This window comes from Plantactinospora solaniradicis (genome assembly GCF_042658085.1).
In the GTDB taxonomy this organism is placed as follows: Bacteria; Actinomycetota; Actinomycetes; order Mycobacteriales; family Micromonosporaceae; genus Plantactinospora; species Plantactinospora solaniradicis.
The window spans coordinates 173,015-228,895 of sequence record NZ_JBHSPR010000054.1 but is presented as its reverse complement, the minus strand read 5'-3'; the positions used below and the strand labels follow the sequence as shown (position 1 = coordinate 228,895).

Sequence of the window (55,881 nt, the reverse complement as noted above, 5' to 3'; positions counted from 1 at the left end):
AGTACCTCGCGTTCGCGTGGGGTCAGCGAGTCGAGCAGTGGGGAAGGGCGCACGGCGATGGACGGGCGAGCGGCGAACTCCTGGATCAGGCGGCGGGTGACGGTGGGCGAGAGCAACGCGTCACCTGCGTCGACCACGCGGATGGCCTCCAGGAGGCGGTCACGTGGCGCGTCTTTGAGGAGGAAACCCGCCGCGCCTGCGCGCAGTGCTCCGTAGACGTATTCGTCGAGATCGAACGTGGTGAGGATCAGTACCCGCGGAGTGTGGTCGCGTCCGGGCGCAGTCAGGCGCGTGGTCGCCGCGACGCCGTCCAGGACAGGCATCCGGATGTCCATGATGACCACATCCGGTCGTAGTTCGGCTGCACGCGACACCGCCTCGGCGCCGTCCTGCGCCTCGCCGACGACGTCGATTCCGTCCTGGGTGTTGAGAAAGAGCCGAAGACCGGTGCGGATCAGTTCCTGGTCGTCGGCCAGCAGAACCCGGATGCTCACGGGCACACCGTAATCGGCACGTGCGCGGCGACGCGGAAGCCGCCTTCTGGACCAGGTCCTGCCGCGAAGTTCCCTCCGAGGAGTCGGACGCGTTCGCGCATGCCGACGAGCCCGTGGCCGCCGGGAGGGTGCTGTCCCGATGGCCCCACTCCGCAGTCGGACACCTCGAGCTCGATGTGGCCCTGCCCGGTCTTGAGTCGGACGAGCGCGTGGTCGGTCTCGGCGTGGCGCAGGGCGTTGGTCAGGGCTTCCTCGACGATTCGATAGACCGACAGGCCGACCCCTTCGTCAAGGACAGGCGGTTCGCCGTCGATCTCAAGGCTGACCGAGAGGCCGACCGCACGGAAGGTGGCCGCCAGTTCCGCCAGTTCAGCCAAGCCCGGCAAGGGCCGGTGCGATGCTGCAGAGGATGTCGCGGTGGGCACTCCGGAGCGCAGCAGTGCCAGCAGTCGGCGCAGTTCCACGATGCTCTGCTCACCGCTGGACTCCACCCGGCGCAGCACGTCGGCGGCGACGTCGGGTGCCGTCGGAAGGACGTCTCTCGCGCCGCGTACGCCGACCAGCATCACCGTGACCGAGTGCGCGACGATGTCATGAAGTTCGCGCGCGATCGCGGCTCGCTCCTCGTGCGCTGCGATCGCTGCTCGCTGTTCACGTTCGGCCCGCCTCGCGGCGGCGCGGGCACGCACGTCATCGTGGTGCCGGCGGCGATTGCGTAGGGCGGCGCCGACCGCCCACACAGCCACCGGCGGAGGCACCGAGGTCACGGAGAGCGCCACGAGCACGACCGTGGCGCCGATCAGTGCCACCACCGACACTCGGGCCCGACAGCGTTCGGCGACGGTGAACAGTGCGACACAGACCAACGCGCCACCTGGGGACTCGCCCAAGGCAAAGAGGAGACCGGTAGCGGCGAGCATGGCCGCCAGCGAAAGGACCGGGTACCGGCGCCGACCGAACAGTGCCGTGCCGGCGGTCACAGCGAGGAGCACCGTTACCGGGCGGACCGGGGACTCGTCGTCGTAGAGAAGGGACAATTCGCCCACGACGCCCACCATGACAGCAAGGAGGTCGACCAGCACCCGCTCGGCGCGGGGGCTGAGCCACCGCCCGCCCCCCAGCCGGCCGCGCAACTGGAGGGCGTTGTACCAGGTCATGAGCGTCATCCTAGATCCCGACGTCGTTCGGCGACCACGGCGAACACCGCCAGCCCGACGGCCCAGGCGGCGAGCGCCAGGGCGGAGGCGGACAGGGAGTGTGTCGAGCCGTGCACACCCCGGGTGAGCACCTGAAGGCTGCCGAAGGGGGTGTAGTCGACCGCCGAGGTGTTGATCATCCTGATCAGTGACGGTGCGACGAAGTAGACGACGATGCCGGCCACCACCGCGGCGATCTGGTTTCGGAGAAGACCACCAAGGGCGGCGCCCACCAGCACCGAGAGCGTCCCGGCGAGAACGCATCCGCCCGCCAACGAGATCAGCTGTGCCGTCGTGAGATCGGGGCCCGGATGGTGCGAGGCGAGGATTGCACCCCGAGGGCGAACGACGCTCCCGTCGTGAGTACGGCCAGGCCCAGTCCGACGACCACGGTCGCCCCCAGCCGGGCAGCGGCGACGGCGCCCGGGTCGCGGCCCGACACGAGGACCGCTGGCGCTGCGGTGCGGTGCCGGTACTCGGCCGTGACGGCCACCGCGCCGAAGAACAACAGGAGCAGCGGCATCCCGCCGAGCGCTTCCTGCTTCTCACTGATCTCGTCGAGCGTTCCGGAGGCGAGCGAGACCAGAACGACGTTGAGAACCGCGAGAGCAACCGAAGCGAGGCCGAACCACAGCGCGGTCCGAATCGTGAGGAGCTTGCGCACCTCACCGACGATCAAGGTCATGACCGTGCTCCCATCAGCTCGAGGAACACGTCCTCCAGCGAGGTGGACTGCGGTGTCAGCTCGTGCAGGTCCACCTGCGCTCGGCGGGTCACCTCGGCGACGGCGGGCCCGTCCAGGCCATCGATCAGGTAACGCCCACTGGTCACATCCGGCGTGATCCGGCCACCCGCACCTATGACTGCCTCCGCGAGCCGTCCGGGCTCGTCCGTGCGTACCCACACACCACTCGCCGGAGTCAGGTCGGCGATCGCGCCGGCATGAACCACCCGGCCCTGCCGCACCACGACGATATCGTCGACGGTGTGCGCCGCCTCGCTGAGCAGGTGGCTGGACACGAGCACTGCCCGGCCCCGCTCAGCCCGCTCGCGCAGCAGCGTGCGAAGCCAGCGGATCCCTTCGGGGTCGAGTCCGTTGGCTGGTTCGTCGAGCAGCAGTACCTCGGGGTCTCCCAGCAGGGCAGCGGCGAGCCCCAGCCGCTGACGCATGCCAAGCGAGAAGGTGCCGACCCGTCGACCGGCTACTTCAGTCAGCCCCGAGAGCGCCAGCACTTCCTCGACCCGGGTCCGTGGCAGCCGTGCGAACCCAGCCAGGATCCGCAGGTGTTGGCGGGCCGAGCGGCCCGGGTGAGCGCCACACGAGTCGATCGCCGTACCGATCGTGCGCGCCTCAGGCGAGCGTTCCCGCAGTGGCGTACCGCCGAGCAGCACGCGGCCCGAGGTCGGGCGCACCAGGCCGGCCAACATCGCCAGCATCGTGGTCTTACCGGCACCATTGGGCCCGAGGAACCCGGTGACGACGCCAGGCCGGACGTCGAAGGAGACGTCGTCAACCGCAGTCAGCCGACCGTACCGCTTGGTGAGCCGCTCCGCTGTGAGCACCGCGGAAGACGCGGGGAGATGGGGTGGTTTCGTCATGCCCACAACCGTCCCGCTCCGGGGCGGTCTCGGTCATCAACCCGCAGACCACACTTCATCTCCCACCCTGGTCGGAGGACCGACGATTCACACTCACATCGAGACGGACTGCCGGCCCACCGCCAATCGACCTCTCGAAAGGACCCCGCCTTCGGGTAGGAACGACGCGGTAATCGACGCCCTCCGACGTGCTATGACGCACCATCTGGGCATCTGCCGGTAATCCTTGGTTCGGGTGGCGAGTCGGGACCTGGGGAGTATGCCGCGACGGTTGTGGGCTGGTCGCTGCGCCTCTGGGTGATGGGCCTGGGCTGATCGAAGAGTAGTCGCGCTTCTCGCCGCGCCGGAGTGTCGGGAGAGGGTCGGCACCCATGGCTACGGTGCGTGGTGAGGCTCCTGTCGCGCAGCGCGCACGGACGGCGGCAGAACCGGATGGCCGCGCGGGACGCGGCAGAACGGTCACGCAATACCGAGCGACCAGCGCCGGCATGACGGTGCGTCTGCGCCGCGACCGCAGACACTTTTGCATGCGGCAATCTCGCTCACTCGGGCATTGGCAGGCGCGAAAGGGCTGGCGCGCATAAGGTCGGCCCGACCACCGGGAGTGGGAAAGTCATCCACCCCGCCCACGGCGACCTTCGCGAGACCAGGACGGGGCAGGACATGAACCAAGGCACCCGGGACGAGATGCTCGGCCGCCTGGCCGAGGCAGTCGGGTCCGTCACAGTCGCACACCCGACGCGGGTTGCCATCGACGGACCGCCCGCCGCCGGCAAGACCACCCTCGCCGACGAGCTGGCCGTCGTCTTGCGCGAACAGGGCCGCGACGTCATCCGCGCGACGATCGACGATTTCCTCTTCCCCCGGGCACAGCGCTATCCGCGCGGCGAGTACTCGGCCGAAGGGTGCTACTACGACACCCACGACTACGACGCGCTGAACCGGGTTCTGCTCGATCCGCTCGGCCCGGGCGGAGATCGGCGCTTCCAACACGCGGTCTACGACCGCACCGCGGATACCGCGCTGTCCCCGCCGGTCACGACTGCCCCGGCCGACGCCGTGCTGGTCTTCGACGGCGTCTTCCTCATGCGCCCGGAACTGATTGATCGGTGGGACCTGCGCATCTTCGTGTCGACGGCACTCGAGAAGACCGTGGATCGTGCCGTGATCCGGGAGCGCCGGGTGTTATCTCGGGCCGAAGTCGAACGGCGCTGGCGCGAGCGTTACATCCCCTCCCAACAGTTCTACTTCGCTACGGTCCGCCCGACACATCATGCCAACGTGATCGTGCACAACGACGAGCCCCAGCTGCCGGTCTGGGAGACTCAAACACACTGACCGCACTCAACTCGGCCACTTGTTTCATTGCGGTAGGACCGCGGCATCGAACCCGGCGACCTATGTGGTCACAGTACTAGCCCTACGAGACCTCGACGATGAGATGACTCGTGCCTGGCATTGGATGGGTGCCAGGCACCAGCGCGTCAGGCAACGCGGCGACAGCCTCTGCCGGAAGATCCACTTCCAGTAAGCCGTCGCCTGGTTGTCGGACGGCGAAGACCTCCGCTGGCAGCAGCACGACCCGAGTGCCGTTGCCGTCGAGAAGCAGTTCGCGGCCGTGGAACAGCCGGTCGCGTACCGCTTGGGCCACCGTGGCAGTCGTGATGTCTTTGAACCGCAGCCGGATCGTGTCCTCCTCGGTGGTCCAGTCGAAGCCAGCGATCATGAGCAGCCCGGTCGACGAGCCGTCGCGGGCACGCCCGGCTTCGATCTCGGCCCGTGCCGCTGGATCGTCTGTCAGTGACGGTCGGTCCAGGTCGGTGACCAGCAGCGGTTGCCGTTCGGCGAGCAGGCTGAGCACACCGTCGGTGTCCCATTGCCGAACTGCCGCGTACTCGTCGCCGGTCAGACCGACCACCTGCAGGAACTGCATTCGGCCGTGCGGGGTGGTGATCGTGCCCAACTCCGGATCCTCGGCGAAGGCCAGAGCCGTCACTGCGGTCTCGTGGTCTTGCCGGATGGGTCCGTTCGCGTTCATGTGGTGACCTGGCTCGAACCAGTTGCCGCTGGAGAGCACGTACCGGGCAAGGCTCTGCAGCAGGTTGGCCGCCCACACCGGCGGTTCGGTGTCACGGGGGTCGCGGGCGACCCGGAAGGTGAACTCGAAGCCCCAGCCCGACTCGTCGGGGTTGTCGGTCTCCTTGCCATACAGTTCGCTCATGCCGTAGCCGACGATGTGCCAGTGCGGCACCGGCCCGGTACGCGAATAGAAGCTGATGCCGTCGAGCGGGTCCGGGCCACCCAGAGCGAACGGGTGCAGCGTGCCGTAGTGCTTCGGCTCGACATCGGGGTACAACTCGGCGAGTCGGGCGTCGATGGCTTCCCAGCCGGGGGCATCGGAGGTCATCGGAAGATGAGAACACACAGCTCCGGGCGGGGCGCACCGGACCGCCGAGGTGGTTGAGGAGGGCGACATCAACCCCAGACCTGTGTGGGCGTCGCCGCCTTCCAGAGATGCGACGATAAGCTTCTGATCAGCAGGGCGTCCGCGTCAGCCATCGCTCACGGGCCGCTCGGACGGGCGAAACGCGGGCGGAGGGATCGGCTGCGCAGCGGCGAGAGATTTCTCCGGGGCCGTGTCGATCTGCGGGCCACTCGTTCGACGTGAGGGTGCGAGAGCCGAGAGGCGGCCCCGCCGGACGAGGAGAATGTGTTGCCGAAGTACATGCTGATCATGCGGGGCACCGACGAGTCGAACGCGGCCATGATGGCCAACATCGACGAGATGATGGCCACGACCCGCCAGTTCATCGAGGACCTGTTCAAGGCCGGCGTCTACGTCGCGGCCGAAGGGCTGGATGATCCGGCCCAGGGTGTCGTGGTCGATTTCAGCGGCGAGGCCCCGGTGGTCACGGACGGGCCGTACGGGGAGACCAAGGAACTTTTCGGGGGCTTCTTCCTGCTCGATGTCGCCTCGAAACAGGAGGCGGTCGAGTGGGCCAAGCGGGTCCCGGCGGCCCCCGGGGCCAAGATCGAGGTCCGGCGGGTCCCCGGGAGCGACGAGGTCCCACAGGTCGACGGGTGATCGTCAAGGAACGGGCCGGGCCCCAGAGCAACGGCCAGATCTGATGGGTACGGCCGATGTCGAGGCTGTCTGGCGGATCGAGTCGGCGCGGATCGTCGCCGCGCTGACCCGGTTCACCGGCGATTTCGGGCTGGCCGAGGACGCGGCCCAGGAGGCGGTGGCCGAGGCGCTGGTGTCGTGGCCGCTCGCTTCTCCGGCCAATCCGGCCGGCTGGCTGATGGCCACGGCCCGGCGGCGGGCGATCGACGCGATCCGCCGCCGACGCGTCCTCCAGGGCCGATACGCCTTGCTGGCGGCCGATCCGGCGGTCGACTCGGCGGTCGACGAAGAAATCGACCCCGACAGGATCGACGACGACATGCTGGCGCTGATGTTCGTCAGCTGCCACCCGGTGCTCTCTCCCGAGGCCCGGGTGGCGCTGACCCTGCGCGTGGTCGGCGGCCTGTCCAGCGAGGAGATCGCCCGAGCGTTCCTCGTGCCCGTGCCGACCGTGCAGGCCCGCATCACCCGGGGCAAGAAGACGATTGCGGCGGCCGAAGTGCCGTTCGAGCTGCCGTCGGCCGGCGAGCGCCGAGAGCGGCTGGGCGGCGTGCTCAGCGTCATCTACGTGATCTTCACCGAGGGGTCGACAGCCACATCGGGTGACCGGTTGTTGCGCCCCGACGTGGCGTACGAGGCGATCCGGCTGGCCCGTACGCTGGCCGCGCTGCAGCCGGACGAGCCGGAGGTGCACGGCCTGCTCGCGTTGTGCGAGCTGACGGCCGCGCGCTTCCCGGCCCGGACCGGCGAGGACGGTTCGCCGGTCCTGCTCCAGGACCAGGACCGGCGCCGGTGGGACTTCTCGGCGATCCGCCGTGGGCTGGCCGCGCTGGCCAAGGCATCGACTCGCGGCCTCGGCCCCTATGGTCTGCAGGCCGCGATCGCCGCCACCCACGCGTCGGCACCCTCGGTCGAGGCGACCGACTGGGACCGGATCGTGGTGCTCTACGAGGCACTGGGCCGGGTCGCGCCCTCGCCGGTGGTCGTGCTGAATCGGGCCGTCGCCGTAGCCATGGCCTCGGGTCCGGAGCAAGCACTGGCCATCGTGGACGAGCTGATCGCCTCGGAGCGGCTCCCGGGCTCGCATCTGGTCCCGACCGTACGCGGTGAGCTGCTGGCCCGGCTCGGACGGCGCCCGGAGGCGCGCGCCGAACTGGAGCTGGCTGCCCGGCTGTGCGCCAACCAGCACGAATGCTCAGTGCTGCTGCGCAAGGCGGCCATGCTGGGCTGACTTCTCCAGCTCGGCCAGCCGGGATTCGAGCGCGGTCTGGATGCCGTCGATCGCATCGGCCACGTCGGTCGAATCCCCGAACGCGGACGGCGGGAGCGCGGCGAACCCGGGGAGAAACTCGCCTGCGGTCGCGTCGACCTCGTCCGGGACCGGCCGTGGCCCAGGTGCTTTGTCAGGCCAGGGTGGCAGCAACGGCTCGATCAGCTTCCGTGGTCGTCGGCGACCCATGCCTCACTCGTGCTCCACCGACTTCCTAGCTTCGGTGCGCTGGAGCCGACGGCGACGAGCGCATCGGCGGTGACCTCAGGCTGACGACCGTGTGACAGCGCCCTCTGGATCGCGGACACGGACGGCGGCAGAAACGGACGACCATGTCCTGCTGGTGTGCGGCCTACTTGCTCTCGCCTAGTGTGCTTGCGTGAGCGCCGGGGAGATTACCGAGGCCGTGCGTCTTCACAAGGTCAAACGTCCTGGTGGGGTCTTCTGGTTCGACCTTCACCAGATCGAGCAGAACAGCGATGGGACGTGGCTGCGAGGTCCGGTCGGTTCGCCATGGGGTGCTCCGCATGACTGTGGCGTCCTGTCCGTACCCGTTGTGGTGTTGCTGAAGGTGGGGCGTCCGTGGGCGGCATGGTGGGTCGGCGATCCTGCCGATCAACGGCTCGAGATCGACGTATGTCTTCCGCCGGAGGTCACCGAAGCGGGCTGGCGGTACGTCGATCTGGAGCTGGATCCGGTGCTTCACGAGCGCGACGAACGTGTCGAGATCGAGGACTGGGATGAGTACGAGGAGGCGTACGGCAACGGCTGGATGACCACGGATGACGCAACGCTTGCGCGGACCACGGCTGAGCGCTGTGCGGAGGTACTCCGACATGGTGCGGAGCCCTGGCTGTCGCGTGGATGGCAGTTGCTTCGCCAGTCGAGGTGAGACCGGCCGCCGTACGCTCTCCTCGGCAGTTCCGGGTGTTGGCCGACGCGGGGTGCCGACCACGAGGCGTGACGGCTCCCGGCTGGCTGGCGCGCACGGACAGCGGCGGAAGAGGATGCCGGACCTTTGCTGTTAGGTACTCTCGCGACTGCCGCCGACCGTCAGCGGCGATCCACAGTGGGTTTGAGGCGCAAGCTGTCACCGCCGACGCGCGTCGCGCGTGCGACAGAGGCCTTGCATCGCCGGCTCGGCTCTCCTACCTTTCCGGTGCGGTGTATGACCGTAACGACGTCGGTCTACTGAGGATCGGCGATGGATCGAGGATAGTACGTTGAAATCGAGGATTGTAAACGGCCGGCTCCGGCGCAGGCTGGCGTCAACGAATGAACGCCACCAGGTCAGGAAGACTCGTAGGTCGGAGTCGGTGTGCGACCGTGTGTCGCCTCGGTACCGACCGAGGTAGGCGGACACCGCTGCACGGAGAACTCGGAATCAGTGCCAGCACCCGCCAGGCGGCAAACGCGGATGCCGGATCGTGAACGGGGTGGTCGGGGGCGACTCACCGTTTGGGCATTGGCGGCCTTTCGTCGGATGCGCGCCCGAGGCTGACGCCTGGCGACAGCAGGCACTTGGGACTGTGGACAGGCATGCGACACGATCGGGCGTCTGAACCCGGTCTGCTCGAACGCGGCCCGGTCATTGCGCGGCCAACGTTTCTCGGGCGTCGCTCCGGATCGTGGTGACCGCCGGTGCGGTCATGGCGATGGTCATCGCGACCAGGGTCGCGCCGCACAGGGCGAGCGCCTGCCGCGGGTCGAGGGCCGGGGCGAAAGGCAGACCGGCGACGGAGATGCACCCAGCGATGGCGACGGCCGCTCCCAGGGCAGGGACCAGGGCCAACATGATCGCGGTCAGGGTGTAGAGCACGGCCTCGCACGCGGCCATGACGAGCATGGTCCGGAGTGTCGCGCCGGCGGCGCGGAGCACGGCGAACTCCCGGCGCCGGGCAGGCGCGTTCAGCAGCAGGACCGCGACACTGCCGACGGCGGTCAGCAGGGCCGGCGGCGTAAGGACAAGATACGTGTCGAAGGTGTTGACCTCGGCAGTCGACCCGGCGGCGGCGAGGGCGACCCGGAAGGTGTCGACGATACTGAACATGACCCCGTAGAGACTCGCTCCGATCATGAGCGGAACGACCGCCGCGGTGCTGTGGGTGATCCGGTGGACAACCGAGTGGCGGGCGAGGAACCAGGCCGGGGATAGCCGGGCGGGGATGATCGCGCTCCAGAGGCGGATCATCCCCGACAGGCCCGCCGGAGCCGCCAGCGCGATCGTCACGGTGATGGCGACGCCGAGGTTGATCGCCATGCTCGCGCCAGCGTTGACCAGATCTGGTGAGTCGCGCAGCGTGAAGGCGATGGCCACACAGGCTGTGATCATGACGGCGACGCCCAACAGCGCGAGTCCGGTGAGAATCCAGCGGAAGACGGTCATCCCACGTGGCGGTGACACCAGAGTGCGGACCGCTTGTACGGCCGGCACCCGGGCGGCCCGCCGAGCCGGCCCCAGCGCGGCGACGGCGCACACGCCCAGCGTGAGGACCAGGGTGATCGCCACGACCGCCAGGTCCGGCGTCGCGTCGACGACGTCCGCCTCTCCGGTCGACGCGTGGACGAAGAGATCGACGACCGGATCGGCGGCCAACGCGGCGGTGACGCAGCCGACGGTGGTGCCGGCGATGCCGAGTGCCAGCATGTGCGTGAGGATGACCAGGCGGACCTGCAGCGGCTGCGCACCGGTCAGGCGCCACCGGGCGATCCGGACCCGCATCGCGTCGATCGTCGCCGAGCTGACCGTGCTGAGCACGATCACTGCCGCGAGGCCGGTGCAGACGTAGAGGACATAGGCGGCCCCCCGGACCTCGGCGACGGTCATCCCGGCCCGCGCGGCGGCCGCGGCGACCTGCGGGGTATCGCTTGCCGACCAGTGCGCCGCGGCGACCCCGATGAGCGCGGCGGCCATCGCGGCGACCACCAGGGGGCCAATCCATAGGTGCCGGTCGGCGCGGAGCTCCGCGAGGGCGAGGCGAATCATTCCGCACCACCCGGCGCCGGCACGGCGGCCTGGGACCGGACCGCAAGCGGCGCCCGGGCCGCAATGACCTGGCGGATGCTGTCCGCGGTCGGTCGGGTGAGCCTCGCGGTGAGCAGCCCATCCCGCATCACCAGGACATGGTCAGCGAGGCTCGCCGCATCCAGGTCATGGGTCACCATGACCACGGTCCGGGCGCCGTCGGCCAGTGTGCGCAGGCGGCCAAGTACCACCGCCGCGGTGTGTGTGTCGAGCGCGCCGGTCGGTTCGTCGGCGAACACCAATGCCGGATTCGTGGCGAGGACGCGGGCGAGCGCCACCCGCTGCTGCTCCCCGCTGGACAGCCGAGAGGCGCAGACCCGGTGTCGGCCGTCGAGTCCCATCTCGGCGAGGAGGGTGTCGGCGGCGGCCAGGTCGACCGGCCGGCCGGCGAGCCGGTGCGGCAGGACCACGTTCTCACGCGCGGACAAGGACGGGATCAAATTATACGTTTGGAAGACGAAGCCGATCCGGTCCCGGTAGAGCCGGGCCACCGCGCGAGGGCGCAACCTGGACAGGTCGTGTCCGAGCAGTGTGATCCGACCGGTCGTCGGCCGCTCCAATCCGGCGAGACAGAACAGCAGGGTGGACTTGCCACAGCCGCTGGGCCCGACGACCGCCGTCATCGCCCCGGTGGGGATCGAGTGCGTGATGCCCCGCAGAACGTCGACCGGGCGGCCGCCGTCCCCGCTCGGGAAGGTCTTGCTCAGCGCTTCGACGAGGATCGCGGTGGGCGTTGGTGGGGTCATTCGAGTCATCCGGTTATCGCACAGCCGGAGGCTGTCCCGGGTCACTACACCCAGGTGCCGTACCGGGTGGGGAAAACCCCACCCGGTTTCCGGCATTCCCGCCCACCGCCCCGCCTCGTACCGTGACGTGGTGCCCGAGTCCCGCGCCTGGTCCGCCGCCTGCGACGCACCCTGGCGGTTCCTCCTGTCCCGCTGGCCCTGGACCTGCCTGCTGTACACGACGGTCAGCGCCGCAGTCGCCTGGATCAGCCTTGTCTGCCTGCCGCTCCTCGTGCTCTTTCCGGCCTGGGCGGTAGCCCTCGCCGCCGTCGAACGCCGCTTGGTCGCCCTCGTGGGCCTGCCCCGGCTCACTGACGGGCCACCCCCGCCGCCGGACCGCCGCACCTTCGCCCGGCTCGTCGCCCGGTTGCGATCGCCACTGCTGCGGCGAGAGATCGGATACGCGCTGGCCCAGCTGATGCCGGGACTGCTCTCCTTCGTCGTGCTGATCCTCGCCAGCACAGCGGCAGTGACCGGCATCGCCACCCCTGTGCTCGTGACGACCGGCCGTCCCGTCCAGGTCACCGGCTCGCTCGTGATCTCGGGTGGCCTCGGCGCCACGGCCGTCTCGCTGGCCTGCGCGGTTGTCGTTCTCGGTCTCGCGTACGTCTGGGTGCTGCTCTCCTGCGCGCAGGCGGCGCTCGCGTCGGCCCTGCTCTCACCTCGGCTGGAGGAGCTGCAGACCCAGGTCACCATGCTGGCCCAGGCGCAGATCGCCGAGCTGAACCGGTTCGAGCGGGAACGCCAGCGGGTCGAACGGGACCTCCACGACGGCGTGCAGCGCCATCTCGCGGTCGCCAGCCTCCACCTCGGCATGCTCGAACTCGACCTCCAGAAATTGCTGCCGCCGGGCACCGCCCGGACGGACGCCCTCGCCACACTCGACGCGGCCCGCGCCGAAACCGAACAGGCGCTTGACGCGTTGCGCACCACCGTCCATGGCATGCGTCCGCATACCCTGATCGAGGACGGCCTCGGGGCAGCGCTGCGCGAGATGGCGGCCCGGCTGCCCGTGCCGGCAACGGTGGAAGTCGACGACCTACGCCGGCTGCCCGCTGAGGTGGAGGCGTCGCTGTACTACGTGGCGAACGAGGCCGTCACCAACGCCGTCCGGCACGCCGCCGCGAATCGGCTGGTCGTGCGTACGGCGACGACCGGCAACCGGCTGACGATGACGATCACCGACGACGGCACCGGCGGTGCGAATCCCATCGGCGGCACCGGAATCCTCGGCATGCGGGAGCGCGCCTCCCTGCTCGGCGGCGAGCTGACCGTCAGCAGTCCACCCGGCGGACCGACCACGATCGGCATCGAAGTGCCCCACATGCCGGCGAGCGGGTGACCTCGGCCAGCCACAATGACACCATGCAAGTGGTGATCGCTGAGGACGCGGCCCTGATGCGCGAGGGTCTGACCGCCCTGGTCGAACGCTTCGGCCACCGGGTCACCGCGGCCGTCGGTGACGCCGACGAACTGCTGCAGGTGATGGTCGGGGCTGGGCCCGGCAACCTGCCGGACGTGGTGGTCACCGACGTGCGGATGCCGCCAGGTGACGCCGACGACGGGTTCCGTGCGGCGCTGACCGTCCGCGCCCGTCACCCGCAGGTTGGAATCCTGGTGCTGTCGCAGTACCTCGGCCACGCCTATGCCGCCCGACTCCTCGCCGCCCCGACCGGCAGCGAACCGCCCGGCGGCGTCGGCTACCTGCTCAAGGACCGGGTCAGTCGGGTGACCGATTTCATGCACGCCCTCGAACTGATCGCCGGTGGCGGCGTCGTCATCGATCCGAAGGTGGTCCAGCGCTCCATGGCCGCCGGCCGTCCTCACGCCATCGACGTACTGAGCGAGCGGGAGCGGGAGGTTCTCAGGCGGATGGCGACCGGAGACACCAACCACCAGATCGCCACCGCGCTGCACGTGACGCAGGGGGCGGTGGTCAAGCACGTGGGCAACATCTTCACCAAACTTGGGCTGCAACCGCAGGACGGCAACCGCCGCGTGCTGGCTGTACTCACATACCTGCAAGCAGGCCGTTCGTACACGCCACCCTCCTGACAATGTCACCCCTGCTCATCCTGCCGGCGCCCATCCGGCCGAAATTACCAAGATCGGATGCACTCACATCGGCTACTTGTTAACTGGACCTACGACCGCAGCCCGGCCAGGCTTGGTCGAGGTGACCGGCGGGATAGCTCTCACATCGGCTGCCCACCGTGAGGAACTGCTCGGATTGCTGCTCGACCTCGACACGGGTCGCACCTGGCCCAGCCGCCGCCAGGCTGCCGGCGTGATCGGCCTCGCGCTGCGGCTTCGCCTGCCTGGCGTGGCATCTCTGCTGCTCACCGCGTTCCTCGTTGCGTTCAGCACAGAAATCGTCGCCACCGTGTACCGGATCAGCACTGGCGCGATGACGGTCAGCGTCGACAGTCGATTTCCTATCCGACATGTGACCCTCGCGCTGTTGATCCCCGCCCTGCTCCGACTCGCCATCGCAGTGGCCTGGATCCTCGGCGCCCGCCGCATCACCCTGGCCGCGTGCGCCACGCTGCTCGCCTATGCGCTGGCCACCGGAGGGCTTCTCGCGTTCGACCTCGTGGTCCTTCTCGGGCTGGGAGCGGCCGTGGCATGGCGGTGGCCGACGCCACGCCGACGGGTGCTACTGCTGGCAACGATCCCGCTCGCGATGCTGATGTGGACACTCAGCGCGGCATGGAATATGTACCTCAGCATCGGCTGGCTGCTGTCCGTCACCGCCGTCGTCGCCCTGCTCGGCACGGTCGGCGGCCTATTACCCCACCGACCCCCCGGTGGTGGGAACCAGCCGAACGGGCCACAGGACCAACCGACACCCGCAAATGGCCGACCCGCATGTCGACCCGGTTTGGCTGCCCAGATGGACAAGGTGAACCCGGAGCCTGGACACACTGTATTCGGCAATGCCGGATGTCTCACCAGCGGGGATATCGCGACAGACGGTTATCGGCTTCATGGCGAGACGCCGAGCACCCTCGGCGGCAGAAGCGCGCGTTGCAGCCGTCGTCACAGGCTGATCGGTTGGTAGGCCAATGCCGCGTCGACGATGGTCTCCGGCGATGCGTTGACCAACTCCGGCGGCGGCCAGAAGATTAGCTCGGTGACTCGTGGGTGCGCGACGTTGGTCTCCAACAGCAGAACGTAGTAGTCGATGTCGTCATCGACCGCCTGTATCCTGCCGACGATCTCGATCAGCTCGTCGCGGGTGACGTTCGCGACCTTTGGTCGCGCGGGTCGGGCGGCCTCAAGCGCGAAGTCCTCGACGCTGCAAGACTTCCAGTAGGTGAGAAAGTAGTCGGCGGCGTAGTCATGCCCGGTTTCGGCGTTGAACGCGGTAATCGCCCCGTCGGCCGACTCGCCGCGCTCGAGCAGTCCCGCGATGGTCTCGATGGTGGTGCACAGCGATGCGATGCGATGTGATCCGACCATCGGTGGACAGAGCTCAGGACGCAACGTCATCCGGATATTGTCTACGGCCGGCCGGCGTCTGTTTCAAGCAGAAGCCCACGTTCGTCGACACGACCGTGCGCCACACGCCAGCCGAAGCCGTCACCCTGGGTGACTTGTAGACGACCTGTCACCGCGCCCGCCTTCCGCCCAGCCCGCCGGGCCGAACACAACTCCACCGGCAGCAGGTGCAGATGCCGGCGGGAGATCCCGGTTGTACGCGGGGCGACCGACACGACGAGCCACCGGATCGACACCCGAAAATCACTGCCCACGCCGGATCGACGCCACCGACCGTCCTATTGCGCACGAGATCGTTGGTCGTACCCATGTCCCGGTATGAGACACATGACGTAGCTCAGGCGGCACAGAAGACCAGCGACATCTCCACGCGGAGCGGTTTGCATCTCCTACAACCGTGAGATTGCCGTCAATCGGGTGGTCGCACGGACGTCCGCCGTCCCGCGTTCAGAGGAGTACCCGACCGTGGCATCACAGAGAACCCCCACCGAGCCCTCGAAGAAGGGCATTTTCGCGGCCAGCTTCATCGGCACATCGATCGAGTGGTACGACTACTACATCTTCGGCACGGCTGCGGCGCTGGTGTTCGGGAGCCTGTTCTACCCCGAGTTCTCCAGCGTCGCCGGCACCCTGGCAGCCTTCGGGACCTTCGCCGTCGGATTCATCGCCCGCCCGCTGGGCGCCATGGTCATCGGCCACTTCGGCGATCGGATCGGCCGCAAGTCGATGCTCGTCCTCACCCTTCTGCTGACGGGCGGATCCACCTTCCTCATCGGCGTGCTGCCCACCTACGTCGCCATCGGCGTCGCGGCGCCCCTGCTGCTGGTCGTACTGCGCCTTGTTCAGGGGTTCGGTGTGGGCGGCGAGTGGGGTGGCGCCATCCTGGTCGCCACCGAGCACGCGTCCCGGCATCGTCGGGCGGTCTACGGTAGTTTCGCCCAGTTCGGTGTGCCAGTCGGGGTGCTGACCTCCAACCTGGCGTTCCTTGCGGTGTCGGAGATGCCCGAGAGCGACTTCATGTCCTACGGCTGGCGCATCCCGTTCCTGCTCAGCCTGTTGCTGGTGGTCGTCGGGTTCCTGGTCCGCAGCCGGCTGCACGACACGCCGGAGTTTCAGAAGGCCAAGCAGGAGAAGACGGTGAGCAAGGTTCCGGTTGCGGAGCTGTTCCGCCGCCAGCCCCGTACTCTTGTGCTGGCCAGCCTGGCCTCGATCGCGCCGCCCGCGATCGGCTACACGGTAATCGTGTACATGCTGACCTACGGAACCACTGTGGTGGGTTTCGACCGCACCATGCTGCTCACGCTGATCCTCGTCTCGACGTTGGTGTGGATCGGCACGATTGTGGTGTCGGCGGTGGCCGCCGACCGCTTCGGCTCCAAGAAGGTCTACGCGCTGGGCGCGCTGACTGCCGTGCTGTGGCCGATCCCGATGTTCGCCCTGGTGAACACTGGTGAGACCGGCTTGGCGCTGTTGTCGTTCATCGTCGCCGCGATCGTGCAGGGCGTCATGGCCGGTGCCCAGGGCGGGTTGCTCACCGAGATCTTCGACGTCCGCGTCCGCTACAGCGGAATCTCCATCGCCTACCAGTTGGGCGGCATGGTCGGCGGCGCCGTGACCCCCATCGTCGCCACCGCGCTCTTCGGCAGGTACGGCTCCTCCACGCCGATCGCCTGTTACATCATGGCGCTGTCGTTGGTCAGCCTGGCGGCCGTCCTCGGCATCCGCGGCGGTGCCGCGCCGGTACGGACCGGACAGGCAGACCCGTCGGCCGCAGTGAGCGGGCCGGCGGGCGCGTAGACCGGATGAGCACCGCACAGTCCAGCGTGCACTGCTCCGGCTGAGACCCACCCGGATCTCGGCCGGAGCGGCGCTCGGGCGACGCGCGCACAGCGCCTCGACCAGCGTCGTCTTCCCGGTCCCGTGCGTCCCGGAGATCCCGACCCTCATCCGCGCTCCCGCCCCTCCGGAGGATCACGGGGCGATCGTGAGCGCGGTCTCCATCCGAGCCTCCGAGTCGACCGGATGCGCGTGACCAGCGCGTTGGTCCATGGCCGGCGGCGGACCAGACCTGATCGACGCGCCTGGCACTCCGTACGAGGGCCTGCCGCTCCGTCACGTCCGAAAGCGGGTACTACACCGATGTTGGTACGAGCCCACCGGAGACCATCTTCGGCCTACCGTCCGGCGACGGCGGGCAGTGCCAGTGCCAGTGCCAGCGTCCCGTCGAGGAACATCAGCCCGCGCCGCTGGAACTCCTCGAACACCTCCCGGACGGCCTCGACGGCAATCTCGCGATCGAGCCTCTCGCTTACCGCCCGCGCGGTGGTGGGACGGTCGGTGCAGGCGAGGTAGATGTCGGCGAGGACGCCGTCGAAACTGTACGTGCCCTCCTGGCCCTCGCGTCGGCCGTCGTAGATCTGGAGGAAGCCGGGCGCCGACCAGTACCTCAGCACCGGCGGCCGATCGGCCCGCCAGGCCCAGGACCATCCGTCGACCGCACGACGCAGGCCGTCGTACGCGGTGTCCGGCAGGGCTCCCTCGAGGTCGTACTCGAAGAAGTAGGCGACCCGGTCCAGGTCGACGCCGTCCGGATAGACGTACCGGTAGCTGCGCTCCGGGGCCCGGGTGCGGGCCGGAAACGCGTCGGGTTCGGTGTACAGCGGGCTGAAGCGTTCGATCCAGATCCGGCCGGCCCCCGACGGGGGCGTCAGGTGTGTCAGATGCGGGATCGCGGCGGCCTGTTCGGCGTAGTCGTGCGCGGTCTCGCCGGGAAATCCCCACAGGAGGTTCCATTCGACCCGGATGCCGTAGTACTGCGCCCAGCGGAGCAGGTTGACGTTCTGTGCCGCGCGGACGCCCTTGCGCATGAGGCGCAGTACGTGCGAGCTCAGCGACTCGATACCCGGCTGGAGGCGGTTCACACCGCTCCGCGCGAGAAGCCCGAGTTGCGTACGGCTCAGATTGGCCTTCGCCTCGTAGAAGATCTCGTAGTCGGCTCGGCTGGCGACGAGGGCGGGGAACAGCGTCGTCAGATAGCCCATGTCGAGGATGTTGTCGACCGCCTCGAAGCGGAAGCTGCGGCATCGCCGCGCCTGCTCGGCGAGTTCGTCGAGCACGCGCGGGGCGGACTTGGCGCGGAACTGCATCGTCGTGCCGTTGAGCCCGCAGAACGTGCAGTGGTGCTTGGCCCCCCACCAGCAGCCACGCGCCGATTCGAACGGGATCCAGACCTTTCGGTGGCCGGCGATCGGCAGCACGCCCAAGACTTCGGCCCGGGCGAAGTACTCGGCGTAGTCCGGCGTCGGCAGGTCGTCGAGCGGCATCCCGGGCGGAGCCGCTGGCGTTGCCACCACCCGTCCGCCGGTCCGCCGGGCCACTCCGGGAACCGCGCCGGGGTCGGCCCCGGCCGCGAGGCTGACCAGCAGATGGGGGAGCGCGGTGTCGCCTTCCCCGATGACGGCGAGGTCGATGCAGTCGACGGCACGGACAAGCTCCACGCCCATCTCGCCATCGAAGTTGGCGCCGCCGAACACCGTGACGATCTCCGGCCAGCGCGACTTCAACCGGCGGGCCAGCGCGAACGACGCGGTGTTCTGCTGGAACGTCGAGGTGAAGCCCACGACCCGGGCGCCGGCCCAGCCGAACCCGGCGACCAGCTGATCCAGGTAGGCCGGAATATCATCGTCGCGGGTACGCAGCAGCCGATGCCGCACCTCCGCCGGCGACCCGCCGAGCTGGCACAGATCGTCGGCGAACTCGTCGAGCAGGTCCGCGTCCCGATCCGGCGCGGCATCGCCGAACGCTTCGATCGAGAACAACCACTCGCCGAGCATCGGGCCGCGGTGCGCGGCGAGCGCCCGGTAGTGGTCCGCCCCGATCCGCGCGGCGAAATCCAGATTGGCGTGCAGGGTCTGGACCGGGAAGCCGTGCCCCTTGACGATCTCCTTCAGCAGCCCGAGCTGGATCGACGGCCGGTCGATGTCCATGAACGGCATCGACACGAGGACGACGGGCAGCGCGGCCCGCTGCTCGGGGCTGGCGGGGACGCAACCCGGGGCAGGGAAACGCGGCGCGCCCGCGGGGTCAGGGCTGCGGTCCGTGGCCGACCCTGACACCGTCGACGTGTCCAATTTCGATGCCGGTGGGCTCGTCGATCACGCCCGGAGTGAAGGCTTGGGCGATCTGTTCCTGGAAGGACGGCAGCGGGTGCTGCACCTCGACGACGACGGGCGGCTCCAGGTCGCTCCCGTGTACCACGATCGGCGCGGCCGGGTAGTCGGTCTCGCCGCCCTGGATCGCCTGCGCGGCCAGCGCGATGATGCCGGACAGGAGTGCCCTTGCGCTGTCACCGGTGATCTCGTCGAGCTGCTGCCCGAGGCTGTGGATCTCTTCTTGGCTGATCGGTATCTCGGCCACAATGGACCTCCCGCTCGGCGGTTCAGGCCCACGCTTCCGGGAAGAGCGACATGTGTCAATAGGAAACTTTGTCCGCTCGACACTCACCCCGCGCCGAAGCATACGAAGCTGGCCGGGTGGGCGGACTCCGTGGCACCGGCCAGCGCCACCGCGGGCGAGAGACCCCGGCCGGTCGCCCGGTGGTAGCCGGTCATGACGGTCATCGCCGTGTCGTCCGCCACCCGGCTGACACTCGCCACGACCGTGCACGATCCGGTGCTGAGCAGGGCGGTGACCATGCCGAGCGTCTCGTCGCCAGGGCGTACATCGGCGAGCCCGAGGTCGCAGGCGGAGAGCACGACGATCGCCGGGGTGCCGTCGACGTGCTGCAGGTCGTAGCCCATGAGCGGGCCGCCGGCCAGGTCGAGGGCGGAGAACAGCGGATTGTCGGCGGCATGGTGTCCGTGCGCGGCGAGGTGGGCGACCCTTACGTCGCCGAGCCGGGCCAGGACCGCGTCCGGGGTGGCGGCGGAGCCGGTGAGGACGGTGGCGTGGGCATGTGTCACCGCGATCGCCCGCACCTCCGCCTCGCCCCGCTCGGTGCCCGGCCCGGCCACCAGCAGCGCCCGCGCCGGGTCCGGCCCGGCCTCGTGGTCGGCGCGCCGGCTCCGGGCGACCCGCCACGTGGTGGCGGACGGCGCGACGGTGACCGGTCGCTGGGCACAGCCGGGCAGGACCGCCCACGGGACGGTCACCAGCGCCCCGGTGGGGACGACGACGAGGTCGCGGTCGCCCACCAGGTCGAGGACGGGATCGAGTACGTCTGCGGCCAGCGCTGCGGCATCCCGTCGGGTCGCCTGGGCCACGGCCCGGGCGAGCCGCGACGGCAGCGCCCGGCCGGCCTGCACATCGAGATCGGCCCGCAGGCGTAACAGCGCCTCCTCGGCGTGCGCGAGGGCCCCCAGCGGCACGAGTCTCGCCGATCCGGCAACGGCGACCAACGCCCACAGGGCGGCGCCGTCGCGCAGGTAGACCACCATGGCGGCCTCCGCCAGCTCGGCCATGACCGCGCGCATCGGCGCCGGTCGGGTGGCCGTGCCAGGTCCGGCGGCCGACCAGGCGTGTTCCCGGATCCTGCGCTGCAGCGCCTCGCTGCGGACCCGCAGAGCGCCGGTCGGCGCCTCGGCGAGCTCGGCGTCCCGCAACGCGCCCCGGACCTGACGCAGCTCCTCCAGGGCGGCGACCGCCTCGGGATCCTCCGGCGGGCGCACGGGCGGCAGCAGCAGCGCCTGAGCGCGGGCCAGCTCGGACCATCGGTAGACCTCCGCTGGCGACCCGCTCGCCAGGGCCCCGCTGACCCCGGCCGCGGCCAGGTCCCGGCCGTGCACCGCGGCCCCGGTCTGCAGGTCCAGGCAGCCGAGCTGGCTGCGGTACCGCTGGAGCGAGACCATTCCGGCCCTCAGGTGGCGGGCGGCCTCGGCGGGCCGTCCCGCCGCGGTCGCGAGTTCGGCGTGCGCGAGGCGCCAGAGCAGCCGGGTGTCCAGCCGGTCGGAGCTGCGCGGCCGTCGATGCCGGGTCAGCTCCCGCTCGGCGTCGGCGACGCGCCGGTCGGCGACCAGGGCACGCACCGCGAGCAGGCCGGCGACCAGGCCGTCCTCGACCAGGCCGAGCGCGTTCAGCGCGGTGGCGAGCGCGCGGGCCGGACCGGCGACCGCCGCCGTGGCAGCGGTCGCGGCATGGCGGGCTCGCAGCGCGAGCAGCTCGGCGACCGCCGCGCGGCGGGCGTTGCGGCGGCGCAGCAGCCGGGCACGGGCCTCCGTCGCCCAGGCACGGGCTGCCGCCGGCCGACCGGCCAGCAGCGCGGCCTCGGCCCGGGCAAGCAGGGCGTCCAGATAGACGTACGGAAGCCGCTGCGCCCGGGCCTGCTCCATGGCCGTCGCCAGCTCCCGATCGGCCTCGCCGAGCAGGCCGGCGGCGAGCAGCGCCCGGGCCCGGTCGATGGCCAGGTTCGGTAACCTGCCGGGCGCACGGTCCTGATAGACGCCCGCCACGGCGGCGAACGTGGACAGCGCCGAGGGCAGGTCACCGGCGAGCAGATCCAGATCGCCGAGATTGTGGGTGACCAGGGCCTCGAGCATCGTCAGGCCGTGCCGCCCTGCGATCTGGGCGGATCGGCGCAGGTCGGCCCGTGCCAGGCCAACCCGTCCGGCCGCCAGGTACAGCGCTCCTCGGTTGGACAGGGCCTTGACCAGTCCCACCGGCTCAGAGTGCTCGCTCAGCAGGGCTATCGCGGTGTCGTACTCCCGGACCGCCACCTCGTCCCGACCGCCGCGCCGCAGCAGCAGTCCCCGCTGACCGAGGAGAAGCCAGCGCAGGTGGGCGGGAATGAGCGGCTCGGCCTCGTCGAGGAGCCGAAACCCGAGATCCAGGTGGCCCTGTTCGGCTTCGACCCAGGCGAGGCTGATCAGAATCCGGCCGCGCAGCTCGGCGACACCGCTCTCCGTCGCGGACTCGGCGGAGCGGCCGTTGAGAGTGCGGAGCGCCGTCCGAAGCTGCCGCGCGGCGACGATCGGACGCCCGTCGGTGCTCGACGCCACGCCCGCGGCGTACAGGGCGGCCGCGCGGTCGGTGGCGGTGCTCACAGGATCAGTGACGGGGTGACCACGCTGGTTTCCGAACCAACGTCGTCTCCGGTCAGCGGATGCACGAGTAGCTGAGCCAGCCCGTGGCCGACATCGTCGAACACGAACCGCCCGCCCTCGTCCGCCAGCACCGTCCGCGACTGCGCCGGCGGGCCGGGCGACGCGCCGAGCCGCAGTTCCACGCGGCGCGGGGCGGGCGGCGCGAGCCAACCATCCAGCCGGACAAGGCCGTCCGGAAGATCCACGATCGAGACCAGGATGGTCAGGCTCCGCGCGTCGAAGGTGATCGTTCGGACCCGCTCCCGGCTCCGCGCCCCGGAGCCGACGAGCAGATCCTCCTGGAGACGGGCCACCTCGACGTCAACCGCCTCCAGCGCGATGGCGAACCGGACCCGGTCATCCAGGTCGGCCGGGGGCGGGTCGGCCCGCGTGTAGGCCGCCTGGATCTGATCGAGAATCGCCGCGTCGATCTCGTCCAGCCGGCCGTCGGAGGAATCGGTCATGGCGCCCTCCAGACGGGATCCGACAAGGGTATTCCGCGCCGCCTGACCAGGCGCGGGCCGCGGACTGGACCGGCGCCGGCGCGGGCACCCGCAATGCCTCGGCCACCGCCGGGGGAGCCCGCCGAACGGGCCGCGCGGTGGAAGCGTGCCGTCCGGGCGGCTGCCCTCGCGTCTGCGGCCACACACGCCATGCTACGGCCCGGACGGGGCACGGTACGGCTACGGACGGCGTGAGCACTCTTTCCGGCACGGCGGCCTCCTGACCACGAATCGGGCGGTAGGACGCGGCGCGGTCACTGGTGAGGTGACCGGTCGGGCCGCGCAGATACGTCGAGCGGGGGAGCAGGCCACGAACGGCATGGTTACGGCGGTCGGGTCGGTCTTCTGCCGGCGTGGTATCTGGCCGGCCTCCGGGTCCCCTAGATGACTGACCGGCTCGCCATCCAGCGCGTTCCGGCAGAGAGGACCTGAGCCATGACCGACAGGCAATGGGCGGTGCGGGACATCGATCTCGACGAGGAGATCCCGGAGCCGGAGCAGTGGCCGGAGGACGAGTTCGGTCCGGCCGACGAGGACGAGGACGAGGACGAGGAGGGAGAACCCGATGCCCCCCAGGAGTGACTACCTGCCGCGACCCGCGGGGATAGCCGTGAACAACGCGCAGGCACGCGGTTGGGGAACCGGATGGCCGAAGTGCCAGAAGGGACGGATGGCTGTCGTCGTACGTGCCGGCGTCAAGGTCTTCGTGCGCAAGGAGATCGCCCCGCTGGTGGCGACGCTGCTCGAGGCAACGGAAAAGCGGTACGGGTACGACGTCAAGTCCGGCCAGACGTGGGGCTACGCCTGCCGTGCCATCCGCGGCTCCCAGAAGCCGAGCAACCACTCGTGGGGACTGGCCATCGACATCAACTCGCGGACCAATCCGATGAGCGCCACCTTCAAGTCGGACATGCCGCCCGGCATGGTGGCGATGTGGTGGAACTGCGGATTCTACTGGGGAGGGTGGTACCGCACGCGTCCGGATGCGATGCACTTCGAGTACGTCGGCCGTCCCGGCGACGTGTCGCGGCATCTCGCGGCCGCCCGGAAGCACCTCTCCGGCCCGGCGACGAAGGCCACGGGTCGCGGCGAATTCTCCGGTCCTCCGCTGCGCCTGACCCGGCCGCCCACCCGCGGCGACCGGGTCACGTGGGTACAGGAACGGCTGAACGTCAAGGGCGCGGCGCCGAAGCTGGCGACGGATGGAGTCTGGGGACCCAAGACCGACGCGGCGCTCCGCGCCTTTCAGAAGCGGGCCCACCTGGTCGTGGACGGAATCTACGGCCCACGGACGCACGCGGCGCTCGCGGCCTGACGGTCACGTGGCGCGTGCGGCCTGAGGGGTCATGTGGCGCTCGCGGCCTGACTGGTCACCCGTCGCGACATCGGCGCCGGCGGGACGACCGGCTGGCCGCGTCGCCGCCGACCGGATGGACCCGCACCCGGGCCGGTCCCCGCGGAAGCCGGCAGAGCCGGGTCGGCCGGCGCCGTCGGACATCACGCCGTCCGGACGACACCGGCCGGGCCGGCTCCGGTGATCCGTGGCTCGCCCCGCAGGCCGTCGGCAATCCGTCAGAACGCCCGCCAGGTGGGGTCGGCCAGCAGCATCTCGCGCAGCTTGGCCAGGCAGCGGCCACGGGTCGGTCCGATGCTGCCCCGCGGCATGTCGAGCGCCTCGGCGACCACCGAATAGTCGGGCCTCTCGACCTGCGCGACGACGCGCAGGAGCTCGCGACAGCGCTCGGACAGCCGCTGGAAATGCCGCCAGAGGATCCGGTCGCGCTCGTCGGACACGAGATGTTCGTGCGGTTCGGGGCCCGGATCCACGGCCGACTCCACGGCCTCCGTACCGTCGGGAACCTGCCGGCGCTGTCGGTTGCGGACGTGCCACGCCTCGCGGCGGGTCGTGGTGACCAGCCACGCGGTGAGCGCCTCCGGCGTCCGAATGTCGCGCAGCCGCCGCAGCAGCTCCAGCCAGGTTGTCTGCACCACGTCGGCGGCCTGGTCGGCGGAGAGCGACTGCGCGCGGGCCACCTGCCAAAGCAGCGGATTGAGCTCGCGGACAACCTCGTCCAGCGCGGTGAGCTCGCCGTTCTGGGCGCGTTCGAGGCAGCGGGCCAGCCGTGCCGGGCGGTCAGCCCGCCCCGCTTCGGTGGGTCGCGTCGCCCCGGTGGACACGAGGGCCATGCTACGGCCGTGACTGCGCAGCCGCGCGGGTTAAATCGACGACTCGACGTATCTGTGGGGGCTCGCTCGCCACTGGCCTGGATGAGGGCACGTACGGCGCGCCATGGGCGTTGGAGCAAGCTGGAGTCGATAGCGATGAGACTGCCGATCATCTATGTACGCGGATTCGCCGGCGGAACGCCGGGAGTCGACCGCGCGGTCGACGACCCGTTCTACGGGTTCAACGAGGGCTCGGTGAACGTCCGGGTCGGCGGAGACGGCCGCCCGCACTTCCACCAGTTCGAAAGTCCGCTGCTGCGGCTGATCCTCGAGGACGGTTATCAGCTCTTCGTGCAGGGCGGTCAGCGGGCGTACCTGCACAGCCAGCCCGACGGGTCGGTGGCGCCGGCGACCATCTGGGTCCATCGGTTCTATGACGTGTCCGCGTCCACTCTGGGCCGTCAGCCCGAGGAGTTCGTCCTGGAGCGGGCCGCCGAGGACTTGTTCGCGTTCGTACGGCTGGTGCTCGACAGGACCGGGGCCGAACGGGTCCATCTGGTGGCGCATTCGATGGGTGGGCTGATCTGCCGATCCATGATCCAGCGGGTGATCCCCGAGCACACCGGACGCCGGGACGGTGCGGTGGACTACGTGCAGCGGCTCTTCACCTACGGCACCCCACATGGCGGTATCGAGTTCGCCATCGGCTTCGGCCTTGTCGAGAGGCTTCGAGACACCTTCGACACCAATGGTGCGGAGATCTTCGGCCCGGACCGGATGTACCAGTACCTCATGCCGGACCTTCCCGACGCGCCACGCGCCGCCGAGCCGCCGCGCGGATGGCGGGCCGAGGACATGCCGGCGGACGGGTTTCCCAAGGATCGGATCTTCTGCCTGGTCGGCACAAATTCGGAGGACTACGGCGTGGCCATGGGGCTCTCCGCCAAGGCGGTCGGCGCGCGTAGCGACGGTCTGGTGCAGATCGAGAACGCCTACGTGCCCGGCGCCCATCGCGCCTTCGTCCACCGCAGCCACAGCGGACGCTACGGCATGGTCAACTCCGAGGAGGGCTACCAGAACCTGCGCCGGTTCCTGTTCGGCGACCTCAGGGTCGACATCGACCTCGCTCACCTGCGCGTTCGCGGTGCGGCGGACGACGAGATCGTCTGGCAACTGGAGACCCAGCTGGCCATTCGCGGCCTGCCCATCCTGATGCACGAGCAGACCACGGCTCATCACTGTCCGGTCCAGGTGGAGTGGCGAGGCACCGAGGACAGCCTCGACACCCCACTGCCGTTGCTGACAACGTTCCTGTGCGGCACCCCGCCGCGACCTACCCGGTTCGGCGCCGAGCCGCGGATGGGGGACGCCGAAGCCCAGGTGCGGACCATCCGGTACGCGCTGCGGCTGCGTCTCATCTCGTTGCGGGAGGAGGGTGGCGCCTTCGGCTTCGCCGACCACCTGGAACAGACCGCCGACTTCGACGACACCCTGGTTGTCGACATCGCACCAGGTGATGGGCAGGCGCCACCGCGCGCGTGGGCCACCTGGAACTCACTGATCCCCGGCGCCATCCGGGACTGGCAGCCGCTCGGCGAGCCGCTCGACGACGCCGACCCCGTCACCGGGCGGTGGCGGGGACACGTCAGGGTTCCACCGTCGAGCCGGTCGATCCTCGGCCCGGATGCGATGGTCACGCTCGCCGTGACCACCCGCACCTGACTCGTTCTGCAGCCGGACGACCCCGTCGACGGCGCCGGCACCGGGTCGCCGATCGGGGGTGTACCGGCTGGCCGAAGTTCTGGCGGTCCGGCAGTCGCCGGAACCGCCAGAAACAGGGTGCTCAGCTACAGGCGGTGCCGTTGAGGGTGAAGCCGCTCGGTGCGGCGTTGTTGCCGCCGTGGCTGGCTTGGAAGCCGATGGTGGTCGAGCCTCCGGGTGGTAGGGAGGCGTTGTAGCTGACGTTCGTTGCGGTCACCTGACCACTGGCCAGGGAGTAGGTGGCGTTCCAGCCGGAGGTGATGGTCTGCCCGGATCCGAGGGTGAATCTCAGCGACCAGCCGTTGACGGCGCTCGTGCCGGTGTTGGTGATGGTGATGTCGCCGACCAGGCCGGTGGTCCATGCGCTTACCGAAGTGGTCACCTGGCAGGTGCCGCCGCCGGTGGGCGGGTTGGTGGTCGGGGCGGTGGTCGGGGTGCTGGTCGGTGGGGTGGTGGCGGCGGGGCCCTCGCTGACGGTGATGGTGGAGATGCTCCGGGCCGGGATGTTGACGGTGGCCTGTCCGCCGCTGAGATTCACCGGCTGTGACGCGGCGCCCAGGCTTTGGGAGGTGACGGTGTACTCGGCGTTCGAGATGCTCTGCGGCGTTTGGACGACGGCGTTGTTGACCGCGCTGTTCGAACGGTTGAGGATCACCAGGGTGACCTTGCCCCTACCCTGGTAGGCCGTGACCTCGAGGGAAGAGGCTCTTGAGCTCTTCGAGAGGGCGACCCGCCTGTCGCCGGCCGGACGTACTTGGAGTACTGCGAAAATGCCTGGCCGCGCCTGAGGACCGCGCCCTTCGTGGTCCCGTACTGCGAATCGCCGTCACCGATGAAGGAGTAGAAGCGGCGGCCGTACCACCAGACGTACGCGCTCCAACTGGCCTCCATCGACCTGTGCACGGTCCGCATGATGTCGTCCAGGGTCTCGTTCCAGACAGCCGCGTTGCCGGGGTTCCCCCAGATGTTCGAACCATTGCCGTCGGCGGCGTGCAGGTTCCACTCGGTCATCCACTGGTTCTTGCCGTACTGGGTCGCGAGCGGGTAGGGCGACAGGTTGCCACTGTTCTCGGCGTCGTACAGGTGCCCGCCGACGTAGCCGGTGTTGTTGCGCGCGGTGGCGTCTTGCAGCGTGGGATCGCTGTACGCGCGGTTGAATCTCAGGGATTCGCCGACCATGAGCCTGGTGTCCCTGACCGTGGCGCCTTGGTCGCGGACGAAGTTCCGCAACTCGGTGCCGGTCCAGTCCATCGAATCGTAGTCCGGGTGCCAGTCCGGCTCGTTCTGGACCGAGGTCACGTCGATCGTGACGCCCTGGTTCTTCATGTACTGCACGTAACCGTTCAGGTGTCCGGCATAGTCGTCGTAGTAATCGGTCCTGAGCTTGCCGCCGTTGATCCTGCTGTTGTTCGTCTTGAAGTTCGCGGGGGCCGTCCAGGGCGAGGCAAGGATCTTGACATCGGAGCCGTAGGACTTCGCCGTCTTCAGGCTGCTCGCGTACAAGCCCCACTCGCTCGACACCGGCGACACCACGGTCCGAACGATCGACAGACCGAGCTGCCCCTGGCCCATACCGACCAGTGTCTGGGTTTCGCTGTCCGTCCACGGGCTACCGGAACCATTGAAGATCGGGGTCGCGGCCCCGAACCCGTCGATCGTCTGGTACGACGAGGCGGTATTGACGGTGATGTCAGGCGTTGCGGCCAACAGTGGCGGGGCAGTCAGGACTCCCGCCACGGTGGCCAACGCGGTCGCTGCGGCCACCACCAGAATGTGGGACTTTTTCACGGTTTACTCCACTAGCTCGTGCGGCAGCAGCCTTCGGGGGCCGATCGACAGGTCGCCCTCCCGATCGTTCCCGGCTATACATAGAGATAAGTCGATGTGATCGATAACATAACTCCACCGTCACGCGCTCGCAACCCTCCTGATCCGGACCGACACGGCGGGCGTACCGGCCGAAACGGCGGCTCACGGCCGGTGTTCAAGGACGATGACGCCCGTGGCTGCCGGGCAGAGCCTGCCTCGTCGGGCCTTGGATCAGACGTGCGTCGGGGCAGTCCGGTAGCGAGGTCGATCGTGGCTGGGCGGGGCGCGTCAGCGCGGACCGGGACCCGGTGCGCGGTGGACGGTGCATTCCCAGCCGCGCCGTGCTGACGGTAACCGTCGGCCCCGATGATGGACGCGGCAACCCGATCATGCGGAGCCGCGCAGTACCAATCTCGTGGGAAGGATGAGGGACGCGGTTTCCCGGCCCGCGATCACTTCGATGAGTACTCGGGTCATTTCCTTTCCCAGAGATTGAACCGATTGATGAACCGTGGTCAGTGGCGGATCGGTTCGTTCGGCTATTCCCAGATCGTCGAAGCCCACGACCGCCACGTCCGCCGGTACGGACCGACCGGCCTCGCTCAGCACGCGCAGGGCCCCGGCTGCCATGTTGTCGCTGGCAGCGAACACGGCATTAAGATCCGGGTGGTCATCGAGCAGCGTTCTCATTGCCGCGGCGCCGCTGGCCTCGGTGAAGTCACCTTCCGCCATGCCGTACGGACTCAGACCCGCCACGATCATCGCCTCCCGATAACCGCGGTAGCGGGCTGCGCCGACCTCGGTGCTCATCTCGCCTGTGACGGTGACAATACGGGTTCGACCGAGGCTGATGAGATGCTCGGTAGCGAGCCGCCCCCCACCGAGGTTGTCGGAGTCGACGTACCACTGCGGCTTGAAATGCAATGGCCGACCGCCGTACACGGCCGGCAGGCCGGCTCGGCGCACAATGTGGGTCAGCGGGTCGTCCCCGCGTAGCGCCATCAACATGATGCCGTCGACGCCCCGCGTGTTCAGCAGGTTCGTGAGCCGGGACCGGCCCCGACCGGAACTGGCCAGACACAACAACAGGTGTAGGTCGGTGTCCTCGAGCGCCGCGGAGACGCCGACGATGACCTGCCCGAAGAACGGATCGGCGAACAACTCGGGATCGTCGTGGGAGATGGCGAGGGCGACGATTCCGGTCTGCTGGGTGGCCAGGGCACGAGCAGTGCGGTTGGGCAGGTACCCCAACTCCTTGATGGCCCGCTCGACGGCGTCGCGTGTGGCGCGACTGACGTGCGGCGCCTTGTTGAGGACCCGAGACGCGGCAGAGCGTGACACACCGGCGCGCGCCGCCACCTCGTCGAGCGTGGGCTGGCGCCGAGTTGTGCCCGCTTCCATCTTGATGCCGCGTCCTTCCTGCCTAACGTCGGGGACAGGCCGGCGACGGGGGACACCGGGCGTGGCTCGGTCGGCGCCGACCTGGCTACCGGCGGTGCTGACGTCGCTGGTAGATGGTAACGGCCTCCGATGACCAAGGTCGATACGGTCACGCCAGGTACGAGCGCCGACAGGCGATGCGCTGCCAGGGCCATGGGCATCTTCGAGTAGACGGAAGCTGATAGCTCCTCCCGTAGTTCCTCGTCGCGTGATGGAAGCGCGAACGAACGTTGGTCCGCGCTCCCGGGCCGCGCGCGGCCCGAGTCCGACCCTGCTGGCGTGAACCAGCGCGTCAGCCTGGAAGCGGTTCCAGTATCGCCCGCGTGAGGATCTGCGTCAGGCCTGAGGGCAGGGGGAACAACCTTGACTTTTGCTCGTCATATGCCGAACATTAGATCGATGATGCTGGATAGATTCATGCTGGAAGCGCTTCCAGCATTGCCTCAAGCCTTAGGTCGACGAACCGCGGGTCCAGGCACGCAGCACCAGTTCATGTCGATGTACTTCCCGACGCTCTAGGAGACTCGCAATGAAACGACCTGCCCGTCCGCTGCTCGCGCTTGCAGCCGCGCTGGCAGTGGCGGTCCCGACGATCCTGTTCGGCTCGTCGGCCGCCTACGCCGATCCGATCAGCCAGACCAGCGGCTTCTACGTCAATCCCCAATCCAGCCCCGCGTCATGGGTCGCCGCCAACCCTGGCGACGGACGCGCCAGCGCGATCAGAACCGAGATCGCCCAGAAACCGATGGCCTCCTGGTTCGGCAACTGGAGTGGCGACATCGCCGCGGCGGTCGGCAACTACGTCGCAGCTGCGGACGCCGTCGACAAACTCCCCCTGCTCGTGGCCTACAACCTCCCCGGCAGAGACGCCTGCGGCGGACACTCCGGTGGTGGTGCCGGAAGCGTTGCCGCCTACGACGCATGGATCGCGGCCTTCGCCAGCGCCATCGGCAATCGGCCCGCTGTGGTGGTTCTCGAACCAGACTCACTGGGCGACTTCAACTGCATGACCCAGGCGCAGATCAACGACCGCGTCGGCATGCTCGCCCGCGCCGCCAACCAGTTCCGATCCAAGGCGCCCAACACATGGGCCTATCTCGACGCCGGCAATCCCGGCTGGGTCGACGCTCGGACGATGGCGCAACGCCTCAACATGGCCGGCGTCGCGAACGCCCACGGCTTCGCGCTCAACGTATCCAACTACTTCACCACCGGCGAGAACACCAACTACGGCAACGCGGTTGCCTCCACGCTGCGTAACGACTTCGGGTACACCAAGCCCTACGTCATCGACACCAGCCGCAACCGCAACGGCTCCAACGGTCAGTGGTGCAACCCGGCCGGCCGCAGGATCGGCACACCGACCCAGATCGGAGGCGGTGCCGAGATGCTGCTGTGGCTCAAGACGCCGGGAGAGTCCGACGGCAATTGCGGGGTCGGAGCCGGATCCACCGCCGGGCAATTCCTACCCGAGGTGGCCTATAAGTTGGTCTTCGGATATTGAGCTGAGTGGCGCACGACGATCACCAGACAGGCCGGTTCGGTTCGCCGGCGTACAGGCGAGCGCAAGTGCCCCTCCCGCAAGAGGAACTGACGGAGCCGATCCACTCTTTCGGGAGGGCACTTCACAGGTGGGGCGCTGGCCGCCGAGTCGAACAGCTACTGGAAGCGGCGCCGGGACCAGGCCCCGCACGGCACACACCCTGGCAGCTACAGGGCGGTCGTGGTCTCCTCCAGGATGCTGGCAAGTGCGCCGTAGTCGACGGTTTGCCCATCTCTGATGTCGACGGCCTTGCGTTCACCGTTGCCCAATGGCCGAAGGAACCCCTTGACCTCCGGAATGTCCGCTGCGTTGAACACCATGAACGAGACCTTGTCCTTGGCCACCGCGATGACGGCCGCGTAGTGCCCGTTCTTGAGGTAGTGCGGCTTGCCGTACTGGAGCCGCTCCTCGACATCTGGAATGGTCTGGCCAACCATCGTACGTAGTTTCTCGCACACGTCGATCTGCCACGGCTGTGCCTTGTTGATGTACTGGGTGACATCGTCACTCATGGTCTTCTCCTTCATCATCGTTGTCAAAAACAATGGTCTGTATCTAGACCGATGCACATCTACTGACAGCTGGGTCTCGTCGTGGATCCGGGTCGTGCCGGTATACCGCCTCGTTCACTGGTCACCGACAGGAGCCCCGGACTCCTGCTCCCACCCGACGAGGGCATCCCGACTCGGGGCATAGGTCAGCACGACCACGCCCGAGCCGAACGCCTGCGTGTCGACCAACCGAAGGACCGTCGGCTCGGCCGACTCTTCGAAGAGGCGTACGCCACCGCCCATCACCACGGGGTAGGTGACCAGGCGCAGCTCATCGACGAGTTCGTTGCGCAGCAACCACCTGACCAGTGCGACGCTGCCGTAGATCAGGATGTCGCCATCTACCTCGGCCTTCAACTTCATGATCGTCTCGGCGACATTCTCGCTGATCACGGTGGTGTTGTTCCACTCGCCCCGCTTCAGCGTCGTCGAGACGACGTACTTGGGCATGCTGTTCATCTTGTCGGCGAACCCAGCCTCGTCGGTCATACTCGGCCAAGAGGCGGCGAATCCCTCGTAGGTGACGCGGCCGAGCAGCAGTGCGTCGGCGGCCTGGAGTTGCTCCAGCCCGGTCCGCATGGAGTCCTCGCTGACGAACTGGAAGGTGAACCGCTGCGGGTCATCGACGACCCCGTCGGCGGTCGTGAAGATGGACAGGACGACGCGCCCCATGTCTGCCTCCCAAGGTGGCTTCGGTGAACTCAGGTAGAGCCTCCAGCACCGGGACGGGCACGGGCATCGGTGGCGGCCACCCATTCCACCACCCATTGGCCCACCCAGTACTGACCCCGGGGTCAGGCATGATGGCGCGATGACCGTCGTTTATCCCGCCGGAGCGTCGAAGCGAGAGATCGAAGTACTCGTCATGCTCGGCGCGCGCCTGTCGAACGCGGACATCGCGGGCCGGCTGCACATCTCCGTGCGGACCGTGGAGCATCACGTCTCCGCACTGTTACGCAAGTTCGACGTGGCCGACCGGAGGGCGCTCGCCGAACTCGCCGTACAGGCGCAGGCAGGGGCGCCGGTGCCGAGCCGGTTGGCCGGCCTGCCCCCGGCGCTCACCACCTTCATCGGAAGGAGCGCCGAGCGCGAGCACCTGATGGAGACGCTGCGCGACGCCCGACTCGTGACCGTGGTGGGACCGGGCGGGATGGGGAAGACCCGGCTGGCGGGCCAGATCGCCGGCGCGGCGGGGCCCGCCTTTCCCTCCGGCGGCGCGTTCGTCGACCTCCTCCCGGCCCGTGGCGGGTACGTCGCGCAGGCGGTGGCCACCGCGCTCGGCGTCAGCGAGCGCCCCCAGCAGTCGCTGGAGGACGCCGTGGTGGAGCGGCTCGGAGAGAGTCGATCGCTGCTGGTGCTGGACAACTGCGAGCATGTGATCGACGTGGTGGCACCGTTCGCGGAGCGGGTGCTGGCCGCCTGCCCGGGTACCCACATCCTCGCCACCAGCAGGGAACGCCTCGGCGTACGGGGTGAGCGCGCCGTACCGCTGGGCCCGCTGCCGCTGGAGTCCGACGCCGAGCGACTCTTCGTCGACCGCGCTACCGCCGCGGACCCCGGGTTCGGGGCGGACCCCGTGGTGGTCGCCAAGCTGTGCGCACGACTGGACGGCATGCCGCTGGCGATCGAGTTGGCCGCGGCCCGCAGTGCCACCCTGGGCGAGAACGGGTTGTTGGCCGCGCTCGATGACCAGCTACGGCTGGTGGCCGGCGGTAGGGGTGTGGACGAGCGGCACCGCTCGCTGCGCGCGGTCATCGGCTGGAGCCACGACCTGCTCGATGACGAGGAACAGGCACTGTTCCGGCGGCTCGCCGTCTTCGCCGGGGCGTTCGACCTCGCCGCCGTCGCCGCGGTGAGCCCTGCCGGGAGCGCCCGCGGTGCGGTTGCCGACGTGCTTGGCAGGCTGGCGGACAAGAGCCTGGTCAGCGTGCACCGCTGGGGCGGAGCGGCCCGGTGGCGACTGCTGCAGACGGTGCGCGCGTTCGCCATGGAACAGCTGGACGTGTCGGGCGAGCGGCCGGAGATCCAGGACCGGCACCTGCGCTGGGCGGCGGACGTCGCGACCGAGCTGGAGACGAGGCTGGACGGCGACGAGTGGTACGAGGAGTTCGACGGCGTCGCCGACGATCTGAGAGCCGCCCTCGCCGTCGCCCCCGAAGGCCCGGGTGAGCTGCCGCACCGGCTGGCCCGGGCACTGGCACACCTCGCCTACACACGGCGGTTCCTGATGGAATCGCTCGGCCACTACCGGACCGCCGCCGAACGGGCCCCCGCTCCGGGCGAGGCCGCGGCTGACCTGTACGCGGCCTCCGCCGTTTCCCACGCGATCGGCGACGACGGTCAGCGGCCCTTCGACCTGCTGCTCGCCGCCGCGCAGCGGGCCCGGGTGGCCGGGGATCGTGGGGCCACGGCCATCGCGCTGGCGCAGGCGGTCACCACCGCGCGGCGGCACCCGGCGGGGTTCGCCGCCGAGGTTCCGTACGAGCGCCTGCGTGATCTCCTCGACGAGGCGGCGTCGGCTGCCGGCGGATCGAGCGACGCCGTGGTGGCGGCCCGTCTCGCCGAGGCGGCGGCCTGGGCCGCGACCTCCGACAGGTACGAGGCCGACCCGGCGCTCGCCGAGGCCGCCGTGGCAGCCGCTCGGGCCACCGGCGATCCGGTGCTGATCAGCGCGGCTCTGGACGCGGCGGCCACCGCCGACATCGTGGCGGGGCGGGGCGCGGACGTTCGCCGGATCATGGACGAACGGTTGACCCTGGTGCCCGCGATGTCCCGGCACGACCCGAACGCCGCCCCGGAGATCGTCGACACGTACCGGATGGCCCACCTGGCTGCCCTCGGCGTCGGTGACCTGCCGGCCGCCCTGTCGATCGGCCAGCGGACCATGGACGACGACCTCGCCGGCAGCTCCTACTACTCGGCCGCCCTCCTGATCACGCCGCTGGTGCTCAGCGGACGCTTCGACGAGGCGCTGCGGATGGCGCGCACCGCGTGGGAAGGGTGGCGGCGGGCCGGCCGTCCGCGCACCGGCACGATGTCGCCACCGATGGCCGCGGTCGCCCTCGTGCACGGGCTGCGCGGCGACGACGAGGGGTACACGCTGTGGCGTTCCCGCGCGATCGAGGTCATCGGGGAGCTGCCCCCGCACTCCACGTTCGTGTCGATGGTCGACGCGCGGCTCGCCGTACACGCCGGGCGGGTCGAGGAGGCCGCCGCGCTTGTCCGCCTGGCGTTCAACGGCATCCGCAGCTGGTCTCCGCCCTACTCGCGGGCGGTGGGCGCCGAGCTGGCCGTCGTCGCCGGGCTTCCCGACGCGCCGGAGCTGCTGTCGGCCGCCGAGCGGCAGGAGAGCGCGTGGGCCGCCGCCTGCACCGCCCGGGCCCGAGGCCGCCTTCACGGCGACACCGCAGCCCTTACCGCCGCCGTGGCGGGGTGGGAGCGCATCGGCGCCCGGTTCGAACGGGCATCCACGCTCCTGCTGCTGCCGGACCGTGCCGCCGAAGGCCGGCGGGACCTCGATGCCCTCGGCGTCGAGATCCCGGCTCAACGAGTTTGACAAGCGTCGGGCCCCGTCCCGCCGCGACCGTCGGCCTTTTCCTACCACCGTCGGGCGGTGAATGGCCGGGCGCGCCGAACGTGCCACTGGGCCAAGAGCCCGTCGCGAAGTTGGTTGGTCCGTCTCGGGCCGGACGTGCTGTCCGGGGCGGTGTCGGTGACGGTTCCACGGTGCACGGTGTAGTTCCAGTCGCCGTGGAAGGGTCCCCGGCCAGGGGAGGCGCTTTCGTTGAGGGGGTGCGATGTGGTGGGCGAGTGGAGGATCGTTTCGGAAGACGAGGCTCTTGCCCGGCTAGGTGCTGAGCCTGAGGTCGTCCGGGGCGATGCGGTCACGTTCGCGAAGGGCGCCGACGGCACGGTCATCATCATCGTTGATGCCGGTGACCGGCCGTCGGGTAACGCCGTCGACGGCGAGCGAGGCATCATGCTGCACGAGCCGTTCCCGGACGGAGTGCTCGACTGGCTGAGCCCGGCGGGCTGGTCACACCCGCCCTTCTACGCGTTGGTACGCCTCATGCAGGGCTGCCTGGAGTTGGGCGAAGTGTCGGCGAGCTTTTCCGCGCCCGGAAGCGGCGGACTTCGGTGCGAGCTGAACTGGGACGCGAAGCTGCCGCCCGAGCTGCTCGACCGGGTGCGGCCCGTGGCGGACGCCCCTTCGCCGGGCGTGGAATGGCTGGCCCACCTGCCCGACGACCCGGGCGCCGCCCTGCGGGACTTCCTGATCGGCTGGTACGCCGACCTACCCGCCGACGTGTCCTTCCCCGCACCGGCAGTACCGATCCCGGCCGCGCTGCAAGCCTTCTACGACCTTGCCGCCGGGCGCACCGACATCCTCGGCCAGCGAGACGCCATCTACCCGCCCGACAGGTTGGAGATTGGTGGCGAGGACGACCGGATCGTCGTCGGCGTGGAGAACCAGGGCGTCTGGGAGATCCTCATCGGCCGCGACGACCCCGACCCGACCGTCTACTACCACGGTGCCGGCGGTGCTCCGGTCGTCGCCGAACGTGAATCCCTCGGTGCCTACCTGCTGCTGTTCTCGCTGGCAGAGGCGGCGGTCACCTCGCCGGTAGGTGGACACGCCGTCCTCGACAACCAGCAGTTCGAACGCTTCATCCGACACCTCGTCCCCGTTCCGCTGCGGCCGCTGTCCGTGCCCGCCGACCCGACGCATCTCTACGTCGCGCCCGGGCTCGTCGCCCTCACAGCCGACTTGCACGGCGACGGCACCCACGTCTTCATCGGCGCCCGTCAGCGGGCAAGCCTGCGCCCCGCTCGCGATTGGACCACCGCCTGGAGCAGGTTCAACGGTTGACGGCCCGGCGGACGTCTGGGAGCCAGCACACGTACCGTTCGATGTCTTCTCCGACCGCCGTGAGCGGCTTCAGGGACCGGCCGACAGCCCAGCGCGAAAGATCGCCGCTCACTGCCGTGATGGTGCCAGTTCTCCTGCCTTTAGGCATCCTCTCGCGCAGTTCGGGATGCCGCCCGAATCAGCGGCCGGCTACCGGACGTGATCGGCTCGGCGGGTGGGGACGCACGGGCGGCGGCTACCGATCCGTGCCCTTGGTCCTGGCGGAACGTCCTCGGTATGTCAGTGGGTTTGGGCGTCGGCTCAAGGACGTTGGGGGATGTGCGGCGGGCGGAATCGGTCGCAGGGCTGCCGCGCACTGCTAGCTTTCCGTGGTGGACCTCTTCTCACGCTCTTGGACGGCGTTGCGCACGGCGGTCGCCGAGGTTCGGGACGAGGACTTCGCACAGCCGTCGGGCTGTACCGGCTGGCTCGTGCGGGACCTGGTGTGCCACCTGATCATCGACGCGCAGGACGTCCTGATCACCCTCGTGACGCCCGTCGAAACGGATCCGACGCGCAACGCGGTGACCTATTGGGACGTCGCCGAAGCGCCGCCGACCGGTGACGACCCGCTGGACGCGCTGATCGTCCGGCTGGCCGCCGCGTACGAGGAGCCGTGGCTGTTGAAGTTCCACTTTGACGACGTCGGCGCGGCCGCCGGGCGCGCAGCCGAACTGGCCGATCCGGACCTGCGGGTCAGCACCCGCGACGAGGTAATCACCGTGCGCGACTACCTTTCCGCGTACGTCCTGGAGTGGACCCTGCACCACCTTGACCTGATCGCGCACCTTCCAGGCACGGCTGAACCGCCCGCCGAGGGGCTCGCCCGGTCACGCCGGATGCTGGAAGAGATCGCCGGGAGCGCGATCCCCGCGTCGATGTCCGACAGGGACGCGCTGCTGGTCGGCACTGGACGGCGTGCTCCGACCGACACGCAGAAGACCGAACTGGGGGTCGAATTGGCCGCAAGGCTCCCGCTTGTCCTCGGATGAGCCGCTCGACCGGCTGACGCGGCGCTTGTCTGTGGCGTGGTGCTCAAGGCTGCCGGGCCGTGGGCCCGGCCGTCTATACACTCGCGCGCAGTCGCGGTACGAGCCGGAGGAGCACAGTGGACGACGGCATGTCGGAACAGACCGAGCCGGCGGCCGCTGCCCGATGGGGCCGGTTCCTCACGTGGGCGGCGGCGCTGTGCCCGCTGCCGTACGCCCTGACCCGCCTGAGCTGGCTTACGCCGTGGCCGATCGGGGCCTCGGCCGAGACCCTGGCGCACCATCCGGGGCTGCGCATCTTCGGCCTGGCCCTGGCGCTGGCCGGTGAGGGCGGCACCTGGTTGACCCTGGGGCTGATCCGACCGCGCGGAGAGACATTCCCAGCCCGGCTGCCGTTCGTCGGTGGTCGCCCGGTCCCGATTCCAGCCGCAGTGATTCCGGGGCTGCTGGTTGCGGCGATGCTGACGATCGCGGGGCACTCCACCCTGCAACAGGCCATCATCACCGGCGACTACCAGCTGGTACTGCTCATACCATTCCCGCTGTGGGGCCCCCTGCTGGCAGCGGCAACCCTCGGCTACTGGTTGCGCCGCCGGACCACCGCACCGAGCTACTCGCCCGTTGCCGCCACACGACAACAGCGAGCATGATCGCATCGGCTTCTTCTCTATTGGTGGTACGACCGCGCGCCGCGCGCCTGCCGAAGTCGTCACGCCGCGTAGCTCGCAGACGACCTGTCGCCCCGCGCTCTCCGGTATGAGGGATACGCGACCAAGCAAAATCGTCACACTCGTTTCGTACCGAGTGTCGATCGGGTAGGTGAGGGCATGGATCGCAACGTGGTCAAGGTGCTGCTCGCCGCCTGGGAACGACCCGACTTCCGGGCTGGCCTGCGGCACCTGATCGACCTTGACGAGGTGACGTCTCTGCTCGCCGCTCTGGCCGTCGACGATCACGACGACGAGGTCCGGCGCCGGGCTATGGAACTCCTCCGGTCGGCGCTGGAGACAGCGGAGATCCGCGGTGCGGTTCTGCTGCTGATAGAGACCGACGACATCCGGCACAGCCTCGTCGCCGCGATCTCGGACAACCTCGCCGACCGCCCCGGTCTCGCGTCGTCGATCCGGTCTGCTCTGGACGATCCCGCCGTCCGCGCCGAGATCCGCGACGCCCTCGAGTCGCAGGGGATGCGGACACTGGTGTGGAAGGTGGCGGAGGATGAGTTCCGCGGCCGCCGACTGACCCTGGTCAGGGAGGCAACGTTGCTGCTGCTGCGGCACCGTCCCGCCCGCCGCCTGGTCTGGGCGCTGAAGCGGCACGGCGTCATCCGAGAGTGGCGCCGCAGGCCGGCATCTACCTGATCGCGCAGGGCAACCGTCACCGCGCACGCGGCGGCGGCCTTCTCCTCGATGATCACACGCGCCGCAACGTCGCACGCGTCGCACGTGCCGCACAGAACGGCACTGGCGCCGGAGGGATCTGCCATCCGGCCGATTGTTGATCGGCATCCGGCGTATCAAAGGGTAGCCGGTGCTCCAGCCGTCGGTTGCGATCTAGCGGTCAAAAACTGACCGGTATCGCTGCCAGGCTTGCCGGCATGAACAGTGAAATGCTGCTTCCACCGCAGTCGGTTCCCGGCGCCAGTGCCGTGCTCAACCCGTTCGTGATCGTCGACGACGCGGCCGGCCTCATCACCTTCGTATCCGAGGTCTTCGGAGTGGAGGAGACCGCTGAGGCGAGAACCCCGCTGCCCGACGGCAAGCTAATCCATGCCGAGCTGCGCCTCGGTACCGTCGATCTGATGATCGCCGACCGGCTAGACGGCTGGCCACTGCGACCCGGTCTACTTCAGGTATGGGTTCACGACGTGGCGACGGTGCTACAGCGGGCCAAAGCTCATGGCGCAACCACCATCACCGAACCGACCCCGTTCTACGGTGAATCGACCCTCGGCAGGATGCTCGATCCCTGGCGGAACATATGGTGGCTCTGGGCACCGGCACCGGGTCAGCCCGATCCGACACCCAACTGGGACGGCGGTCCGGACGCCATCTTCAGCACGCTCGACGATGCGCTGAAGTCGTTGGCGACCTGAACCGAGCCGCACCCGACTCGATCGGCTGCACCGATCTCGGCACGACCTCGCGCCGAGATCGGTGCAGCGCCCTCTGCTGTACCGCGACGCGCCGTGGGCAACATGTGCGGATGCCGCCATCGACCGATGAATGCCTAGTGGGCGATCGTCGGCGTCGTCGGTGCCGGCGTATGCCTCGGCTGCGTTACGCCGCCCGCGAACCAGCTTGTCGCAACGACTCATCCGCTGATCGACTAGGTCGATGGACATCCTCATCCTCGGCGGTACCCAGTGGCTCGGCCGAGAAATCGCCCGACAGGCCGTCGAGCGCGGCCACACCGTCGGATGCCTGGCTCGTGGCCACAGCGGACGGCCGGCCCCCGGCGCCCGCCTGTTCACGGCCGACCGGCGAAATCCGACCGCCTACGACGACGCCCGGAACCAGTCGTGGGATGCGGTTGTCGAGGTCTCCTGGCAACCCGGCTTCGTGCGTGCAGCGCTCGCCGCCCTGGCCGCCCAGGCCGGACACTGGACGTATGTGTCGTCCGGCAACGCCTACGCGGCATTCGACACCCCCGGCGCCGACGAGTCGTTCCCGCTGCGGGAACCCACCGACCAAGACGAGGTGGGCCGGGAGTTCTACGGCGAAGCCAAGGTGGCCAGCGAGCAGGCTAGCGTCGCCGCCATCGGTGACCGGCTACTCATCGCCCGCTCCGGCTTGATCGGCGGCCCCGGGGACTCAAGCGGCCGGTCTGGCGCCTGGGTGACCCGGGCCGCCCGCGCACCCGAGGAACCAATGCTCGTCCCCGACACTCCCGACCTGCCCACCCAGGTCGTCGACTTTCGTGACCAGGCTGCCTGGATCCTCGACTGCGCCGAGCGCGGCACCACCGGCGCGTACGACGTTGTCGGCCCCACTGTGCCGTTCGGCGAGTGGGTTGAACTGTGCCGCCGGATCGGCGGCCACACCGGCCCGGTAGCGCACGTACCGCAAGAATGGCTCCTCGGACAGGACGTGAAGCAGTACATGGGCGAGGATTCGCTGGCGATGTGGATCGTCGAGCAGGGATGGGAGGGTTGGTCCGCCCGCACCGGCGCGGCCGCCGTCGCTGCCGGACTGCGCCACCGCGATCGCGCCGAACTGGTCACCGACATACTCGCCTACGAACGGGCAGAGGGGCTCGACCGGCCGCGCAGCGCCGGCCTCAGTCCGCAACGCGAACGCGCCCTGCTCGCCGCGTACCGCTCGGCGTAGTCGGCGGCGTGGGCGGTCGTTCCACCCATGACCAGCTCTCCTCCGACGCACAAGGCGCAGTCGAGTTCGGGTGGGCGGGTGCAGTAGCCGTTGCCGAGGAGGCGGTGGGGTTCGCGTCGTAGGCGGGCCATTCGCGCGCGAACGCGTTCGCGGAGCGCTGGGTGCGCACGCTCCGGCGAGAATGCCTGGACTGGATCGGTCCCGGACCGGTCGAGGGGACCCTATCGGGCCCGGGAGATGTGCGGCGCAGGAGATCGCCGGAGGTGCCGCCCCGTGGACCTTGCGGGGGCGGCACGGCCGGCCGGGTCATGCGGTGTGTCAGCTGCGGGTGGACCATTGCTGGTTTTGTTGTCCGTTGCAGGACCAAAGGATGATCTTGGTGCCGTTCGCTGTCGCGGCGCCGTTGGCGTCGAGGCAGAGTCCGGACTGCACGTTGGTGATGGTGCCGTTGGTGTTGACGTTCCACTGTTGGTTGGTGCCGCCGTGGCAGTCCCAGATGATTACTTGGGTGCCGTTGGTGGTGCCGGCGCCGGAGGCGTCGAGGCATTTGTTGCCGTAGACCTGGAGTTGTTTGGCGGCGTTGTGTGTCCAGCGCTGCATGGTGCCGCCCCAGCAGTCCCACAGTTGTGTCTGGGTGCCGTTGGTGGTGCTGCCGTTCGGCACATCGAGGCACCGTCCGGATGGACCACCGGCGATCATGACGTTCTGTTGGGGGTTGCCGCCGCTGGTCGGTGCGTACCCGGCGGCGTTGATGTTGGCCTGTACGGCGTTCTCGGTGGCCGCGGACGGGTAGCCGGAGGTCAGCACGCCCTCGTAGAAGGTGCCCCGGCCGGAGACGCTGTTGTCGCCGCCGATGCCGAGCAGGATGGCGCCTTCCTTCTTCATCGGGTGGTAGCCGTTCGGGCGTGGCCCGTCAAAGTAGGTCGTCAGACCACCCGACTCCGCGTTCCCGCCCCGGATCGCCCAGTGGTTCGGCTCGCCCTTGACCATGGCGGTCACGAAGCGGTGGTTGATGGACGCGATGTTGTTGTATCCCGCGTTCACCCCGGAGAAAAGCCCCCACTCCAGGTCGGCCATGATCCAGGGGCCAGCTCCGGCCCCGTAACCCCACTGCTTGTTGGCACCGAAGTAGACGGTTTCCATGATGGCGGGCGAGTCCGCTTGGCCGTCTGTCTGCGCGTTGCCGTAGTCGAAGCAGCACCACTGGTTGTAGTGGGTGCCGTCAACGACGGCGTAGATGCCCTCGGGCTGGTCGCCGGTCGCGACGCCGTTGGTGTTGTTGTTCCGGTAGCCGGTGCCGGGAGCGATGTAGACGCCGTACGCCATCTGGCCGCCGATGGTGATCGGTGCCGCCTTCGCGTCCGCGAGGTTGTCCCATCCGCCCGGACCAGGACCGGGCCAGTAGCCGGGAGGCGCCTGGGTGAGGCGGTTGTTGCGGCCGGACTGGTCGTAGATGACGGTGATGACGCAGCTCGTGTTGGCGCAGAACGAGTCCTGCGTGGCGGCGTCGGCGTAACCACCCGCGCTCAGCACTCCAACGTCCCGCGTGGTGTTGTCCGACGAGCGCCGCACCTGGTAGAGCGGCCCGTTGTACGCGCCGTACAACGCCCGGGTGGTGCTATGCGCGGCCACGCACGGCGTGCCACCGGAGGCGTAGATGTCACACGGTCCCGTGCCGGCGGCGTGGGCGACGCCCGGCGCGTCCGAGACCACGTAGGCCCCAGCGCCGACGACGAGGACCAACACGGTCCCCGCGGCGGCCATGAGGCGCCTCAGCCTTCTCTTCACGTTCATCGAGTCCTCTCCTGCATGCGGTGGCGGTGTGATGTGACGGTGGTGGATCGCGGCAGGTGTTGCCGCCTCCGCCGAGGTCGGTGCCATCGGTGCCGCGGCCAACGGGGTGCGAGCTGCCCGCTCCGGATACCAGCGGAGCTCGATCAGGCCGCTCGTCACCGACTTTCCTTGACGCCGCACGTCATGCCGGTCGACATTGGTAGTCAGAGTCAGCGATAGCCGGCCGATACCACGTTGGCCCGCACCGCGTTCTCGGTCGCGTCAGACGGATGGCCGGCGACCATGGCCCCTTCGTAGAAGGTGCCGGCGCTCAGGTTCACGTCGCCGTCGGACTCGCAGCAGTCTCCATCGCCGCCCAGGATGATGGCACCCTGCTTGCCTGGGCCATGGTGGAGGTCCAGCGGCGGTCGTAGGTCCCGCCGACCCGGCAGCTGCGCGTCACCGGCGTCCATGTACTGGAAATTGACGTCTCGGCCGACGACGAGTCGGGGCGACGACGAGTCGGGCGACGATCGCAAGGGCTCGTCCTGGCCTGCCCTGGGACGGGGTTTTCACGGGCGGCTCCTTTGGTGCGCGCGGGGGACGCTCTCCGGAGGGCGGCGCTGGCGAATCGATTCGCACGGATCGTAGGACGGGGGAGCGAACGATGTCAATGGATCGACGCGACGAGCCCCGTGTTCCACATGCAAGCCCTGGACGTGCCGGTGCCCCCTTGGTCGTCGAGCTCGGACGGGCCTAGGTTCGCTCGAACCGATTCGGCGAACCGATTCGCCGCACAGTTGGCCTCTTCTTCTCCGTCACCCTCGGCTTCCTCCGCCTGCCACGCGTCATCTGGCGACGCACCGAAGGCCGACCCCACAGCTGGGACGACGAAGAAACCGACCGTGTCCTCTACCAACTCGGCTGCTGCGAGCACGTACATCCGTGCTCCGGTCAGGGTGACCGTTTCGAAGAAATTCCACGCCAGCAGGGCGTCGGCCTGGGAGTGCAGGAGTTCGGCCCAGGTACTGCGGGCGCGGTCGGGCGCTGGGTCGATTCCGACCTCTCGCAGGATTTCCCAGACAGTGGACGCGGCTACCGCGATCCCGAGCACGAGTAGCTCGCCGTGCAGTCGACGGTATCCCTTGCGGCAGCGGGGCGCCGAACAACCACACCAACAACCAATGGACCATCACGGCCGTCTAATCAGACGCACCGGCTCTGTTGCGTAGCCGGTTGCAGGGCCCGAGGCGGAGTTGACACGTGAGTTAGTCGCGCCATCCGTCGCGGGCCGAGGCGTTGTCGGACCTGACATGACGCGCTGCCGCTGGGCGGGGCGATCGGCAGACCGTCCGGGAGGACTTCCGGGGCCGCGGTTACAGGCGGCCGCGGGCGGACCTGGTGCGGCGGGCCGTTTCCGTCGGATCGGAGTCGAGGAGGGATCGCCATTCGATGGCCTGCCGGTGGGTCGGGTTGCCGCTGAGGGTGGCCGCGTGCAGGCCGGTGGGGTCCATCAGCAGCCGTAGCTGTTGCCACTGCGCGAACGACAGCTCCAGGTACACCAGCGACGGCAGGTCGGTCAGTACGGCCAGGTCGGCCACGTCGGCGTCGGCGAGGGAGAGGCCGTGCAGGTTCGCGACGGTCCGCAGCGGCGCCAGGTCGCTCTGCGCCGCACTCTTGGTCAGGCCCAGCGAGCGCAGGGTCGGATGGCCGGCCAGTGGGGCCAGGTCCGACTCTGGGTTCAGGTGGAGATGCTCCACCGGAAGCTCCCGCAGCGGTTCGAGGTCCGCCCCGGCGGTCATCGACAGCGAACGCAGCCGGCGCAGCCCGGTGAGCTGTGCGGTGTTCACGGTGCCGTAGTACAGACGCAGGTCCTGTACGTCCCGCAGTTGCGTCAGCGGTTCGAGGTCGATCTCGCCGCCGCGCCTTTCCAGCCTGAGGTCGGGCCGCGTGAGGACCGGACGCGGCCAGCCGGCCAGTACCGCGGTGACCGACTCGGCGACGTACCCGGGGCGGGTGCTCCAGTCGACGCCTACGTTGATGACCTGGCCCGGCCGGCCGTTAGCGGCGGGTGCGAGGTCGACCACGAGAAAGTTGCCACCGGAGTCGTCGGCGATCGGAATCCACCCGGGGTGGCCGCTCGCCCGGCGGATCGTGTCGGCCGGGTCGGCGTCGAGAATGACCCGGTTCCACGCGCCCGGCCAGGAGTCCTCCGCCGGGGCCGAGGTGATCTCGTACATGGCGGTGAGTTCGGCGAGGGGGTACCGGTTCCAGCCGTCGATGGTGCCGCCGCCGTCGGCGAGCGCGTACAGAGCCCGCAGGTCCGGCGGCAACCGGTGGCCCAGTTTCGCCTCTGCGGCCGCGATCTGATCCTCGGACGCGCCGGGCGGCAGGTCCCCGCGGGCCTGGTCCAGCAGCAGCGCGACCGCACGGTCGGGATCGCCGGCGTACGTGGGGTCCCGGACGACGGGCTCGGGGTCGAGTGCTTCCGGCGGCAGGTCGCTGCGGAACACGACGGTGTAGGAGTTGCCGACACTCGATCCGCGCAGACCGAACCGGGCGACCGCGTCGAACCCGCCGTCGGCGTCGACCGTAAGGTGCACCGCGACCTGCCGGAACGTGGTCCCTTCGGCGAGCCGGCCGAACAGCTCGATCATCGGGGAAGCGATCGCGGCATGGCTCATCTCGGGGACGTAGATGCCGGTGCCATCCGCGGTGCGGTATCCCGCGCCCTCGCCGCCGTGGCCGCGGGCGACCAGGTCGACCGACAGCGTGGCCGTGCGCCAGCCGGCCGGGCCGTGCTCGAACAGGAGTCGGGCGGCGTCGCGCAGGGCGTCCGAGCCGGCGTCGCCCGGCGTGCTGTCATCCGCGGAAGCAATCATGACCGACACCGTATCTTCGCCCTCGAACCGGGCCCGCGCCGCTCCGAGTCGACCGCCGAGGCAGGCGACGGCCTCTACCCGAGCGTGTCGGGCCGGACGCCGTCGAACTGCACCTGCGCGCGTTGTCGGAAGCTTGGGGGGTGCTGACCCGGGCCTGTTAGCAGGCCGGAGGACAGCGCCACGGCGCCACAGTTGCCGCAGACCCGACGCGGCGGGGGCTACGAGCAAACACTGTCCGGGCTGGCGGGCAGCGGCAGATGTCGTGTTGACGTCCTTGGACCGCGGTGCCTCCCCACCGCCGCGAAGATTACGGCGGGAGACGGCTCTGACGATTCAAGTCGACGTGTGCCATGATCGCTTCGTGTCGCTCTGGGAGGCCATCTGGCACATTGGAGTACCGCTGGTCGCCGTCGTCGCCATGACAGTTGCTGTGTTCGTCGCATTCTCCGACCCACCCGACAAATTCTTCCGGCCGAGCGGCTGGCAGTGGGCGTGGGTGGGGCTATGGCTGATGATGGCCGGTGATGCGGCGGTCGGCAGCAACCGATCGTGGTTCGAGCGTGCCTGGAAGGGCGCCGTCGCGCTGCTCGTCGCCGTGGCCGTGATAGTCGCCGCGTGGCGCAACTACCGGTGGCGCAAGCGTGTCCGGCTTGCGGACGACTCAGCTCCACCCGTCACCCGGCCGTCCCGGTCGGACGCCTAGCCTCCCCTGCACGCCCTAACCGGCGGGAAGGTGCGGGGTGCCCGCCCCCAGGTTCAAGGGCGAGCTGTCCTCACCTGAGGCCGTCACCTGGCTGTACCGCTGCGCCCCGCCAAAGCGGGTCAGTTGAGGGCGGCCGGCCCGGCCGCGACATCCGGTCACGAACCGGCGCTGGCGGCGGGCGGCGGGCGGCGGGCGGCGTGCAAGGATGGTGGCAGGTGCGGATGCAATTGGGGCCTCGCGGCGAGACTGGACCAGGTCGCAGTTGCCAGGAGCGGGGAAGGTGCGGCATCGAAAATGGTCCCGTGATCACCTTGGAGACCGACCGGCTGACCCTCCGCGGCTGGCGAGACGACGACCTCGACGCCCTTGCGGCCATGAACGCCGATCCGGAGGTGATGCGCTACATCATGGACGGCTCCGTGCGCGATCGCCGGCAGAGCGCTGAAGGCTTGCAGAAGATGATCGCGAACTGGGAGGAGCGCGGATACGGCCTGTTCGCCGTCGAGGTTCGCGAGACCGGCTTACTGATCGGATGGGCTGGACTCACGGTGCCCGACTTCCTGCCGGAGGTGATGCCGGCCGTGGAGATTGGGTGGCGGCTCGATCGAGGGTCCTGGGGATATGGGTACGCCACAGAGGCGGCCACGGCAGCCATGCGGTTCGGCTTCCTCGACCGTGGCCTGGAGCGCATTATCAGCGTTCGCCACGTCGAGAACGTCAGGTCGGCACGGGTCATGGAGAAACTGGGACTTTCGCGCGAATTCGACACTGTCGTACCGGGGCACCATCAACCCGTCGCCGTCCATGCGATCACCCGCGGCCAGTACCGAGCCCGCTTCGGCGGCTGACCGTCCTCGTACCGGGTCAGCTTGCGGCACGGCGGCGGTAGTACCTCGCCTGGCGATCGCGGTGGGCACAGGATTCGTGGCAGTAGCGCCGACGCGGATGCCGCTGCACGAAGAACAGGCAGCAGCCTGGGCTCTCGCAGCGACGCAGCAGTCGCGCCCGGTCATCGGTGAGCAGTTCGATGCAGGCGGTGGCCAGGCCGCCGAGGAGCGCGGCGTCGCCGGTTGCGGTGCCTCGGGGACCCGCTACGAACGCTCCGGTGGGTTGCCGGACGAGTTGCGGGGACGTCGGCGCCTGCGCGGCGGCCGCGTTGACGTGCACGATCGCCGTCGCGGGTGGTGCTGCGGCGGTGACCGTCGCCGTGAAGAGGCTGTGGATGCTATCCCGCAGGCTCCTGGCCGCCGCCGTGTCGCGCGCCGGCTGAGCGTGGGCGGTGGTGAACCAGAGCACGGCCAGTTCGGTCGTGCCGAGGAAGTCCTCGTCGCCGTACAGCGTGTTGGCGAACTCCACGACCAGCGGCTCGGTGCCCAGGATCGGCAGCTCTACGTCATCCACGCGGATATCCTATGCTGACGGTAAAGAGAACGTGTTACCGTCAGCCGAATGATGACCTGGCGACACGTCACCTCGGGCGACTTCCCGCTGCTGGCGCGCTGGCTGGCGGCACCGCACGTGGCCCGCTGGTGGCACCACGAGACGTCGCTGGAGGCCGTGGAGCGTGACTTCGGGCCGTCCGCGCGCCGCGAGGAGCCAAACGAAGACCTCCTGGCATTCCTCGACGGCTCACCGCTCGGACTGTTGCAGCGCTCGTTCCTGCACGACGATCCCGAATACCTGAACGAGCTGACGCCGATCATCGCGGTGCCGTCCCGCGCAATGACGATCGATTACCTGATCGGCGATGCGGCCGACGTCGGGCGCGGCATCGGCACCCGCCTGATCCGCTCGGCGCTCGGACGGCTGTGGGCCGACCACAGGGACGCCGAGTGCGTGATCGTGGCGGTGCACGTCGACAACATCGGGTCATGGCGGGCGCTGGAGAAGGCCGGCCTGACACGCGTCGCCCACGGCGAGCTCGACCCTGACAACCCGATCGACGACCGGCGCCACCACGTCTACCGGGTGGACCGGCCCACGGATTGACGAGCGCGATCAGATCCGGATGGCCGCTTCCGGTCTGGCCGCCGCCAAGTTCACCGGTGGTGGAGTCGCTACGGTTTTCGCACCTTGCCGGCACTTCGAGGCCGCGGTATTCCATCGACAGCCGTGCAGATCCCATAGACGCGGGCGTAGGTCGTCCAGCCGTTGACGCGTCCCCGGTTGTTGCTGATCTGCACACGGCCGGTGTTGGTGTTGACCGCGGAAACGAGGTGTAGGTAGGTAGTTCCCGCGACCCGCACCAGGACGATGTCTCCGACTTCCAGCTTGGTCGGGTCGACCGGAGAGACGGTCACCAGCTGACGGCTTCGGATCAGCGGGACCATGGAAGACCCGCTCGGGCGAAACTCGACCACGCGCCCTTGAGCAACTCCTGCGGCGTGCCTGTCCAGGGCTCCCATCGACCCGAGCATCCCGCAAACGTCGACGACAGCGCTACTGGATTCTTCCGGGACCACGCGATCAGTGAAGCGGAGCGGAAACTACAGCAGCGCCCCACTCCGCAAGCACTCTGGGCGAGCACCTCCCTGCGCAGCGCCGTCACGCTGTACCGTGCAAACTGATCGTCCGAGCGCCGCTGCCGCATCCGGATACGGGTACGGATACGGACGCCGGTGGTCACCTCCGGCTGCCAAGTCCGGCTGGTTGATTGAAGTGGTGGCGAGCGAGCAGTTGTTGAGAGACCCCGCCAAGCCTCGCGGCGTCGTGGCCGCCGCAAACCTGTGGCCTGGCTACGCGGTGACGCCGTCCGGATTCGGCTGGTGTCCAGAGGCGCTGCGGCTGGAACGCCGCGTCGGCACGCTGTGCGGCAGATCCACCTCCGGCCGAGCCGCAACAACCGAGCCGGCGTACCTGCAAGCAGGCCCGTCTGCCGGACTGGCTGGCCAGCCTCGGCCGCACGCTCACCACCGCCCAGGCTCAAGCCCGCGCAATCCCGCTCCACCGCCCTGTTCCAACTCGCCACCGAACTGCCCGCCGCACTGTTGGCCCGAGCCCTCGGCATCCACATCGCCGTCGCCTGGCAATGCGCCAGCAGCGGCGACTGAACCATCTAACGCCGCCCATGTCAGCCGCCGGATGAACATTTGATTCGGAGAATCGATGCCAACCCAACACACTGGCCCTGATCGACGGGATCCTGTCGATGTCCCGGCCGGAATTCGGCTGGTTGCCTTCGACCTTGATGGCACCCTCACACGGGGACGAACGTGCATGGAAGCCATCGCCGACGCATTCGGGTTTGCTGCTCAGATGGCGGTCTGGGAACAGACGCGCACCGAACAGGAGCTCGCCGTAGCGCGCCTCGGTATGTGGGAGTACCTCCAGCATCTCAGCACCGAGGACATGGACGCGGTGCTCGCCGACGTCCCGCTGGCGCCCGGCGCGATCGAGGGCATCACCGCGCTGCGTACGGCCGGCATCGGTACGATCATCGCGTCCCTCGCACTCGCCTCGCACGTCGCCTACTTCGCCGGCCGCCTCGGCGTCGACGCGCACTTCGGCACCGAACCCGACGGCAACGGCGGATACCGTCACGTCTTCCCGACAACCAAACCCACCCTGCTCGCCGAATACGCCAACGCCCTCGACGTTTCCCCCGAACAGATCGCGGCCGTGGGTGACACCCCAGGTGACGTGCCGATGCTTCGCGCAGCCCGAATCTCGATCTACGTCGGCACCACACTGCCGGACAACTTCACCCCGACCTGGCATCTCCCCGCGGCGCGCATCGACGAGATCGCCCGCATCATCCTCGATCCCGACGGTGAAAACGTCGCGTAGGCTCACGCTGGCGGCCAGCATGGCGGTGACGCCGGTGGCAGCATGTGCGGGTGAATCCCCGGCATCCGGATTCCGGCGCCGTCGGCGAGATGCTTGAGCCGGCGGGGTGGTCTAGGCGATCCTGCGGCGGTAGGTGACCGTGGCGAAGATGTACGCGACGACGAGGACGCCGACACACCAGGCGAGGGCGATCCAGATGTCGGTGCCGACCGGCTGCTGGGTGTACAGGTCGCGGATGGTGTTGACGATGGACGTCACCGGCTGGTGCTCGGCGAAGGCGCGCACCGGGCCGGGCATCGACTCGGTGGGCACGAAGGCCGAGCTGAGGAACGGCAGGAAGATGAGCGGGTAGGAGAACCCGCTCGCACCGTCCACGGACTTCGCGGAGAGACCGGCGATGACGGCGAGCTGCCCGGCGAGCTCCTTGACGGCCTGCCACACCTCGATGCGCCCCTGGGGGTCGAGCCCGGTCGTCGGCTCGTCGAGGAAGATGACCGGCGGATTCCCGACGAGGCTCATCGCGATGTCCAGGCGACGACGCATACCACCCGAATACGTCGACACCTTCCGTGCGGCCGCGTCGGTCAGCGAGAAATCAGCCGCTTCCGTGCACGGGGCGGGGCGTAGCCACCCTCCGAGTAGTTCTGGACAAACGTTTCGACGAACTCGACCGGGTCTTCCCCGACGATCTCGCGGATCGAGGTTCCGTCCGCCGCGGCCTGCTCGAACAGGTCGGCGAGGTCCTCGAACATCGACGCGGCGCGGTCGTCGTCGGTCGGCACGAAGTGCATCAGGTACCGCTCGATCGCTTCGACCGCCGTGCGGTAGTTCGGCGGAAGTTGTCTCACGCGCGCCTTGTACTCCCGCCACCGCCGCTTGGGGCCGATCAGCTTCGCGATGAAGCCGCCCTTTTCGACATCGGACATGGTTACCTGCCTCCCTCGTGGAGCTGTTCGAGCCGTTCCGCGAGGAAGCCCCAGGTCCTCCAGAACTCTTCGAGGTGCTCCCGTCCCTGAGCATTCAGGGAATACACCTTGCGCGGCGGCCCCTTCTCGGACGGGACCTTCTCCACGTCGACGAGGCCGCGGTGCTCGATCCTGACGAGCAGTGCGTAGACCGTGCCCTTGAGCATCTCCGTCAGCTGCTTGCTCATGGACCGCCGTGGCGGGCCGGATACCGCGGCCAGCTCGCGTGACGGATTGAACGCCCACGGCCGCCAACCGGCTGGACGGCCGCCCGAACCCGTGGTCCGGGCGGCCGTCGGTGGTGTCACTCGCAGAACACCTTCACCGTGGCGTCGGGCTGGTCGATGTCGACGATGATGTCGTCGAGGTGTTCGACGAGTTCCTCGATGTGCTGCGGTTTGAGTTGGGTGAGGTCGATGGGTACGCCTGACTTGTGCAGCTCGGCGTTGGCCTTGGTGAGCGCCTGCGGCGGGATGAGGCTCGCGAGCCGAACCCCGGCGCGTAGTAGCTGGAGCGGGACCCGGATGTTGATCCGGCCGGGCCCGTCGTCGCCGACGTTGTCCTCCGAGCTCACCACCACGCGCAGGTATTTGGGTCGGGGTTTCGGGCGGACCGTCGTCCCCGGCGGCGACTCGGGCTGTTCGCGTTCGAGGGCGTCGATCAGCCGCTCGGCCTCGTCCGCGGTGACCTTGCCCTCGGCCAGCATCTGTAGGACCTGGCGACGCTCCTCGTTCATCTGTTGCTCCTTCTCATCTGACGCTTACCAGCACGGCCGTTCGGCCGTCCTCGATCTCGAACCGGGTGCCGGGCAGCGCCCACAGCAGTTGCCCGGTACCGCGTAGCGCGCCCACCGGGCTGACCCGGAAGACGACGCAGGCGACCAGTCCGGCCAGCACGGCGAGCAGCAGCAGCGGTGACAGCGCCAGCAGTACCGGCAGGACAGGGACGTACAGCCGCAGCCAGCGACCGTCGGGACGGCGATGGCGCACCGTCACCAATTGCGGGATCATCGGGTCCTCTCCAGTTCGGCCAGCGCCTCCTGGGCGGTGATCTCCCCCCGCCGCAGGCGGTCGACGACGTCGGTGCCGGTGGGTGCCGGGTCGGTGTCGACGAAGTCGAGGTGTTCGGCGATCCGGTTCAGCCGGGACTTGATCGTCGGGTAGCTCACCCCGAAAATCCGCTCCATCTCCTTGATCGAACCGTGGGACCGTACGAACGCGGCGACGAACACCTGGTCGTCGACGCTGAGCTGAGCCAACTGCGGCGGCTCGAACTGACCCTCGATCGCGACGCCGCTGCCGGCGAGGCGGACCCGCTCGACCACGAACGGCTGTCCGTGCGTCAGGTCCGTCAGTTCCTGCCATTCCACCCTCGGCCCCCTTACCTTCGGCGATGTGTCCGCCGTTCATTTGTATCTTGATTTTTTTAGTCCGTCAACGAGGCAATCTTGATTTTCTTAACTTGATCTTGAATATCCTGGACCCACGCGCCTGGCGGCCCACCCGCACGGGGCCGACCCCCGTCTTGGCCGAGAACCAGCAGGAATCGCTGGGCGAGGGCAGGATCCTGGTCCTGCCCGTGCTCCGCTTCCACACCAGGAGCGGTCAGGAGGAGGTACGCCGCCCTTGTCTCCGGACGAACGCCGAGGTCGTACGACCTGGCCGGCGACGCCCTTCGGATCCTGCCCTCCGGGCCGGGCAGGGAAGGCACCCTCTCCCCATGATCGAAAGAATCGAGGCCGACGCGCACGGACTGCGGCAGACGAGTGCGCTTCCGCGCGGTGGATGCCTCCGAACCTCAGCGGTCCGAAGCGGGCTGGTCGACTCCGTACCTACGCGGGCGAGCTGCGCGTAGCCGCCGCCGCAGAACTACCCCGACCAGAATGATCACTCCAATGGAAAGCCACGCGAGCGCGTAGACCGGCCAGTGGTACGCGATGTCCAGCATGGACCTGTCGGGGGCGACGTCGCTGCTGCTCGCGCCGAAGAAGCCCAGCAGCAGCGTCAGGGGGATCGCCAGTAACGACACAGAGGTCAGGAGCCCGGCGGGCAGCCGGTCCCGGCGCTCCTGGCGTTCACGGCTCGCCTCGACGAGGACCGAACTGCGTGCCTGGATGACCGTCCGCAGGCGTTCGACGATCCGCGAGGTGTTGGCGGTGGCAGCCTCGATGCCGAAGACCTCGTGGAACGACGCTCGGAACGAATCCATCCGCGAGTCGGGCACGAGCACGCTGTCGAGGCAGGTTTCGACGCCGAAGCTCGGGTCGAGCTGGATCTCGCCGAGTTCGGCAGCCAGCCGTGCGTGCTTCTCGCGAGCGTCCTCGATCGTGGTGATCGTGGTGATCGTGGTGACCGGGGTGTTCAGATCGTGCTCAAGCGCATGGAACGCCAGCGAGCGACCCCGGCGCAGGACGCCGAACGCAACAACGACGTTGAGAGCCACGAAGATGAGCGCGTTCTGCACGCTCGGGCTCCAACCTGCGACGACGGTAACGTGGCGGCTGTTGGCCACGTAGGCGCGGCCCTCGATGTTGAGTGCGGCGGGCAGCCGGACACCGACTTGCCCCCCGTGGCCCGAGGGCTGGGCGGCGAGGCCGTCAAGGAACGTGTTGACGGCTCCGGTGCGCCGAGCCCCGGCCTCCTTCATGATCTCCTGCGTGAGCGACTCTCCGGCGAACACCATCTGGTGGGCGTACCCGATGCGCAGCGGTGCCTCGGATCCGGCTGCCGTACGTCAACCCGACTCACGACGGCAGGGGCCCGTCCAGGGTCCTGTCCTCGACCGAGGCGGTTCAGGCACCCGCACGGGTGAACGTCAGATGGGTGACTCCGCTGGGCGAGGAGACGGCCTCGACCTGGTAGTCCTTCTCGATGCCCTCCAGCCCGTCCCAGAGGCGTACGCCTCGGCCGAGCAGGATCGGGACCACCGCGAGATGCATGTGGTCGACGAGCCCGGCAGCAAGGAAGTCGCGGATCACGGTGGGCCCTCCGCCGAGGCGTATGTCCAGGCCGCCGGCGGCCTCGCGGACCGTCTTCAGCGCCTCGACCGGCGACGCGTCGATGAAGTGGAACGTCGTGCCGCCCTCCATCTCGATCGACGGGCGCGGGTGATGGGTGAGGACGAAGACCGGTGTGTGGAACGGCGGGTTGGGACCCCACGCGCCCTTCCACTCTGGGTCCTCGTGCCATCCGGGGTGGCCGAACTTCCCCGCACCCATGATCTCGGCGCCGATCCCGGAAGCGAACTGCCGCGCGAAGGCGTCGTCGACGCCGCCGCTGCCGCCGCGCTGCCACCACCGGGTGGCGAACATCCATTCGTGCAGCCTGTCCCCGGCGTGACCGAAGTGTGCGTCGGCGCTCTGACCCTCGCCGGTGCCGAAGCCGTCGAGCGAGATGGAGAAGTTCTGGACGCGGACGACTGACATGGTTGGTACTCCTTCGGTCATCGGGGTCGTTTCTCGTAGCTGGTGCGGAAACCACGGTTGGTCGCGGCGTCCGTCATGAAGCGATGCTGGCAGTCCAATGTCATGTCGTCCAATGCCAAGTCTGCGCAGATCTCATAGATAAACTTGATCGATGCTGAACCTGACTCAGCTCAAGGTGCTGGAGGCGGTCGCCCGCCATGGATCGGTGACCGAAGCCGCGAGGGAACTGCGTTACTCGCAGCCATCGGTCAGCCACCACCTGGGGCGACTGGAAGCCGCCACCGGAGCCAAGCTCATCCAACGAGTGGGCCGCGGGATCCGGCTCACCCCCGAAGGGGAACTACTGTCGCAACGGGCGACGGAGATCCTGGGGCGACTGGACGCCGCATCGGTCGAGTTGGCCGCGCGCGTGGGACTTCGGGCCGGGCGGGTACGACTTGCCGGTTTCCAAACGGTCCTCAGTACCCTGGTACCGAAGGCCGCCGCCGCGCTGTCCCGGTCCCACCCTGGAATCGAGCTGAACATCGTCGATGCCCATCCGGTCGAGGGCCTGCAGATGCTGCGGTCGGGACACGTGGACATCGCCTTGATCTTCCGGAATGCCGACACTCCGCCGGACGAGGCGGAAGGATTCCGACTCACCCACCTGCTGGACGACCCCCTCTACCTCGTCAGTGACCAACCCCGTCAGCGTCTCGAAGACCACCGTGACTCCGCCTGGGTCGGCGGCTGCGAACGCTGTCGAGCCGCCACCACCAACGCATGCGAGCGCGCCGGCTTCTCACCACGCATCGCCTACTTCTGCGACGACACGGTCATCACCCAGGCGTTGGTGGCCGCCGGAATGGGTGTCGCGATCGTCAACGGACTCGCGTTACGTGCGCACCGGGCGCCGGGGGTCCACGCCACACAACTCACCGAGAGCCCTCGCCAGATCTATGCCGCCACCTACGGCGACCCGCCAGACCCACCCGCCACCACCGCGCTGATCGAGATCCTGGCATCACTGCCATGACGCTCCGCATCCCGAGCTACGACCGGACGCCGCAACCTCGTGTGGAGCACGTCGAGAGGCAGGAGTCCTTCGGGTTAGGCTCGGCGCGGGTTCCTGACCTCGGGGAGTTGCCGATGCGCGTTACCGCCTGGCTCCGGTCACCGTCCATCCGCGGGCGCCTGTTGGTCGCCGCTGTGCTGGTCGGCTGCTTCGTCTGGGCGATGGTCATCCTGGGGCTCTCGTTCGCGATGGTGGAGCACGGCGGCGGACAGTGGTGGGTGATC

57 protein-coding genes and 2 pseudogenes (2 of these 59 only partly in view) are annotated in these 55,881 nt (G+C 69.0%); 25 read left to right on the top strand and 34 right to left on the bottom strand.

Going from position 1 to position 55,881, the window contains the following annotated elements:
- From ACFP2T_RS38820 to ACFP2T_RS38800, 5 genes are all read right to left on the bottom strand, one after another.
- Positions 1-500: the 5' portion of a response regulator gene (locus tag ACFP2T_RS38820; RefSeq protein ID WP_377431228.1), read on the bottom strand. Its footprint begins 181 nt before the window's first position; the window shows 500 of its 681 coding nt (coding positions 1-500); its start codon is at positions 498-500; the stop codon falls past the left edge of the window.
- The gene (locus tag ACFP2T_RS38815; RefSeq protein WP_377431225.1) at positions 491-1,576 is read right to left on the bottom strand and encodes a sensor histidine kinase; all 1,086 of its coding nucleotides are present in this window, start codon (positions 1,574-1,576) and stop codon (positions 491-493) included. The genes ACFP2T_RS38820 and ACFP2T_RS38815 overlap by 10 nt, the downstream gene beginning before the upstream one ends.
- An 80-nt stretch (positions 1,577-1,656) precedes the next feature.
- Positions 1,657-1,965 (bottom strand): hypothetical protein, encoded by a 309-nt coding sequence (locus tag ACFP2T_RS38810; protein WP_377431222.1) that lies wholly within the window; start codon positions 1,963-1,965, stop codon positions 1,657-1,659.
- 5 nt (positions 1,966-1,970) lie between these two features.
- The gene (locus ACFP2T_RS38805; protein WP_377431219.1) at positions 1,971-2,375 is read right to left on the bottom strand and encodes a hypothetical protein; all 405 of its coding nucleotides are present in this window, start codon (positions 2,373-2,375) and stop codon (positions 1,971-1,973) included.
- Positions 2,372-3,289, bottom strand: coding sequence for an ABC transporter ATP-binding protein (locus tag ACFP2T_RS38800; RefSeq protein WP_377431217.1), 918 nt, complete (start codon positions 3,287-3,289; stop codon positions 2,372-2,374). Before ACFP2T_RS38800 ends, ACFP2T_RS38805 begins: the two co-directional genes overlap by 4 nt.
- A gap of 663 nt (positions 3,290-3,952) precedes the next feature.
- Between ACFP2T_RS38800 and ACFP2T_RS38795 the strand changes: the two genes are divergently transcribed.
- Complete coding sequence (locus ACFP2T_RS38795; protein WP_377431214.1) at positions 3,953-4,627, top strand: cytidylate kinase family protein; 675 nt, start codon at positions 3,953-3,955, stop codon at positions 4,625-4,627.
- Positions 4,628-4,709: 82 nt separating this feature from the next.
- Here ACFP2T_RS38795 and ACFP2T_RS38790 read toward each other — a convergent pair whose 3' ends face one another.
- Positions 4,710-5,696, bottom strand: a complete 987-nt coding sequence (locus ACFP2T_RS38790) for a suppressor of fused domain protein (RefSeq protein WP_377431212.1) — start codon at positions 5,694-5,696, stop codon at positions 4,710-4,712.
- A gap of 306 nt (positions 5,697-6,002) precedes the next feature.
- Between ACFP2T_RS38790 and ACFP2T_RS38785 the strand changes: the two genes are divergently transcribed.
- The 3 genes from ACFP2T_RS38785 (at position 6,003) to ACFP2T_RS38775 (ending at position 8,575) form a co-directional block, all read left to right on the top strand.
- The gene (locus tag ACFP2T_RS38785) at positions 6,003-6,374 is read left to right on the top strand and encodes a YciI family protein (RefSeq protein WP_377431210.1); all 372 of its coding nucleotides are present in this window, start codon (positions 6,003-6,005) and stop codon (positions 6,372-6,374) included.
- A gap of 43 nt (positions 6,375-6,417) precedes the next feature.
- The gene (locus tag ACFP2T_RS38780) at positions 6,418-7,644 is read left to right on the top strand and encodes an RNA polymerase sigma factor (RefSeq protein WP_377431207.1); all 1,227 of its coding nucleotides are present in this window, start codon (positions 6,418-6,420) and stop codon (positions 7,642-7,644) included.
- Between the two features lie 418 nt (positions 7,645-8,062).
- Positions 8,063-8,575: a ribonuclease FAU-1 family protein gene (locus ACFP2T_RS38775; protein WP_377431204.1), complete on the top strand. Its 513-nt coding sequence runs from the start codon at positions 8,063-8,065 to the stop codon at positions 8,573-8,575.
- A gap of 696 nt (positions 8,576-9,271) precedes the next feature.
- Here ACFP2T_RS38775 and ACFP2T_RS38770 read toward each other — a convergent pair.
- Both ACFP2T_RS38770 and ACFP2T_RS38765 read right to left on the bottom strand, forming a co-directional pair.
- Positions 9,272-10,669, bottom strand: coding sequence for an FtsX-like permease family protein (locus ACFP2T_RS38770; RefSeq protein ID WP_377431202.1), 1,398 nt, complete (start codon positions 10,667-10,669; stop codon positions 9,272-9,274).
- Positions 10,666-11,454: an ABC transporter ATP-binding protein gene (locus ACFP2T_RS38765; protein ID WP_377431200.1), complete on the bottom strand. Its 789-nt coding sequence runs from the start codon at positions 11,452-11,454 to the stop codon at positions 10,666-10,668. Before ACFP2T_RS38765 ends, ACFP2T_RS38770 begins: the two co-directional genes overlap by 4 nt.
- A 130-nt stretch (positions 11,455-11,584) precedes the next feature.
- Here ACFP2T_RS38765 and ACFP2T_RS38760 point away from each other — a divergent pair, with 130 nt between their 5' ends.
- The 3 genes from ACFP2T_RS38760 to ACFP2T_RS38750 all read left to right on the top strand — a co-directional run bounded on the left by ACFP2T_RS38760 (position 11,585) and on the right by ACFP2T_RS38750 (position 14,554).
- The gene (locus tag ACFP2T_RS38760; protein ID WP_377431197.1) at positions 11,585-12,835 is read left to right on the top strand and encodes a sensor histidine kinase; all 1,251 of its coding nucleotides are present in this window, start codon (positions 11,585-11,587) and stop codon (positions 12,833-12,835) included.
- A 23-nt stretch (positions 12,836-12,858) separates the two neighbouring features.
- Entirely contained in the window at positions 12,859-13,548 is a 690-nt protein-coding gene (locus tag ACFP2T_RS38755; protein WP_377431194.1) for a LuxR C-terminal-related transcriptional regulator, read from the top strand.
- Positions 13,549-13,669: 121 nt separating this feature from the next.
- Positions 13,670-14,554, top strand: a complete 885-nt coding sequence (locus ACFP2T_RS38750) for a hypothetical protein (protein WP_377431191.1) — start codon at positions 13,670-13,672, stop codon at positions 14,552-14,554.
- On the opposite strand, the gene ACFP2T_RS38745 is transcribed toward ACFP2T_RS38750, so the two are convergent.
- Positions 14,533-14,985: a hypothetical protein gene (locus tag ACFP2T_RS38745; protein WP_377431189.1), complete on the bottom strand. Its 453-nt coding sequence runs from the start codon at positions 14,983-14,985 to the stop codon at positions 14,533-14,535. The genes ACFP2T_RS38750 and ACFP2T_RS38745 overlap by 22 nt on opposite strands.
- 474 nt (positions 14,986-15,459) lie before the next feature.
- Here ACFP2T_RS38745 and ACFP2T_RS38740 point away from each other — a divergent pair, with 474 nt between their 5' ends.
- Positions 15,460-16,791: an MFS transporter gene (locus ACFP2T_RS38740; RefSeq protein WP_377431187.1), complete on the top strand. Its 1,332-nt coding sequence runs from the start codon at positions 15,460-15,462 to the stop codon at positions 16,789-16,791.
- Positions 16,792-17,168: 377 nt separating this feature from the next.
- Here ACFP2T_RS38740 and ACFP2T_RS38735 read toward each other — a convergent pair whose 3' ends face one another.
- The 4 genes from ACFP2T_RS38735 to ACFP2T_RS38720 form a co-directional block, all read right to left on the bottom strand.
- Positions 17,169-18,995 (bottom strand): RiPP maturation radical SAM C-methyltransferase, encoded by a 1,827-nt coding sequence (locus ACFP2T_RS38735; RefSeq protein ID WP_377431185.1) that lies wholly within the window; start codon positions 18,993-18,995, stop codon positions 17,169-17,171.
- An 82-nt stretch (positions 18,996-19,077) separates the two neighbouring features.
- Complete coding sequence (locus tag ACFP2T_RS38730; protein WP_377431183.1) at positions 19,078-19,410, bottom strand: hypothetical protein; 333 nt, start codon at positions 19,408-19,410, stop codon at positions 19,078-19,080.
- An 83-nt stretch (positions 19,411-19,493) separates the two neighbouring features.
- Positions 19,494-22,031 (bottom strand): CHAT domain-containing protein, encoded by a 2,538-nt coding sequence (locus tag ACFP2T_RS38725; protein WP_377431180.1) that lies wholly within the window; start codon positions 22,029-22,031, stop codon positions 19,494-19,496.
- Positions 22,028-22,534 (bottom strand): hypothetical protein, encoded by a 507-nt coding sequence (locus tag ACFP2T_RS38720; protein WP_377431177.1) that lies wholly within the window; start codon positions 22,532-22,534, stop codon positions 22,028-22,030. The genes ACFP2T_RS38725 and ACFP2T_RS38720 overlap by 4 nt, the downstream gene beginning before the upstream one ends.
- Positions 22,535-23,008: 474 nt before the next feature.
- On the opposite strand from ACFP2T_RS38720, the gene ACFP2T_RS38715 reads away from it, so the two are divergent.
- Positions 23,009-23,155: a hypothetical protein gene (locus ACFP2T_RS38715; RefSeq protein ID WP_377431174.1), complete on the top strand. Its 147-nt coding sequence runs from the start codon at positions 23,009-23,011 to the stop codon at positions 23,153-23,155.
- Positions 23,139-23,888, top strand: coding sequence for a peptidoglycan-binding protein (locus ACFP2T_RS38710; RefSeq protein WP_377431171.1), 750 nt, complete (start codon positions 23,139-23,141; stop codon positions 23,886-23,888). The genes ACFP2T_RS38715 and ACFP2T_RS38710 overlap by 17 nt, the downstream gene beginning before the upstream one ends.
- Positions 23,889-24,145: 257 nt before the next feature.
- Here ACFP2T_RS38710 and ACFP2T_RS38705 read toward each other — a convergent pair whose 3' ends face one another.
- Entirely contained in the window at positions 24,146-24,751 is a 606-nt protein-coding gene (locus ACFP2T_RS38705; RefSeq protein WP_377431169.1) for an RNA polymerase sigma factor, read from the bottom strand.
- 144 nt (positions 24,752-24,895) lie between these two features.
- On the opposite strand from ACFP2T_RS38705, the gene ACFP2T_RS38700 reads away from it, so the two are divergent.
- Positions 24,896-26,461 (top strand): esterase/lipase family protein, encoded by a 1,566-nt coding sequence (locus ACFP2T_RS38700; protein WP_377431166.1) that lies wholly within the window; start codon positions 24,896-24,898, stop codon positions 26,459-26,461.
- 121 nt (positions 26,462-26,582) lie between these two features.
- Here ACFP2T_RS38700 and ACFP2T_RS38695 read toward each other — a convergent pair whose 3' ends face one another.
- The 3 genes from ACFP2T_RS38695 to ACFP2T_RS38680 form a co-directional block, all read right to left on the bottom strand.
- Positions 26,583-27,155, bottom strand: a complete 573-nt coding sequence (locus ACFP2T_RS38695) for a cellulose binding domain-containing protein (protein WP_465264291.1) — start codon at positions 27,153-27,155, stop codon at positions 26,583-26,585.
- On the bottom strand, positions 27,152-28,288 hold the full coding sequence (locus ACFP2T_RS38685; protein ID WP_465264290.1) for a glycoside hydrolase: 1,137 nt from the start codon (positions 28,286-28,288) through the stop codon (positions 27,152-27,154). Before ACFP2T_RS38685 ends, ACFP2T_RS38695 begins: the two co-directional genes overlap by 4 nt.
- A gap of 408 nt (positions 28,289-28,696) precedes the next feature.
- On the bottom strand, positions 28,697-29,710 hold the full coding sequence (locus ACFP2T_RS38680; protein ID WP_377431164.1) for a LacI family DNA-binding transcriptional regulator: 1,014 nt from the start codon (positions 29,708-29,710) through the stop codon (positions 28,697-28,699).
- Positions 29,711-30,278: 568 nt separating this feature from the next.
- Between ACFP2T_RS38680 and ACFP2T_RS38675 the strand changes: the two genes are divergently transcribed.
- Positions 30,279-31,253 (top strand): glycoside hydrolase family 6 protein, encoded by a 975-nt coding sequence (locus ACFP2T_RS38675; RefSeq protein ID WP_377431162.1) that lies wholly within the window; start codon positions 30,279-30,281, stop codon positions 31,251-31,253.
- A gap of 206 nt (positions 31,254-31,459) precedes the next feature.
- On the opposite strand, the gene ACFP2T_RS38670 is transcribed toward ACFP2T_RS38675, so the two are convergent.
- Together ACFP2T_RS38670 and ACFP2T_RS38665 are read right to left on the bottom strand one after the other, a co-directional pair.
- Complete coding sequence (locus tag ACFP2T_RS38670; protein WP_377431160.1) at positions 31,460-31,804, bottom strand: DUF1801 domain-containing protein; 345 nt, start codon at positions 31,802-31,804, stop codon at positions 31,460-31,462.
- A gap of 114 nt (positions 31,805-31,918) precedes the next feature.
- The gene (locus ACFP2T_RS38665) at positions 31,919-32,515 is read right to left on the bottom strand and encodes a dihydrofolate reductase family protein (protein ID WP_377431157.1); all 597 of its coding nucleotides are present in this window, start codon (positions 32,513-32,515) and stop codon (positions 31,919-31,921) included.
- A gap of 139 nt (positions 32,516-32,654) precedes the next feature.
- Here ACFP2T_RS38665 and ACFP2T_RS38660 point away from each other — a divergent pair, with 139 nt between their 5' ends.
- The 7 genes from ACFP2T_RS38660 (at position 32,655) to ACFP2T_RS38630 (ending at position 41,070) form a co-directional block, all read left to right on the top strand.
- Positions 32,655-35,399: an ATP-binding protein gene (locus ACFP2T_RS38660; RefSeq protein ID WP_377431154.1), complete on the top strand. Its 2,745-nt coding sequence runs from the start codon at positions 32,655-32,657 to the stop codon at positions 35,397-35,399.
- Positions 35,400-35,645: 246 nt separating this feature from the next.
- On the top strand, positions 35,646-36,713 hold the full coding sequence (locus tag ACFP2T_RS38655; protein ID WP_377431152.1) for a hypothetical protein: 1,068 nt from the start codon (positions 35,646-35,648) through the stop codon (positions 36,711-36,713).
- A gap of 371 nt (positions 36,714-37,084) precedes the next feature.
- On the top strand, positions 37,085-37,744 hold the full coding sequence (locus ACFP2T_RS38650; protein ID WP_377431149.1) for a maleylpyruvate isomerase N-terminal domain-containing protein: 660 nt from the start codon (positions 37,085-37,087) through the stop codon (positions 37,742-37,744).
- 128 nt (positions 37,745-37,872) lie between these two features.
- Positions 37,873-38,391 carry a hypothetical protein gene (locus ACFP2T_RS38645; RefSeq protein WP_377431146.1) on the top strand — a complete coding sequence of 173 codons (519 nt, stop codon included), beginning with the start codon at positions 37,873-37,875 and terminating at the stop codon, positions 38,389-38,391.
- 177 nt (positions 38,392-38,568) lie between these two features.
- Positions 38,569-39,102: a hypothetical protein gene (locus ACFP2T_RS38640; protein ID WP_377431144.1), complete on the top strand. Its 534-nt coding sequence runs from the start codon at positions 38,569-38,571 to the stop codon at positions 39,100-39,102.
- A gap of 236 nt (positions 39,103-39,338) precedes the next feature.
- Entirely contained in the window at positions 39,339-39,836 is a 498-nt protein-coding gene (locus ACFP2T_RS38635; protein WP_377431142.1) for a VOC family protein, read from the top strand.
- 241 nt (positions 39,837-40,077) lie between these two features.
- Positions 40,078-41,070, top strand: coding sequence for a Rossmann-fold NAD(P)-binding domain-containing protein (locus ACFP2T_RS38630; protein WP_377431139.1), 993 nt, complete (start codon positions 40,078-40,080; stop codon positions 41,068-41,070).
- Between the two features lie 318 nt (positions 41,071-41,388).
- On the opposite strand, the gene ACFP2T_RS38625 is transcribed toward ACFP2T_RS38630, so the two are convergent.
- The 4 genes from ACFP2T_RS38625 to ACFP2T_RS38610 all read right to left on the bottom strand — a co-directional run bounded on the left by ACFP2T_RS38625 (position 41,389) and on the right by ACFP2T_RS38610 (position 45,725).
- Entirely contained in the window at positions 41,389-42,864 is a 1,476-nt protein-coding gene (locus ACFP2T_RS38625; RefSeq protein WP_377431136.1) for an arabinofuranosidase catalytic domain-containing protein, read from the bottom strand.
- Between the two features lie 209 nt (positions 42,865-43,073).
- Complete coding sequence (locus tag ACFP2T_RS38620; protein ID WP_377431134.1) at positions 43,074-43,316, bottom strand: arabinofuranosidase catalytic domain-containing protein; 243 nt, start codon at positions 43,314-43,316, stop codon at positions 43,074-43,076.
- Positions 43,317-43,513: 197 nt separating this feature from the next.
- On the bottom strand, positions 43,514-43,957 hold the full coding sequence (locus ACFP2T_RS38615) for a hypothetical protein (protein WP_377431132.1): 444 nt from the start codon (positions 43,955-43,957) through the stop codon (positions 43,514-43,516).
- Between the two features lie 262 nt (positions 43,958-44,219).
- On the bottom strand, positions 44,220-45,725 hold the full coding sequence (locus tag ACFP2T_RS38610) for an SMI1/KNR4 family protein (protein WP_377431130.1): 1,506 nt from the start codon (positions 45,723-45,725) through the stop codon (positions 44,220-44,222).
- Positions 45,726-46,086: 361 nt separating this feature from the next.
- Here ACFP2T_RS38610 and ACFP2T_RS38605 point away from each other — a divergent pair, with 361 nt between their 5' ends.
- Together ACFP2T_RS38605 and ACFP2T_RS38600 are read left to right on the top strand one after the other, a co-directional pair.
- Positions 46,087-46,428 (top strand): hypothetical protein, encoded by a 342-nt coding sequence (locus ACFP2T_RS38605; RefSeq protein ID WP_377431127.1) that lies wholly within the window; start codon positions 46,087-46,089, stop codon positions 46,426-46,428.
- A 302-nt stretch (positions 46,429-46,730) separates the two neighbouring features.
- Positions 46,731-47,276 (top strand): GNAT family N-acetyltransferase, encoded by a 546-nt coding sequence (locus tag ACFP2T_RS38600; RefSeq protein ID WP_377431124.1) that lies wholly within the window; start codon positions 46,731-46,733, stop codon positions 47,274-47,276.
- A 16-nt stretch (positions 47,277-47,292) separates the two neighbouring features.
- Here the strand turns inward: ACFP2T_RS38600 and ACFP2T_RS38595 are convergent, their stop codons facing one another.
- Positions 47,293-47,829: a CGNR zinc finger domain-containing protein gene (locus tag ACFP2T_RS38595; protein WP_377431122.1), complete on the bottom strand. Its 537-nt coding sequence runs from the start codon at positions 47,827-47,829 to the stop codon at positions 47,293-47,295.
- Between the two features lie 48 nt (positions 47,830-47,877).
- Between ACFP2T_RS38595 and ACFP2T_RS38590 the strand changes: the two genes are divergently transcribed.
- Positions 47,878-48,417, top strand: a complete 540-nt coding sequence (locus ACFP2T_RS38590; RefSeq protein WP_377431120.1) for a GNAT family N-acetyltransferase — start codon at positions 47,878-47,880, stop codon at positions 48,415-48,417.
- A gap of 68 nt (positions 48,418-48,485) precedes the next feature.
- Here ACFP2T_RS38590 and ACFP2T_RS38585 read toward each other — a convergent pair whose 3' ends face one another.
- Positions 48,486-48,833, bottom strand: a complete 348-nt coding sequence (locus ACFP2T_RS38585; RefSeq protein ID WP_377431118.1) for a hypothetical protein — start codon at positions 48,831-48,833, stop codon at positions 48,486-48,488.
- A gap of 700 nt (positions 48,834-49,533) precedes the next feature.
- On the opposite strand from ACFP2T_RS38585, the gene ACFP2T_RS38580 reads away from it, so the two are divergent.
- Positions 49,534-50,214: an HAD family hydrolase gene (locus tag ACFP2T_RS38580; protein ID WP_377431116.1), complete on the top strand. Its 681-nt coding sequence runs from the start codon at positions 49,534-49,536 to the stop codon at positions 50,212-50,214.
- A 111-nt stretch (positions 50,215-50,325) separates the two neighbouring features.
- Here the strand turns inward: ACFP2T_RS38580 and ACFP2T_RS38575 are convergent.
- The 9 genes and pseudogenes from ACFP2T_RS38575 to ACFP2T_RS38535 form a co-directional block, all read right to left on the bottom strand.
- A pseudogene (locus tag ACFP2T_RS38575) lies at positions 50,326-50,622 on the bottom strand (ABC transporter permease); the annotation flags it as partial.
- Positions 50,623-50,808: pseudogene (locus tag ACFP2T_RS38570) on the bottom strand (ATP-binding cassette domain-containing protein); the annotation flags it as partial.
- Positions 50,799-51,140, bottom strand: a complete 342-nt coding sequence (locus ACFP2T_RS38565; RefSeq protein WP_377431114.1) for a DUF1048 domain-containing protein — start codon at positions 51,138-51,140, stop codon at positions 50,799-50,801. The gene ACFP2T_RS38565 and the pseudogene ACFP2T_RS38570, both read right to left, overlap by 10 nt.
- A 2-nt stretch (positions 51,141-51,142) precedes the next feature.
- The gene (locus tag ACFP2T_RS38560) at positions 51,143-51,367 is read right to left on the bottom strand and encodes a PadR family transcriptional regulator (RefSeq protein WP_377431112.1); all 225 of its coding nucleotides are present in this window, start codon (positions 51,365-51,367) and stop codon (positions 51,143-51,145) included.
- 116 nt (positions 51,368-51,483) lie between these two features.
- Complete coding sequence (locus ACFP2T_RS38555; protein ID WP_377431109.1) at positions 51,484-51,915, bottom strand: SHOCT-like domain-containing protein; 432 nt, start codon at positions 51,913-51,915, stop codon at positions 51,484-51,486.
- Positions 51,916-51,928: 13 nt separating this feature from the next.
- Positions 51,929-52,189 (bottom strand): hypothetical protein, encoded by a 261-nt coding sequence (locus ACFP2T_RS38550; RefSeq protein WP_377431106.1) that lies wholly within the window; start codon positions 52,187-52,189, stop codon positions 51,929-51,931.
- Positions 52,186-52,548, bottom strand: a complete 363-nt coding sequence (locus ACFP2T_RS38545; protein ID WP_377431104.1) for a DUF2089 domain-containing protein — start codon at positions 52,546-52,548, stop codon at positions 52,186-52,188. Before ACFP2T_RS38545 ends, ACFP2T_RS38550 begins: the two co-directional genes overlap by 4 nt.
- 428 nt (positions 52,549-52,976) lie before the next feature.
- Positions 52,977-53,861 carry a hypothetical protein gene (locus ACFP2T_RS38540; protein ID WP_377431102.1) on the bottom strand — a complete coding sequence of 295 codons (885 nt, stop codon included), beginning with the start codon at positions 53,859-53,861 and terminating at the stop codon, positions 52,977-52,979.
- A 109-nt stretch (positions 53,862-53,970) separates the two neighbouring features.
- On the bottom strand, positions 53,971-54,603 hold the full coding sequence (locus ACFP2T_RS38535; RefSeq protein WP_377431099.1) for a dihydrofolate reductase family protein: 633 nt from the start codon (positions 54,601-54,603) through the stop codon (positions 53,971-53,973).
- 151 nt (positions 54,604-54,754) lie between these two features.
- Between ACFP2T_RS38535 and ACFP2T_RS38530 the strand changes: the two genes are divergently transcribed.
- Both ACFP2T_RS38530 and ACFP2T_RS38525 read left to right on the top strand, forming a co-directional pair.
- A complete protein-coding gene (locus ACFP2T_RS38530; RefSeq protein WP_377431097.1) occupies positions 54,755-55,618 on the top strand; it encodes a LysR family transcriptional regulator in 864 nt (287 codons plus the stop codon).
- 113 nt (positions 55,619-55,731) lie between these two features.
- A protein-coding gene (locus ACFP2T_RS38525; RefSeq protein WP_377431095.1) for a helix-turn-helix transcriptional regulator crosses the window boundary here: on the top strand, positions 55,732-55,881 show its start. Its footprint extends 363 nt past the window's final position; only the first 150 of its 513 coding nucleotides appear in the window; its start codon is at positions 55,732-55,734; its stop codon lies beyond the right edge, outside the window.

Coding starts and splice junctions, on each gene's coding strand:
- ACFP2T_RS38805 (WP_377431219.1), bottom strand. CDS start 2,375: ATGACCTTGATCGTCGGTGAGGTGCGCAAGCTCCTCACGATTCGGACC.
- ACFP2T_RS38800 (WP_377431217.1), bottom strand. CDS start 3,289: ATGACGAAACCACCCCATCTCCCCGCGTCTTCCGCGGTGCTCACAGCG.
- ACFP2T_RS38795 (WP_377431214.1), top strand. CDS start 3,953: ATGAACCAAGGCACCCGGGACGAGATGCTCGGCCGCCTGGCCGAGGCA.
- ACFP2T_RS38790 (WP_377431212.1), bottom strand. CDS start 5,696: ATGACCTCCGATGCCCCCGGCTGGGAAGCCATCGACGCCCGACTCGCC.
- ACFP2T_RS38780 (WP_377431207.1), top strand. CDS start 6,418: ATGGGTACGGCCGATGTCGAGGCTGTCTGGCGGATCGAGTCGGCGCGG.
- ACFP2T_RS38770 (WP_377431202.1), bottom strand. CDS start 10,669: ATGATTCGCCTCGCCCTCGCGGAGCTCCGCGCCGACCGGCACCTATGG.
- ACFP2T_RS38765 (WP_377431200.1), bottom strand. CDS start 11,454: ATGACCCCACCAACGCCCACCGCGATCCTCGTCGAAGCGCTGAGCAAG.
- ACFP2T_RS38755 (WP_377431194.1), top strand. CDS start 12,859: ATGCAAGTGGTGATCGCTGAGGACGCGGCCCTGATGCGCGAGGGTCTG.
- ACFP2T_RS38745 (WP_377431189.1), bottom strand. CDS start 14,985: ATGACGTTGCGTCCTGAGCTCTGTCCACCGATGGTCGGATCACATCGC.
- ACFP2T_RS38720 (WP_377431177.1), bottom strand. CDS start 22,534: ATGACCGATTCCTCCGACGGCCGGCTGGACGAGATCGACGCGGCGATT.
- ACFP2T_RS38715 (WP_377431174.1), top strand. CDS start 23,009: ATGACCGACAGGCAATGGGCGGTGCGGGACATCGATCTCGACGAGGAG.
- ACFP2T_RS38710 (WP_377431171.1), top strand. CDS start 23,139: ATGCCCCCCAGGAGTGACTACCTGCCGCGACCCGCGGGGATAGCCGTG.
- ACFP2T_RS38700 (WP_377431166.1), top strand. CDS start 24,896: ATGAGACTGCCGATCATCTATGTACGCGGATTCGCCGGCGGAACGCCG.
- ACFP2T_RS38680 (WP_377431164.1), bottom strand. CDS start 29,710: ATGGAAGCGGGCACAACTCGGCGCCAGCCCACGCTCGACGAGGTGGCG.
- ACFP2T_RS38675 (WP_377431162.1), top strand. CDS start 30,279: ATGAAACGACCTGCCCGTCCGCTGCTCGCGCTTGCAGCCGCGCTGGCA.
- ACFP2T_RS38670 (WP_377431160.1), bottom strand. CDS start 31,804: ATGAGTGACGATGTCACCCAGTACATCAACAAGGCACAGCCGTGGCAG.
- ACFP2T_RS38665 (WP_377431157.1), bottom strand. CDS start 32,515: ATGGGGCGCGTCGTCCTGTCCATCTTCACGACCGCCGACGGGGTCGTC.
- ACFP2T_RS38660 (WP_377431154.1), top strand. CDS start 32,655: ATGACCGTCGTTTATCCCGCCGGAGCGTCGAAGCGAGAGATCGAAGTA.
- ACFP2T_RS38645 (WP_377431146.1), top strand. CDS start 37,873: ATGTCGGAACAGACCGAGCCGGCGGCCGCTGCCCGATGGGGCCGGTTC.
- ACFP2T_RS38640 (WP_377431144.1), top strand. CDS start 38,569: ATGGATCGCAACGTGGTCAAGGTGCTGCTCGCCGCCTGGGAACGACCC.
- ACFP2T_RS38635 (WP_377431142.1), top strand. CDS start 39,339: ATGAACAGTGAAATGCTGCTTCCACCGCAGTCGGTTCCCGGCGCCAGT.
- ACFP2T_RS38630 (WP_377431139.1), top strand. CDS start 40,078: ATGGACATCCTCATCCTCGGCGGTACCCAGTGGCTCGGCCGAGAAATC.
- ACFP2T_RS38625 (WP_377431136.1), bottom strand. CDS start 42,864: ATGAACGTGAAGAGAAGGCTGAGGCGCCTCATGGCCGCCGCGGGGACC.
- ACFP2T_RS38620 (WP_377431134.1), bottom strand. CDS start 43,316: ATGGACGCCGGTGACGCGCAGCTGCCGGGTCGGCGGGACCTACGACCG.
- ACFP2T_RS38610 (WP_377431130.1), bottom strand. CDS start 45,725: ATGATTGCTTCCGCGGATGACAGCACGCCGGGCGACGCCGGCTCGGAC.
- ACFP2T_RS38590 (WP_377431120.1), top strand. CDS start 47,878: ATGATGACCTGGCGACACGTCACCTCGGGCGACTTCCCGCTGCTGGCG.
- ACFP2T_RS38585 (WP_377431118.1), bottom strand. CDS start 48,833: ATGGGAGCCCTGGACAGGCACGCCGCAGGAGTTGCTCAAGGGCGCGTG.
- ACFP2T_RS38580 (WP_377431116.1), top strand. CDS start 49,534: ATGCCAACCCAACACACTGGCCCTGATCGACGGGATCCTGTCGATGTC.
- ACFP2T_RS38565 (WP_377431114.1), bottom strand. CDS start 51,140: ATGTCCGATGTCGAAAAGGGCGGCTTCATCGCGAAGCTGATCGGCCCC.
- ACFP2T_RS38560 (WP_377431112.1), bottom strand. CDS start 51,367: ATGAGCAAGCAGCTGACGGAGATGCTCAAGGGCACGGTCTACGCACTG.
- ACFP2T_RS38555 (WP_377431109.1), bottom strand. CDS start 51,915: ATGAACGAGGAGCGTCGCCAGGTCCTACAGATGCTGGCCGAGGGCAAG.
- ACFP2T_RS38550 (WP_377431106.1), bottom strand. CDS start 52,189: ATGATCCCGCAATTGGTGACGGTGCGCCATCGCCGTCCCGACGGTCGC.
- ACFP2T_RS38540 (WP_377431102.1), bottom strand. CDS start 53,861: ATGGTGTTCGCCGGAGAGTCGCTCACGCAGGAGATCATGAAGGAGGCC.
- ACFP2T_RS38535 (WP_377431099.1), bottom strand. CDS start 54,603: ATGTCAGTCGTCCGCGTCCAGAACTTCTCCATCTCGCTCGACGGCTTC.
- ACFP2T_RS38530 (WP_377431097.1), top strand. CDS start 54,755: ATGCTGAACCTGACTCAGCTCAAGGTGCTGGAGGCGGTCGCCCGCCAT.